The sequence below is a fragment of the Delftia sp. WSY_10 genome (assembly GCF_043104705.1).
Classification (GTDB): domain Bacteria; phylum Pseudomonadota; class Gammaproteobacteria; order Burkholderiales; family Burkholderiaceae_C; genus Comamonas; species Comamonas tsuruhatensis.
The window spans coordinates 57,672-112,623 of sequence record NZ_JBICKY010000012.1; the positions used below are offsets into that span (position 1 = coordinate 57,672).

Here is a 54,952-nt window from a genome sequence, read left to right on the forward strand (position 1 = left end):
GCACTGATCTCGGCCGTGCTGGCCCAGGTGCTGGGCGGCATTGCCAACGGCCTGATGATTGCCACGGCCATGCTGCTGGCCGCCATGTTCTTCACCTCCATCGTCTTCACCTTCCGTGACTGCTTTGCGGCGCCCGATGAAAGCGATGGCAGCGACGCCATCGGCACCGAACCGCCGCAGCCGCCCGGACTGTCCGGCTGACGCCTGCACGGCACCAGATCACCAGGCCCCTTTCGAGGGGCTTTTTCTTTGCCGTTTCTCTGTCGTGCCAGCGGCCACCCGGGCGTCCACATGACGCAGTCACTGTTGTGTCATACGGATGCCATCGCTTTGTCACAGTGCCTGCCTAGCATGCCGTGCGGATGCATAGCCAGCGAGTGCGCAGCGGCATCCCGGCCCATCCCGCCCCCGATGGGCTGATGCAGACAACCCCACAACGGAAGCCCCATGTCCCAATCCACGATGCTCTCCCGCCGCAAGGCGCTGCAATTCCTGACCGGCGCCCCCCTGCTGCCGCTCGGCTCCGCCGTGTCCGCCGCCGGCCTGCTGACCGCCTGCGGCGGTGGCGATGACGGTCCCGCGAAGAACTATGTGGCGGCCAGCTTCACCTCCATGGCCGCGCCCACGCTGGCCACCCCCCAGGCCATGGCCCGGATGACCGTGGCCTCGCAGCTCAAGGTGCAGTACAGCGACAACAGCGAGCAGAGCTTCGACCTGGGCTACCAGCCCTTCTTCGTGACCGGCGACGAAGTGCCGGACGGCAAGGGCGGCAAGATCCTGGCCGGCGGCTACTACGACATCAACAACAACAAGATCATCGACCGCACCGTGGCCGGCAGCGAGCGCCACTTCTTCTCCGATGCGCCCGACGGCACCTCGCTGCTGACCGTGCCCAATGCCAAGGTGGATGGCGTCAAGGGCAAGCCCGTGTTCGCCGTGGTGCAGTTCGAATACACGACCTGGGCGCAGGATGGCAAGACCGACATGTACGGCAAGCTGCCCTCGCCCATCGCCGTGCTGACGCTGGACCAGGACCAGACCACGGGCAAGCTCAGCCTGGTCAAGTACCACAACGTGGACACCTCCAAGGTGCACGGCCTGTGGATCACCTGCGGCGCCAGCCTGTCGCCCTGGGGCACCCATCTGTCCAGCGAAGAGTACGAGCCCGACGCCTTCGCCACCGGCAATGCGCAGTTGCAGGCCTTCAGCCAGAACCTGTATGGCGACCAGACCAAGGCCAACCCCTACCACTACGGCCACATGCCCGAAGTGACGGTCAACGTGGACGGCACGGCCAGCATCAAGAAGCATTTCTGCATGGGCCGCATCTCGCACGAGCTGGTCCAGGTCATGCCCGACCAGCGCACGGCGCTGATGGGCGACGACGCCACCAACAGCGGCTACTTCGTCTTCGTGGCCGACAAGGAAAAGGACCTGTCCTCGGGTTCGCTGTACGTGGCCAAGGTGGGTGCAGGCTTCTCCATCGACCCCGCATCGGGCAGCGCCGCCGCGCTGACCTGGATCAAGCTGGGCTCGGCCACCAGCGCCGAGATCGAGCAGTTGGCCAACACGCTCAAGCCCACGGACATCATGACCGTGGCCAAGACCGATCCGGGCGACGCCAGCTACACCAAGATCACCGCCAACGGCAAGGTGGAGTGGATCAAGATCAACCCCGGCATGGAAAAGGCCGCCGCCTTCCTGGAAACCCACCGCTACGCCGCCTTCAAGGGCGCGAGCATGGGCTTCACCAAGATGGAAGGCACGACCGTCAACGCCAAGGACAAGGTGGCCTACTCGGCCCTGCAGAACTGCGAAAAGTCCATGGTGGCCGGCGATGCGCTGAACGTGGCAGGCAATGGCGTGTCCATCCCCAAGCAGCTCAAGGCCGGCGCCGTGATGGCACTGAACCTGCGCGGTGGCCAGAAGGACACGGCCGGCGCCGCCATCAACAGCGAGTGGATGCCCGTGGACACCAAGGCCCTGCTGGCCGGCGAGGACATCAGCGCCGACGCGCTGGGCAACACCGGCAACCCGAACAAGATCTGCAACCCCGACAACCTCAAGTTCTCGGAGAAGATGCGCACCCTGTTCATCGGCGAGGACAGCGGCCAGCACGTCAACAACTTCCTGTGGGCCTACAACATCGACACCAAGCAGCTGTCGCGCCTGATGTCGATTCCCGCAGGCGGCGAATCCACGGGCCTGCACGCCGTGGACGAGATCAACGGCTGGACCTACATCATGAGCAACTTCCAGCACGCCGGTGACTGGGGCAGCATCCACAACGTGGTCAAGTCCACGCTGGACCAGCTGATCAGCACCAACTATCGCGGCAAGTTCGGCGCCGCCGTCGGCTACCTGACCGGCACCGCTTCCCAGCCCAAGCTGTCGGCCTGACCGCCGCCCTGCGGCGCGTGGCGCCACAACAAGAAGGCCATGGATTTCCATGGCCTTTTTGCATGCCTGCGCCGCAACTGCATGGATGTCATGAACCCGACTCTTAGCGTGCAAAACAAGAGTCATTCTCACCTGCTCGCTATAATTTCTGATGCATTGCGGCGTCGCTAGCCCGCCATCGCACCATCTTCAGCCCCGCCGGATCACGCCCCTCAAGGCCCGGCAGGCGCACGCAGAGCCACACCACAGGAGAGACTCCATGACCCCAGCTTCCCGCATCCTTCGCAGCACGGCCTCCGCATGGCTGGCGGCCGCTGCCACCCTGGCGGTGCCGGCTGCACATGCCGACTATCTCTGGCTGCAGCAGGACGCAGGACAGGCCCGGGCCTATGCCGGAGAACTGCGCAAGCCGCTGCAACAGCTGCCGGCCCTGGAGGACGCCAAGCAGGTCCTGCCCGACGGCAAGAGCCTTCCCCTGAAGGCCGAGGCCAATCATTTCACCGCGGACGCAGGCCAGGGCGATGTGCGCATCGCCGCCACGCGCCCCGGCGCCAATGGCGTGCTGACCTATTACCAGGCCCGTTTCGGCCGCAACGACACCAAGGCCGTGAACGACCTGGAGCTGGTGCCCACCACGGCGGGCGGCGATACGTTCCAGCTGGTGTTCAAGGGCCGCAAGGTCGCGGCCAGCCAGGTCAATGTGCAGACCAGCGAGGGCTGGTACCGCACGCTCACGCCATCGCAGGACGGCACGGTGAGCTTCAAGCCCTACTTCCCGGGCCTGTACGTGCTGGAGGTGACGGCGCGCGTGGACAACGGCTCGGTCACGCTGGACGGAAAGAAGTACACCGACGTGCGCCACACCACCACGCTGAGCTTCGAAGTCAAGCACTGACCGCCGGACACGACGGCCCGGCCCTCACTCCACGACCGTGAGCTTGGCAATGGACAGCGCCAGCCACTTCGTGCCGTGGCGCCCAAAGCTGACCTGGGCACGCGCGTCGTCGCCCGTGCCTTCCAGGGCCAGCACCTTGCCTTCGCCGAACTTGTTGTGGAACACGTTCAGGCCCACGCGCAGGCCGTGGCCCGGGTCGGCCTTTTGCGGCGGCACGGGCGGGCTGGCGAAGACCTCGCTGCGCCAGCTTTCGGCCTTGCTGCCGAAGCCGCCGCGATCGCGTGAGCCATAGCCGCCACCACCGCCGCCACCGGGGCGGGGCGCGTAGCTGCCAAAGCCGCCCTGCTTGGGGGTGATCCACTTGAGCGCCTCTTCAGGCAGCTCGTCGAAGAAGCGGCTCTTGACGTTGTAGCGCGTCTGCCCGTGCAGCATGCGCGTCTGCGAATGGCTCAGGTACAGGCGCTTGCGCGCGCGGGTGATGGCCACATAGGCCAGGCGGCGTTCTTCCTCCAGGCCGCCTCGGTCCATCATGGCGTTCTCGTGCGGGAACAGGCCCTCCTCCACGCCGCCGATGAAGACGGCGTCGAACTCCAGGCCCTTGGAGGCATGCACGGTCATCAGCTGCACGGCGTCCTGGCCTGCCTGGGCCTGGTTGTCGCCAGCCTCCAGCGCCGCGTGCGTCAGGAAGGCGGCCAGCGGCGACAGGGTCTCGCCGGTATCGGCATCGACCATGCCGGCCAAGGTGCCGGCCGGCGGCGTGAGCGGCGTGTCCAGCAGGGGCAGCGCAGGGTCCAGGCCCTGGCTGGCAGGGCTTTGCGTCAGCGCCCTGGCGCCGTCGTGCTCGTCCAGCGGCAGGGCCACGGCATCGCGGCCAAAGCCTTCCTGGGTGACAAAGCTCTCGGCCGCGTTCACGAGTTCCTGCAGGTTCTCGATGCGGTCGGCGCCTTCCTTTTCGTTGCGGTAGTGCTCGAGCAGGCCGCTTTCTTCCTCGATGGCCTCGATGATCTCGCGCAGCGTGCGGCCCTGGGTCTGCTCGCGCAGCACGTCGATCTTGGCGACAAAGCCTGCGAGCTTGGCGCCCGGCGCGCCCGGCACCGCCGAGACGGCATCGTGCAGCGAGCAGCCCGCGCTGCGCGCCGCGTCCTGCAGCGTCTCCACGCTGCGCGCGCCGATGCCGCGCGGTGGGAAGTTCACCACGCGCAAAAAGCTGGTGTCGTCGTGCGGGTTCTCCAGCAGGCGCAGGTAGGCCAGCGCATGCTTGATTTCGGCGCGCTCGAAAAAGCGCAGCCCGCCGTACACGCGGTAGGGAATGGCGGCATTGAACAGCTGCGATTCGATCACCCGGCTTTGCGCATTGCTGCGGTAGAGCACGGCGATTTCCTGGCGCTGCCAGCCGTCCTTTTTCACGAGCTGCTGGATTTCCTCGACCATCCACTGCGCCTCGGCCATGTCGGTGGGCGCCTCGTAGATGCGCACGGGCTCGCCCGGGCCCTGGGTGGTGCGCAGGTTCTTGCCCAGGCGCTGGCTGTTGTGGCTGATGAGCGCGTTGGCGCAGTCCAGGATGTTGCTGTAGGAGCGGTAGTTCTGCTCCAGCTTGATCTGCTGGCGCACATCGAACTCGCGCACGAAGTCCTGCATGTTGCCCACGCGCGCACCGCGAAAGGCGTAGATGCTCTGGTCGTCGTCGCCCACGGCGATCACGCTGCCCAGGGCCTGCAGGCGGCCATCCACCACGTCGCCCGCCAGCTGCTTGAGCCACTGGTACTGCAGCTTGTTGGTGTCCTGGAACTCGTCCACCATGATGTGGCGAAAGCGCCGCTGGTAGTGGGCGCGCAGCGCGGCGTCGTCGCGCAGCAGCTCGTAGGAGCGCAGCATCAGCTCGCCGAAATCGACCACGCCCTCGCGCTGGCACTGCTCCTCGTAGAGCTGGTAGATCTCGACCTTCTTGCGCGTGTCCGGGTCATTGGCCACCACGTCGCCGGGGCGCATGCCCTCTTCCTTGCAGCCGGCAATGAAGTACTGCAGCTGCTTGGGCGGAAAGCGCTCGTCGTCCACGTTGAACTGTTTGCACAGGCGCTTGACGGCCGACAGCTGGTCCTGCGTGTCCAGGATCTGGAAGGTGGACGACAGCTTTGCCGCCTGGTGGTGGGCGCGCAGCAGCCGGTTGCACAGGCCGTGGAAGGTGCCTATCCACATGCCGCGCACGTTGTAGGGAAGCATGGCCGACAGGCGGGCCAGCATTTCCTTGGCCGCCTTGTTGGTGAAGGTCACGGCCAGGATGGAGCCCGGCGTGGCCTGGCCCGTCTGCAGCAGCCAGGCGATGCGCGTGGTCAGCACCCGCGTCTTGCCCGAGCCCGCACCGGCCAGGATCAGCGCGTGGCCGGCCGGAAGCGTGACGGCAGCAAGCTGCTCCTCATTGAGGTTGGCCAGCAAAGGGGAGTTGGAGGCGGGTGCGGCACCGGAGGCGCCGTCGAGCAGATCGATCGGGAACATCCTGGCATTGTAGAAAGCACCTCGCTCCCCAGGGAAACCGATGCCGCATTTCCCGCAATCGGCCCACAATCGGCACGCGCAGCGCGCCCTTGCAGGCTCATAACGCCATCCCTATAACCGCTATATCGACAGGGTGCCCAGGCCCGTCGCCGGCAACGTATAGAATCAATCACCGGGCCCAAGTTTCTTGCGGTCCGGTTTTTTGTGCCCGGGCCACAGCCGCCCTGGCGACGCGGCCCGCCCGCGCCGCCCGCAAGACCGGCCTCCAAGCCAAGCGCCCCATCGCGGAGGGATGTTCCTGCCGCGACCTTTCATGGAGCTTGGAATCAAATGGAAATCTTCGACTACGACAACATCCTGCTGCTGCCGCGCAAGTGCCGCGTGGAAAGCCGCTCGGAGTGTGATGCCAGCGTGGAGCTGGGCGGTCGGTCCTTCCGCATCCCGGCCGTGCCGGCCAACATGAAGACGGTGGTGGATGAAAGCATCTGCACCTGGCTGGCCCGCAACGGCTACTTCTACGTGATGCACCGCTTTGACCTGGACAACGTGCAGTTCGTGCGCGAGATGCAGGGCAAGGGCTGCTTCGCCTCCATCTCGCTGGGCGTCAAGAAGCCCGACTATGACACCGTGGACCGCTTCGTCGCCGAAGGCCTGTGCCCCGAATACATCACCATCGACATCGCCCACGGCCATGCCGACAGCGTGAAGAACATGATCGGCTACCTCAAGGAGAAGCTGCCCAAGTCCTTCGTGATCGCCGGCAACGTGGGCACGCCCGAAGCCGTGATCGACCTGGAGAACTGGGGCGCTGACGCCACCAAGGTCGGCATCGGCCCCGGCAAGGTCTGCATCACCAAGCTCAAGACGGGCTTTGGCACGGGCGGCTGGCAGCTGTCGGCGCTCAAGTGGTGCGCGCGCGTGGCGACCAAGCCCATCATTGCCGATGGCGGCATCCGCAGCCACGGCGACATCGCCAAGAGCGTGCGCTTTGGCGCCACCATGGTGATGATCGGCTCGCTGTTCGCGGGCCACGAGGAATCGCCGGGCCAGACCGTCGAGGAAAACGGCCAACGCTTCAAGGAGTACTACGGCTCGGCCTCGGACTTCAACAAGGGCGAGTACAAGCACGTCGAAGGCAAGCGCATCCTCGAACCCGTCAAGGGACTTCTGGCCGACACCCTGATCGAGATGGAGCAGGATGTGCAAAGCTCCATCAGCTACTCGGGCGGCAAGAAGCTGATGGACATCCGCAAGGTCAACTACGTGATCCTGGGCGGTGACAACGCAGGCGAACATCTGCTGATGTAAGCGCAGACACCAAGGCAAGGCGGCTTCGGCCGCCTTTTTTTGTGCCTGCGTTCCCGACGTCACGCAGGCCGCGCATGCCGAGATCGCGCCATGAACCAAAAAATTGGCGTGTCTTCCTGCAAGCACGCCAAAAATGCCGCATAATTGCGGTCTCGTTTGCAGCGCAGACTTGTTTTTGGGGCTCTTAGCTCAGCTGGTAGAGCAGCGGACTCTTAATCCGTTGGTCGAGTGTTCGAATCACTCAGGGCCCACCAAAAATTCCTTTTCAGCCTGGATTCATCCAGGCTGATTCCTTCGGAATACCCGAGGGGGCTCTTAGCTCAGCTGGTAGAGCAGCGGACTCTTAATCCGTTGGTCGAGTGTTCGAATCACTCAGGGCCCACCAAGAATTCATTTGCCTGATCTCTTCAGGCAGCCACGCAGAAATACGTGGGGCTCTTAGCTCAGCTGGTAGAGCAGCGGACTCTTAATCCGTTGGTCGAGTGTTCGAATCACTCAGGGCCCACCACCAATACCCAGAACAAGGCACTCGGCGCGACAGCGCTCAGTGCCTTTTCTTGTTGTATTCCATCAGCACAGACATATTGCTGCTGCCAGCCTTGGCCACCCACTCCCGGCCAAAGCGCTCCCCCATCAAATCCAGCATGCGGCGCAGGTCCGCCGATGGCGCGGTGACGGACATCTTGTTGTCGACAAGAACCTTCTTGCCCAGCTCATCGGCCTGCTGGGCCAGCGCCCAGCCTTCTTTCTCGGCCAGCGCGGCGGCGCGGCTGATGGCCTGGCGTTCCGGCTCGGCAAAGCCCTTCCAGGCAAGTTCGCTGACGCACAACATGTTCTTGGGAATCCAGGCCTTGATGTCCAGAAACACCTTCATGGTCTTCCAAGCCTGGCTGTCGACGCCGGTGGCACTGGATGCAACCATGGCGTCAATACCTCCCTGCTCCAGCACCATGCCAAGATCACCGGCCGCGAGCACCACCGGCTGCGCTCCCCAGAGTTCCGCCAGCCGCTTGGTCGCATCGCTTTGCACACGCAGCCTGAGCCCCCTGAGATCCACGATGCTGTTGACCGGGCGCCGGCAGAACAGGCCCTGCGCGGGCCAAGGCACGGCAAACAGCAGGCGCACACCCTGCTGAGCCAGCAAAAACTCCTGCAGCACGGGACGGGTCAGTTGCCACAGGCGCGCAGCCTCGTCAAAGCCACGCACGATGAAAGGCAGCGAGTCCATGGCCAGCAGCGGATGGATATCCACATAGGACGACATGAGAACTTCGCCGAACTGGATTTCATTGCGCTTGAGCGCTGGAAGCACCTGCGCCATGGGCTTGAGCGCCGCGTTGGACACCACATCGATCTCCAGCGCATGCTGGGTATCGGCACCCACGCGCGCCGCGAAGTTGCGCAGGTTCTGCGTGTGGAAGATGCCATCGCCATAGGCCGCCGAGAGCTGCAGTCGGTGGCCCTTGGACCAGGCAGCGCCTGCGGTCAGTTGCAACGCAGCCGGGGCCAGACCCGATATCAACGTGCGGCGAGAAACAGTCATGAAAGATCCTTGGCGAAAGCGCCCAGAACCATGCCATCCACCCCACGGCGGACCTGTGCATGCTGGCGCAGAAGATAAATTCTATCGATATTTATATCATTTAGATACAAACTATCAATCTATTCCATCGCCCAGGTCACTCGCCAAGCCATCCGTCACACCGGATTCCGGCCAAGCCGCTACAGTGTCACCCTGCCGCAGGCGCAAGGGCGCGCGGCCTTTTTCTGCGCCTGCGGCCCGCCTGCAGCGCACAACCGCCTCGCCTGCATGCCACAAAATGTTTCCCCGCTCTGGCAGGGCCCGCGCTGGGCCCTGGCCGTCCTGCTTGCCATCCTGGGCATGCTGGGGCCGTTCTCGATCGATACCTACATCCCGGCCTTCTCGGGCATCGCCCAGGCCTTGAACGCCACGCCGCTGCAGATGCAGCAGACGCTGTCGGCCTATCTGTTCGGCTTTGCCTTCATGAACCTTTTCCATGGCGCCATGGCCGACAGCTTTGGCCGCCGCCCCGTGGTGCTATGGGGACTGGCCGTGTTCACGCTGGCCTCGGCAGGCTGCGCGCTGTCGCAGAACATCACGCAACTGGTGCTGTTCCGGGCGCTGCAGGGTCTGTCCACGGGCGCCGGCATCGTGGTGTCGCGCGCCGTGGTGCGCGACCTGTTTCCGCCTGCCCAGGCCCAGCGCGTGATGGCCCAGATCACCATCTTCTTCGGCATTGCCCCGGCGCTGGCGCCGGTGCTGGGCGGCTGGCTGTTCGTGCACCTGGGCTGGGCGGCCGTATTCTGGTTCCTGACGCTGGTGGGCGTGCTGCTGTGGAGCATCAACTGGCGCTTTCTGCCCGAGTCTCTGCCGCAGGCGCAGCGCCAGCCCTTCCGGTTCAAGCCACTGATGCAGGGCTACAAGGCGCTGTGCAGCGATCCGCGCTTTGTGCTGCTGGCCTTTGCCAGCGGCGTGCCGTTCAACGGCATGTTTTTGTACGTGCTGTCGGCCCCCGCCTTCCTGGGCGACCTGCTGCACCTGCAGCCGCAGCAGTTCTTCTGGTTCTTCGTGATTTCGATCTCGGGCATCATGGGCGGCGCCTGGGTGAGCGGCCGGCTGGCCGGGCGCATTCCACCCAAGCACCAGATCCGCCACGGCTTTCTGATCATGTTCGTGGTGTCCATCGTCAACCTGGTTGCCAACCTGATCTGGCCTGCCCATGTGAGCTGGGCGTTGATTCCCGTGGGTGTGTTCGCCTTCGGCTGGGCCATGATGGTGCCCGTCGTGACCTTGCTGGTGCTGGACATCCATCCCGAGCGGCGCGGCCTGGCCTCATCGCTGCAGGCCGTGGTGGGCTCCACGGCCAATGGCATCGTGGCCGGCGTGCTGGCGCCTCTGGTGATGCATTCGACGGTGCTGCTGGCCCTGGGCTCGATCAGCATGATGCTGATCGGGCTGGCGTCGTGGATCTACCTGCATCACCGCTGGCCCGAAATCGGGCGGCACGCCTCGGAGGCCTGAAGGCCACTGCTCCCGGGATCCCGGGCGTCTATGCCCGGCCCGCGCGGCGGTCCAGCATTTTTTCCTTGTAGTAGCGCGCCTTTTCGGCATACATGGCCTGGTCCGCGCGTGACACGGTGGCCTCCAGCTGGCTGCCCTCGTTGCAACAGGCCACGCCCATGGACAGGCTGACCAGCTGACCCGGATAGAACTGGTTGTTGAGCTCCAGCAGGGACAGGATGCGCTCCTTGACGGCTTCGGCGCCGCGCTCGTCCGAGGCTGGCAGCAGCACCATGAATTCGTCGCCGCCCACGCGTGCCGCACAAGCGGGCGCATCCACGGCCTTGGTCAGCACTTCGCCCACGCGGCGAAGCATGTCGTCGCCTGCGGCATGGCCATGCTCGTCATTGGCCTCCTTGAGACCATTCATGTCGATGGCGATCACGGCCAGCGGCCACGGCCCCTTGCGCGCCAGGCGGTTCAATTCCTCGATATAGAAGGCGCGGTTGCGCAGTTGGGTGAGCACGTCGTGCTTGCCCAGGTATTCCAGATAGGCCTCGGCCTTCTTGCGTGCCGTGATATCCACCAGGGACAGCAGCACCAGCCCCCAGTCGTCCGCATGGCCGTCCAGCACGGCCAGCTGCATGTGGATGTGCAGCGTGTCGCCCGACAGCGCGTAGTTCACCACTTCGCGGTGCTGCACGAGCTTGCCGTTCCACAGGTCCTGCAGTTGATCGGCAAAGGAGTCGATCATTTCATCGCGGAAGATGCGGCCCAGCCGGCTCAGCAGCTGCAGCTTGTCGGTGGCACCGAACATGCGCAGCGTCTGGCGGTTCACGTCGATGACGCGAATCTCCTGCATGCAGCGCGAGATGAATTCCGGATGCACCTTGAGGAAGGTGGCGAAATCGCTGATGCCCTGGGCGCGCACATCGTCGAGCAGGCGCTTGATGGAGCTGAAGTCCTCGACCCACAGCGACACGGGCGAGTACTCGAACAGGTCGCGCGAGTACTGCTCGCTGCGGTGCAGCTGCCGCGTGCTGCGCATCTCGGCCGTCACGTCTTCCAGCGACACCAGCACGCAGTCCCAAAGCTCCTCATGGCCGGGCAGGATGCGGCCACGGATCTGCACGTCCAGCCGGCGCCCGTCCAGCGTGTAGTTGGCGGTGCGGTTGGCAAAAGTCGGCGAGCCCTTCCAAAGCTCCTGCAGCTCGCAGGCCAGGCCAGCATGCATGTCGTCACGGAACACCTGGCCCAGGCTGTCGAGAAAGGTCTGCTGGTCCGCGGCGCCGAACAGGTCCAGCGTGCGCTGGTTGACGCGAACCACCCTGAGCGCGGCACTGCACTGCTGCAGTGCCTGCGGATGGGCAGAAAAATGCGCCTGCAGATCGGTCACGCCCTGTGCTCGCCACTGGTCGAGCAGGCGCTTGAGCGCGCTGTAGTCCTCCAGCCATAGCGAGACGGGGGCCAGTTCGAACATGTGCTCAAAATCCACACTGGACGCGATCAAAGACTCCACAGGGCACCTCCGCGCCGCGATTATGGCAGTCGCAGAGCCCGCCAGACAGCAGGTTCTGCGCCACGAACACAGGCAGCGCCAGGCAGGCAGGCGGATTGCCCAAAAAAAACCGGCCCCGAAGGGCCGGTCTGCATGCAAAGCCGGAATCGATCAGCGCACGGCGCGCTTGCGATCGCCGCCCTGGGGCGAGTAAGGCTTGGGAGCGCTCTTGCCAAAGGCCGGACGGCGCTCACCACCGCCGAAGCCGCCGCGGGATTCACCGCCGAAGCCACGCGATTCACCGGATGCACCACGGAAGCCGCCATCGCGGTGGCCGCCATCGCGGGGAGCACCCTCACGACGGTCGCCGCCGCGCGCAGCGCCACGGTCGCCGCCGAAGCCACGGCCTTCGCCGCCACGGCCAAAGCCGCCTTCACGCGGAGCCTGGCTGTAGCCGCCTTCACGCTGGCCCTGGCCAAAGCCGCCTTCGCGCTGACCCTGGCCGAAGCCGCCTTCACGCTGGCCGCCACCGAAGCTGCCGAAGCCGGCCTTGCGGCCATAGCCTTCCGAATCACGGCGGGGGCCGAAGCCACGGTCGCCACCGCGATCACCAAAGCTGCGCTCGCGGTCACCACCGCCGAAGCCGCGGTCGCCACCGAAACCACCACGACCACCGCCGGCGGAGCCTCGGCGATCACCACCACGGCCTTCAAAGCCGCCGCCACGACGGCCGCCACGGCCTTCGTTGCCGCTGGGTGCGCGCTGTGCAGGCTCGAGACCAGGAATCACCTCGGCCTTGAATTGCTGACGGCTGTAGCCTTCGATATCGAAAATGCGGCGGCGGTCACGGAATTCCGCGAACGTCACGGCCACGCCTTCGCGACCGGCACGACCCGTGCGGCCGATGCGGTGGGTGTAGTCCTCGGCCTTCATGGGCAGGCCGTAGTTGAAGACGTGGGTGATGGAGGGCACGTCAATGCCGCGTGCCGCCACATCGGTCGCCACCAGCACCTGCACCTGGCCGCTGCGCAGCGCCATCAGGCGGCGGTTGCGCAGGCCCTGGCTCAGGGCGCCGTGCAGCGCCACGGCCGAGAAGCCGTCCTGCTGCAGGTCGTTGGCCAGGCCGTCGCACTCGACCTGGGTCGATGCGAAGACGATGGCCTGGTTGATGGTGGTGTCGCGCAGCCAGTGGTCCAGCAGCTTGCGCTTGTGCTGGGAGTTGTCGGCCCAGAACAGCACTTGCTTGATGTTGGCGTGCTTTTCCTGGGGCGTGTCGATGGTGACCTTCTTCACGCCCGATCCGCCGTCATGCATCACGCGCATGGCCAGCTGCTGGATGCGGGGCGCGAAGGTGGCGCTGAACATCATGGTCTGCTTGCGCTGGGCCGTCAGGTCGTTGACTTCGGCCAGATCGTCCGAGAAGCCCAGGTCCAGCATGCGGTCGGCCTCGTCGACCACCAGGAACTGCACCTGGTCGAGCTTGATCTGCATCGAGCGCTGCAGGTCCAGCAGACGGCCAGGCGTGGCCACCACGAGGTTGGCGTTCTGCAGCTTGGCAATCTGCAGCTGGTAGGGCATGCCGCCCACCACATTGGCAATGCGGATGCCACGGCAGTGCTTGACCAGTTCGATGGCGTCATGCGCCACCTGCTGAGCCAGCTCGCGCGTGGGGCACAGGATCAGGGCGCCGGGAACGGCCGCCTTGAAGTTGCGGGGATTGGTGGGGTCCTTGCGCTTGTTGCGCTTGGGCGTGGGCTGGCCGCTGGCAGTGGCCTCGGCGCACTGGCGGTCATATTCGGCGCGGATGGCGGCTTCCTCGTCAGCCTTTTGCTGGATCAGCGTGTGCAGCACGGGCAGCAGGAAGGCGGCGGTCTTGCCCGAGCCGGTCTGGCTGGAAACCATCAGGTCGATGAAGGCCTGATCACCACTGCCCATGGCCAGGGGAATGGCTTGCGCCTGCACGGCCGTGGGCTGGGTGTAGCCCAGATCGGCAACGGCGCGGACCAGCTCTTCAGCCAGGCCCAGCTCGACGAAGGCGTTGGGGAGTTCGGGAGCTGCCTGAGCGGCTTCGGCGCCCTCGACGGTTTCAGCAGCGGCCTGCGACTCGGCGGCCTGCTCGGCACCGGCAACGGCGGCGTCCAGCACGGAAGAGGCTTGGGCAGCGCAAGCAAAAGAGGAATCGGCAGCGGCAATGATGCCCTGCTCTTGAGAGATGTCGTTCATGAATGGCTCTAACGAAAAGCACGCGCAGTCAGCGATCTGCCACGCTTTTCTCGACGGTTGGGTCAACATCCACCGTCAGACTTGACCGGCCCTTCGCAAAAGGGCGGATGGGCGTTTTCGGCTGGTCCGAAACCGATGGTCCCGCCATCCATGAAAGCCTTCATGGAGGTCTGTGGACATCGACCTCAGACACACAGCGCAGGAGCCCTTGTGTGATGGAGATGTGCAAATTGCCCCTTGTTGATGGAGGCAAGCTGTAGATTGTCGCACTCCTGGGGTTTTCCCGCAAGCCCCCTGCACAAAAATGGCCGGAGGGCCCGGCTCCGGGAGCTAGACGCTCAGCAGGCGTGCGCGATAGTGCGCCAGCTCATCGATGGACTCATGCACATCGGCCAGCGCCGTGTGGCGCTGGGCCTTCTTGAAGGATGCGTAGGCATCGGGCTTCCAGCGCCTGGCCAGTTCCTTGAGGGTGCTGACATCAACGTTGCGGTAGTGAAAGAAGTCGTTGAGCTTGGGCATGTAGCGCTCCATGAAGCGCCGGTCCTGGCCAATGCTGTTGCCGCACAGCGGCGCCTTGCCCTTGGGAACGTACTGCGCCAGGAACTTGATCAGCGCGGCTTCCGCATCGGCCTCGGTGGTGGTCGATGCCTTGACGCGCTCGATCAGGCCGCTCCTGCCGTGCGTGCCCTTGTTCCAGGCGTCCATGCCGTCGAGCAGGGCATCGCTTTGATGGATGGCGAACACAGGACCCTCGATGCGCGTGGCAAGGTCCGGGCTGGTGACGACCACGGCGATCTCGATGATGCGATCGGTGTCGGGCTGCAGCCCGGTCATCTCGCAGTCGAGCCAGACGAGATTGAGGTCGGATTTGCTCAGGGTGACGGGCGTGCCGGATTCGGCGGGGACGGGAATGCAGGCGCTGGAGGCTTCGGACATGGCCCAAATTGTCGCCTACACTGCGGCCACATGGTCTTCAACCCCGATTTTTCCTCGACGCTTTCCCTGCTGTTTGCCGCAGCCGTGCTGGCCCAGTGGCTGCTGCGCGCCTGGCTGGCCTCGCGCCAGGTTCGCCATGTGGCAGGCCACAGAGCGCAGGTGCCCGAGGCCTTTGCGCAGCGCATCAGCCTGGCCGCCCACCAGAAGGCCGCCGACTACACACTGGCGAAGGCACGCGTTGCCCTGATCGACATGACGCTGGGCGCCGTGGTGCTGCTCGCATGGACGCTGCTGGGCGGGCTGGATGCACTCAACCAGCAGTTGCTGGAATGGATGGGCGCCGGCCTGTGGCAGCAATTGGCGCTGCTGGCCAGCTTTGCACTGATCTCCGGCCTGGTGGAGCTGCCGCTGTCGCTCTACCAGACCTTTGTGCTGGAGCAGCGCTTCGGCTTCAACCAGATGACGCTGCGGCTGTGGCTGGCCGATGCCGCCAAGTCCACGGCCATGGGCGCAGCCATCGGCCTTCCGATTGCGGCACTGATCCTGTGGCTCATGGGTTCGGCCGGCGACCTGTGGTGGCTCTGGGCATGGGCCGTCTGGACGGGCTTCAACCTGCTGCTGATGTGGATCTTCCCGACCTTCATCGCACCGCTGTTCAACAAGTTCGATCCACTGGAGGACGGCCCGCTCAAGGAGCGCGTGAGCGCACTGATGCAGCGCTGCGGCTTCACGGCCAAGGGCCTGTTCGTGATGGACGGCAGCCGCCGCTCGGCACATGCCAATGCCTATTTCACGGGCTTCGGCCACTCCAAGCGCGTGGTGTTCTTCGACACCTTGCTCAAGCAGCTGGACGCCGACGAGGTGGAGGCCGTGCTCGCGCATGAGCTGGGCCATTTCAAGCACCGCCACATCCTCAAGCGCATGCTGCTGATGTTTGCCGCCAGCCTGGCGGGCTTTGCGCTGCTGGGCTGGCTGTCGCAGCAGCTGTGGTTCTACCTGGGCCTGGGCGTGCGTCCGGGTCTGGACCTTGCGCTGGGACACAGCGGCATCGGCGCCGGCAACGAGGCCGTGGCGCTGCTGCTGTTCCTGCTGGCCGTGCCGGTGTTCAGCTTCTTTGTCACCCCGCTGTTCTCGGCCCTGTCGCGCCGCGACGAGTTCGAAGCCGATGCCTACGCCATGCAACAGGCCAGCGGCGCCCACCTGGCCTCGGCACTGCTCAAGCTGTACGAGGACAATGCTTCAACGCTCACGCCCGATCCCTGGTACGTGAGCTTCTACTACTCGCATCCGCCCGCCCTCGCCCGGCTGGCGCGCATGCCCTCTCCGACCTGAACCATACGCACTCACCATGAGCACACAACGCTTGCAACAACAGGACTGGTCCAACCAGCAGCGCCGCGCGCTGACTTCCGACGAACTGCACACCGCACTGGCCGCCCTGCCGGGCTGGCAGCTCGATGGCGATGCCATCGCCAAGAGCTACGCCTTCGCCAACTACTACGAGACCATGGCCTTCGTGAATGCGCTGGCCCTGATCGCCCACCAGCAGGACCACCATCCCGACCTGACCGTCAGCTACGGCCGCTGCGGTGTACGCCTGAACACGCATGACGTGAACGGCATCTCGTCCACCGACATCGAGTGCGCACGCCGCATCGATGCGTTGCTGGCGCGCCCATGAATCGCACCCCGCTGACCCATGGCTGAGCGCTCCGCACTGCACGAAGGCCTGGTCGTCTCCAGCCATGGCCGCCATTGCGTGGTCGAGACCGAAGACGGCTCGCGCCACATCTGCCACCCGCGCGGCAAGAAGAGCCAGACCGTGGTGGGCGACCGCGTGCGCTGGCAACTTCCGCCCCCAGGCCAGGGGGAGGAAGGCACCATAGAAAAGGTGCTGGAGCGGCGCAACCTGTTCTACCGGCAGGACGAGATACGCACCAAGTCCTTTGCAGCCAACATCGACCAGGTGCTGATCCTGATCGCCGCCGAGCCGGTCTTCTCCGAAAGCCAGTTGGCCCGCGCCCTGATCACTGCCGAAGCCACCCACATCAAGCCCCTGATTGCCCTCAACAAGCGTGACCTGGCCGAGCCCTTTGCCGACGCCTGGGAGCGCCTGGAGCCTTATCGCGAGATGTACCTGGGCCAGGAAAAGCCGCACTACGAGGTGCTGTCGCTGTCGCTGGCCAATGAGGGCGAGGCCGATCGGCAGCTGCTGATGAAGCACCTCAAGGGCAAGGCCACGCTGGTGCTGGGCCCTTCCGGCTCGGGAAAGAGCACCCTGATCAACCTGCTGGTCCCCGGCGCGCGCGCGGCCACCAACGAGATCTCGCAGGCACTGAACTCCGGCAAGCACACGACCACCACGACCAGCTGGTACTGGATGGACGAGGAGCGCACGACAGCCCTGATCGACTCGCCGGGCTTCCAGGAGTTCGGCCTGCGCCACATCGAACCCACCGACCTGCCCCGCTGCATGCCCGACATCGGCGCCCATGCGCAGGAATGCAAGTTCTACAACTGCACCCACCTGCACGAGCCCGGATGCGCGGTCATGCCGCGCGTGGAGGATGAGGAACACGGCATGGACGCCGACCATGACATCAGTGCCAACCGGTACTGCATCTATGCCGAGCTGTTTGATGAGTTGAGTCAGGCCACGAAGTATTGAGCCTCCCCCAAACGCCACGGGGCCGCTCCGGGAGGGAGGAAACGACGCCTCCAAAGGGGCGTCATCCAGGACTCGCCCGCAGGCTCCGCACTCAGCCCAACAGGCGCGCCAGCGACAGCAGCGCCAGCAGCAGCAGCCAGACCACGACCGAGCGCCAGACCAGGCCGACCACGCTGCGCAGGTGGCCGATCTCGGGCTCACGGCCCGGCGTGGCTTCGCTGTCCACGTCGAGGTCGATCTCCTCGCCGTCGTCACGGGTCACCGAGATGCCCTCGCGGCGCTTGAGTGCCTCGCCGCCCAGGCGCACGTTGATGGCGCCCGAGGTGGCGGCCAGGATCACGCCGTCGTTGTCGTTGGGAAAGCGCTGGGCATGGAAGCGCCAGCCCTCGATGGCCTCCTCGAAACTGCCGACCACGGCAAAGGAAAGAGCCGTCAGCCGTGCGGGCAGCCAGTCGATCACGGTCCAGGCCAACCGTGAGGCGTGCTGCAACTGGACACTGACCTGGCTGCCACCCAGCAGGCCCTTGCGCGACCAGGAGCGCGACAGGTGCTCGGTCATGCGGTAGAACACGGCACCCAGCGGACCCAGGCCCAGCGCCGCCAGTGCAGAGAACCAGAACAGCACGCCAAACACATGGCGATGCGCGGCCAGCACCGAATACTCGATCACATGGCGCACCACCTCGCTGCGAGGCACTTCGCTGGCGTCCACCTGCTGCCAGTGGGCGAGGGCTTCGCGCGCCGCGTACTCGTCACCTGCATCCAGCGCATCGCGGATGCGCGTGAAGTGGTGGCTGAACTGGCGAAAGCCCAGCGTGACGTAGAGCACGGCCACATTCCAGACCATGGCCAGCGGCCAGCCCACGCCCCACAGCAGCAGCAGATAGATGCCTGTCACCAGCACGCAGGGCAGCGCCACCGCCACGGTCCAGGCCAGCCAGCCGTGGTGCGCTTGGCCGGCATCGAAGTTGCGGCGCACCGAAACCGTCCAGGCCCTGTAGCCTGTGTGCACCAGGTTGGCCGGCGTCAGGGGGCGCGCCTGCTCGATCAGCAAGGCGATCAGAATGGCAAAGAAACTCATCCGGCCATCATACTGGCGCATGCGGGCAGGCCCGTGACCCCGGGGTGGCACGGCACCCCATCCGGGCATCAGGCCGACAGGAATCGGTAAAGATTGCGCAGCATGCCGGCCGTGGCGCCCCAGATGTAGCGCTGGCGGTCTCCATCCTGGTAGGGCATGGCAAACCATTCGCGCGGCACGCCGTTCCAGACCATGGCGTGGCGCTCATGGTTGGCAGGATCGAGCAAAAAGGACAGCGGCACCTCGAACACGTCCGCCACCTCGTAGGGATTGGGATGCAGGCGCGCCCGGGGATCGACCAGGGCCACCACCGGCGTGATCAGAAAGGCCGTGCCCGTGGTGTAGATGGGCAGGGTGCCCAACACTTCCACATCGCCGGCAGCAAGCCCGACTTCCTCCTGCGCCTCGCGCAGGGCCGTGGCCTGGGCAGACACATCCTCAGGATCGCGCTTGCCACCCGGAAAGGCCACTTGGCCCGAATGCGTGGACAGATGGGCCGTGCGTTCGGTCAGCAGCACCGTGGGCTCGGAGCGCAGCACGATGGGCACGAGCACGGCGGCATCGGTGGGCTGGCGATCACTGAAGCGTTTCTCGCGCACCACCTCGGGAGCCCAGCGTGGCGGCCGCGCAAAGCGCTGGCGCAGGGCATCCGGCGCGCGGGCCTCCAGAGGCACGGCGGGCAGGTGGCTGTCCCTGCCCACCAGTTGCGCCATGCGCGGGTCGGCGACCAAGGCGACGGCCGCTGGCGTCGGGCCGCCGGTCGGCACGGGTATGGCGGTATCGGGCAGAGAGGACACGAATGAAGGAATGTGGTGAAAACGACCGGGCAACAAAAAAGCCGCTACAGGCGACTGTAGCGGCTTTCCAGCTGTGACGCAGGTGCTCAGGCTTCGGCAGAAACCTTGACACGCGACGGCAGCTTTTCCTTGATGCGGGCCGACTTGCCGCTGCGCTCGCGCAGGTAGTACAGCTTGGCACGACGCACATCACCGCGACGCTTGACTTCGATGCCGGCGATCAGGGGCGAGTAGGTCTGGAACGTACGCTCCACGCCTTCACCACTGGAGATCTTGCGCACGGTGAAGCCGCTGTTCAGGCCACGGTTGCGCTTGGCGATCACGACGCCTTCGTAGGCCTGCACGCGCTTGCGGCTGCCTTCGACCACGTTCACGCTCACGATGACGGTGTCACCGGGGGCGAACTGGGGGATGGTCTTGTTCAGACGGGCGATTTCCTCTTGCTCGAGGGTCTGGATCAGATTCATGGTCAACATCCAATCGATCTTGTCCGCGCCAGGATTGGCAAGCGCCGGGATTGGCGCCATGGCTGCTTTGTTCGTAGCAGCGGCCGGATAGAGGATCGAAGAATCGCGGATTATAGCCCGGCGGCGTTTTTTGCCAAAAACCCCTCGTCCTTGGCATTGAGCAGGCCCTGGGCGCGCGCCTGCTCTATCAGCTCGGGCCGGTGCCTGGCCGTGATGGACAGGCGCTGGTCGCGGCGCCAGCGCTCGATCTGCGCGTGGTGCCCAGACAACAGCGGCGCCGGCACTTCGCGCCCTTCCCAGACTTCGGGGCGCGTGTAGTGCGGGCAATCGAGCAGGCCGTCGAGCGCGGGATTGAAGCTGTCCTGCTGGAAGCTGCCCTCGTCGTTGAGCACGCCGGGCTGCAACCGGGCCACGGCATCGAGCAAGGCCATGGCAGCAATCTCGCCGCCGGAGAGCACGAAATCGCCCAGGCTCAGCTGGTGCGTGACATGGGCATCGATGAAGCGCTGGTCCAACCCCTCGTAGCGGCCGCACAGCAAGATGGCACCCTGCCCCTGCGCCCAGTCGGCGACCACGCAGTGGCGCAGCGTCGTGCCTATCGGCGAAAACAGCACCACCGGCGCCGGCTCGGTCTCGCCCGCGTCGCGGCGCGCCTGCTGCGCCGCCTCCAGGCAGCGCTGCAGCGGCTCGGCCATCATCACCATGCCCGGCCCGCCGCCAAAGGGCCGGTCGTCCACGCGCCGGTAGTTGCCCTGGGCATGGTCGCGCGGATTCCACAGGTGCACGCCGACCTGGCCCGAGGCATAGGCCCGGCGCGTCACGCCGCTTTCGAGAAACGGCGTGAACAGCTCGGGAAACAGCGTGAGGATGTCGAAGCGCATGGATGTCGGCGATCAGTAGTCGGGCTGCCAGTCGGCAACGATGGTCTTGCCCGGCAGATCCACCTTGTCCACATAGGCATCGACAAAGGGAATCATGCGCTCGCGCTCCTTGCCATCCTCTTCATAGGCCAGCACCAGCACGGTCTGCGGGCCGGTGGACAGCAGGTCTCGGACGATGCCCAGGGCCACGCCTTCGCGGTTGACCACGGACAGGCCCAGCAGGTCGACCCAGTAATACTCGCCATCCTCGGGCTGCGGAAAATCGCTGCGCGCCACGAAGATGCGCGCACCGCGCAGGGCCTCGGCAGCGTTGCGGTCGTTCACGGCGGGCGAGGTGGCGACGACGGAGTCGGAGTGCACGCGCGCCTGCTTGACCGGCAGCAGCACGGTTCCGGTGAACTGCCGGGCGCCTTTTTCGGCGGGCTGCAGATACCACTGCTTGGCCGTGAACAGGGCCTCGGGGTCGGAACTGAAGGCCGCCACCTTGAACCAGCCCTTGATGCCCCAGGCATCGGCGATGCGCCCGACCTCCACGGCATCGGCAGGCAGGACGCTGGCTTCGAGTTCAGGCATGTGGCTCATGGCAGTCGGTAGGCAGTAGGTGGACGGTCAATGCAGATCGGTGCAAGGCGATCCGGAGGGGGAAAACAAAAACGGGCCCCGTCAGACAAGCCAACGGAACCCGATTTCAGAAGGGGTGCTGAATTAGGCAGCAGTCTTCTGGGTGGCCTGCTTGATCAGGCGCTCTGCGGTCTCGGAAGCCTGCGCGCCAACGCCCTTCCAGTAGTTCACGCGGTCCAGAGCAACGCGCAGACCCTCTTCGCCACCACGGGCGTTGGGGTTGTAGAAGCCCAGACGTTCGATGAACGAACCATCGCGGCGAACGCGCTTGTCAGCAGCAACGATGTTGTAGAACGGACGGGCCTTGGAACCGCCGCGAGAGAGTCGAATGACGACCATGATTTTCCTTCGGGTGGCGCAGCCACCACGTAATTAACACACAATAAATGGCTGCACAGAGTTTTGCGGCGTTTGAGACACGCGACATGGCCACCCGGCCAGCGACACGCCGTAAAACCAGCGATTATATCGAACTTCTTTTCTCATGCCTACCATCCGCCCAAGCCAGGACAGCGATCTCGCTGCCATCACCGCCATCTACCGCCACCACGTGCTGCATGGCACAGGAACGTTCGAGACCGATCCCCCTTCCGAAGCCGACATAGCCACGCGCCGCGCGGATGTGCTGGCCAAGGGCCTGCCCTATCTGGTCGCCGTGGACGCACAGGGCCAGGTGCTGGGCTTTGCCTACGCCAACTGGTTCAAGCCGCGCCCGGCCTATCGTTTTTCTGCCGAGGATTCCATCTATGTGCATGACGCGGCACGCGGCCAGGGCGTGGGCCGCCTGTTGATCGATGCGCTGTCGCACGACTGCGAGGCGGCCGGCGTGCGCAAGCTGCTGGCGGTGATCGGCGACTCGGCCAATGCCGGCTCCATCGGGGTGCACCGCGCTGCAGGCTTCACCCCTGCGGGCACGCTGCGCTCCATGGGATGGAAGTTCGGCCGCTGGCTGGACATCGTGCTCATGGAGAAGACCCTGGGAGACGGCGACCGCAGTTCGCCCGAATAATGGGCGCATGAACCGACCCAGCACGCCCCTGCCCCAGACCACCGGCGCCGACCGGGCTCCCCGCCCCAGGAACAAGACACTGGCCGCCTGGCTGGCCTTTGTGGGCGGGCCGCTGGGGCTGCATCGCTTTTACCTGCATGGGCTCGGCGACTGGCTGGGCTGGCTGCTGCCCGTGCCCACGGCGCTGGGCGTGTACGGCATCGAACGCGTGCAGCAACTGGGACAGGACGACCAGCTCAGCTGGCTGCTGATTCCGCTGCTGGGCTTCACCATCGCCGGCTGTGCGCTGCGCGCCATCCTCTACGGGCTGACCGACACCGAAGCCTGGAACCGGCGCCACAACCCCGGCATTGACGTGCAGGCGCAGGCCGGACGCACGGGCTGGTCAACCATCTTTGCCATTGCGCTGTCGCTGATGCTGGGCGCCGCCGTGCTCATGGCCAGCATTGCCTACAGTTTCCAGCACTACTTCGAGCACCAGGTGGAGGAGGCGCGCAAGATTTCGCAGTGAGGCGCAGCCAACGCCTCCCCCGAAAAAAGAAAGACCGCCATGGGCGGTCTTTCTTTTTGGCGGCAGCAGCCCCGGCTCAATACAGCTGCAGGCTGATCCAGTAGGCAATCGATGCCACGAAGGCGCTGGCAGGGATCGTCAGCACCCAGGCCCAGACGATGTTGCCTGCCACGCCCCAGCGCACGGCGCTGGCGCGCTGGGTGGAGCCCACGCCGACGATGGCGCCGGTGATGGTGTGCGTGGTCGAGACCGGCACGCCCAGGAAGGTTGCAAAGAACAGCGTCAGTGCACCACCGCTTTCGGCGCAGAAGCCGCCCACGGGCTTGAGCTTGGTGATCTTCTGGCCCATGGTCTTGACGATGCGCCAGCCGCCGAACATGGTTCCCAGGCCGATGGCCAGGTAGCAGCTGACGATGGTCCACAGCGGCGGCTCGGCGTCGCCGGCATTGGCATAGCCGGTGGCGATCAGCAGCAGCCAGATGATGCCGATGGTCTTTTGCGCGTCATTGCCGCCGTGGCCCAGGCTATAGGCACCGGCGGAGACCAGCTGCAGCCTGCGGAACCAGCGGTCCACCCTGTTGGGCGCGGCGCGCCGGCAGACCCAGGCCACCAGCACCATCATCAGCGAGCCCAGCAGGTAGCCCAGCAGCGGCGAGACGAAGATGAAGGCCACGGTCTTCCCGATGCCGCTGGCAATCAGCGCGCCTGCGCCGGCCTTGGCCATCACCGCGCCCACGATGCCGCCGATCAGCGCATGCGAGGAACTGCTGGGGATGCCGTAGTGCCAGGTGATCACGTTCCAGGCAATGGCACCGACCAGGGCACCGAAGACCACATGCGTGTCGACGATGCCGGGCTGCACGATCCCCTTGCCCACGGTGGCTGCCACGCTCAGGTGAAAGACAAAGACCGCCACCACGTTGAAGAAGGCCGCGAAGGCCACGGCCTGCGTGGGCTTGAGCACGCCCGTGGAGACCACGGTGGCGATCGAGTTGGCAGCATCGTGGAAGCCGTTCATGAAGTCGAACAGCAGGGCCAGCACCACCAGCAGGATCACGACCCACAGGGCCGCTTGTACGGATTCCATAGAGAAACGACTCCGCGAGGGCTCAGGAATTTTCGAGGACGATGCCCTCGATCAGGTTGGCCACGTCCTCGCAGCGGTCGGTCACCGTCTCCAGCAGCTCGTAGATGGCCTTGAGCTTGATGACTTCGCGCACATCGGGCTCTTCGCGGAACAGCTTGCTCATGGCCGAGCGCATCACGCGGTCGGCGTCCGATTCGAGACGGTCGATTTCCTCGCAGGTCTTCATCGCCGCGTCCACCACCGAGGGATCGGAGATGCGCGACAGCAGCTTGACCGCATCGCGCAGCCGCTCGCAGCAGCGCACGCACAGGTCCGTCAGGCGCGTGATCTCTTCCGTCATGTGGCGCACGTCGTACAGCGCCATGGTCTCGGCCGAGTCCTGGATCAGGTCGGCCACGTCGTCCATGGTGTTGATCAGCGAGTGGATGTGCTCGCGGTCCAGCGGCGTGATGAAGGTCTTGTGCAGCGCCTTGGTGACGTCGTGCGTCACGCGGTCTGCGGCACGCTCGGCGTTGTTCACGTCCTCGTTGTACTTCTCGCGAAGATGAGGATCGTTGTAGTTGGCGACAAGCTGCGAGAAGGCATGCGCGGCTTCGACGATGCGATCGGCATGCTGGTTGAACATCTCGAAAAAATTGCCTTCGCGCGGCAATAACTTGCCAAAAAGCATGAATGCTCCTTACCGGGAAACAGGGGGAACCAGGCGACTCACTGCGTCACATTGCGGATGCTTGGCATGGCTTCCCGGCTTGAACGGGGCGAAGTGTACTCTTGAGTCCCAGGCGCGTTTTTGCGCGCCGGCGCGCCGCCCTGTCAGCCGCTGCGAAAAATAAAGTACACCGCGCCCACCATGCACAGCCCGGCCCAGAGGAAGTCCCATTTGAGCGGCTGGTTCAGGTAGAGCACGGCAAAGGGCGCGAACACCGCCAGCGTGATCACCTCCTGGATGATCTTGAGCTGCGCCACGCTGAACTGCGTGTGGCCTATGCGGTTGGCGGGCACCTGCAGCAGGTACTCGAACAGCGCGATGCCCCAGCTGACAAGGGCTGCCACGTACCAGGGCGACGAGGCGTGGTTCTTCAGGTGGCCATACCAGGCGAAGGTCATGAAGACATTGCTCATGGCCAGCAGGACCACGGTCTGCAGCCCGACGGGGATGTGTTGGAGCCAGTTCATGTGATGTGCAGCCCGACGCGGGGAAACCCAAATTATCGCGTCCGGCACTGGGCAGGGCGGATTTTCGATTTCTTTCCAAAAATTGCCTTTTTGCGCGAATTTCCTCGAATAACCCATTCCATCGCACAAATACGCAAAGTCTCGCATCGATCGACGCTTGATGAATCTTCATCAAATCGTCATATTTTTGCCATATCCCGTCAGTGGCACGGGGCATTCCATCCATCCCCGCGCTCACGGCAGCCGTGGCGCTCACTCGCCCAGATAGGCAGCCCGCACGCGCGGGTCGCTGAGCAGGGTCTGGCCGGGCCCCGTCATGGTGATCAGGCCGGACTCCATCACATAGCCGCGATCGGCCAGCGCCAGCGCACGGCTGGCATTTTGCTCGACCAGCACAAGGGTCACGCCCAGGCCGTGCACGTCGCTCACCACCTCGAAGATCTTGTCCACCATGATGGGCGACAGGCCCATGGAGGGCTCGTCCAGCAGCAGCACCTTGGGCTGGCTCATCAGCGCGCGCGCCATGGCCAGCATCTGCTGCTCGCCACCCGACATGGTGCCGGCCAGCTGGTCGCGGCGCTCCTTCAGCCGCGGGAAGATGCCGAACATGCGCTCGATGTCGGCGGCAATGCCGGCCTTGTCGTTGCGCGTGTAGGCGCCCATGAGCAGGTTCTCGGTGATGGTCATGCGCGCGAACACGCCGCGCCCTTCGGGCACCATGACCAGGCCCTGGGCCACCAGATCCCAGGCGCCCACGCCCCGGATGCTGCGGCCCAGGTAGTGCACGTCGCCGTCCGCCATCTGCAGGCTGCGCGTGACGGCCTTCATGGTGGTGGTCTTGCCGGCACCGTTGGAGCCGATCAGCGAGACCAGCTCGCCCTGGCGCACCTCGAAGTCCACGCCCTTGACGGCCTGAATGCCGCCATAGGCCACCTTCAGGCCCTCGACCTTCAGCAGCACCGGAGGGGACGCGCCCTTGTCTTGCTCTTGCTCGCCCATGGTTCAGTGTCCTCCCGTGCCCAGATAGGCTTCGATCACCTTGTCGTTCTTCTGCACCTCGGCCGGCGTGCCTTCGGCAATGGGCTTGCCATAGTCGAGCACGGTGACGCGGTCGCACAGGCCCATGACCAGCTTCACGTCGTGCTCGATCAGCAAGATGGTGCGCTGGTCGCGGCGGATGCGGTCGATCAGCTCGCGCAGCTGCACTTTCTCGGTGGCATTCATGCCGGCGGCAGGCTCGTCCAGCGCGATCAGCTGCGGGTCGGTGGCCAGGGCGCGGGCGATTTCCAGGCGCCGCTGGTCGCCGTAGCTCAGCGTGCGGGCCTTGAAGTCCGCGTACTTGGAGATGCCCACGTAGTCCAGCAATTCACGGGCGCGCGCGCGGATGGCGGCCTCCTCGGCCTTGAAGCCGCGCGTGCGCAGCACCGCGCCGATCAGGCCCGAGTGCGTGCGCACATGGCGCCCGACCATCACGTTCTCCAGCGCCGTCATCTCGGCAAACAGCCGGATGTTCTGGAAGGTGCGCGCAATGCCGGCCTTGGCCACCTTGTGCACGGCCGTGGGCTCGTAGGCCTTGCCGGCCAGCTCGAAACTGCCGCTGTCGGGCGTGTACAGGCCCGTGATCACGTTGAAGAAGGTGGTCTTGCCCGCGCCATTGGGTCCGATCAGTCCGTAGACCTGGCCCCGGCCAATGGTCATACCCACATCGGACAGCGCCTGCAGCCCGCCGAAGCGTTTGGAAATGCCCGAAACCCTGAGCACCGGAGCGCTGGAGCTGTTGTCTGCCGTATTCGCCATCTGCGGTTTCTCCATGCTCAGGACTGGTGCGGCAGGTTCTTGCCATGCTCGGGCGACGGCCACAGGCCGCGCGGACGCATCAGCATGATGACGATCATGGCCAGCGCGATCAGCAGCTGGCGCAGGATGGAGGCATCGAGCCGCCCATCGGTCATCTGCTGCAGGGGACCGGCCACATAGCGCAGCACCTCGGGCAACGCCGACAGCAGCACCGCGCCCAGGATCACGCCGGGCAGATGGCCCAGGCCGCCGAGCACCACCATGGCCACGATCATGATGGACTCCATGAGGCTGAACGACTCGGGCGAGACGAAGCCCTGGAAGGCCGCGAACATGGCGCCCGAGACACCGCCAAAAGAGGCGCCCATGCCGAAAGCCAGCAGCTTCATGTTGCGCGTGTTGATGCCCATGGCCTTGGCGGCGATCTCATCCTCGCGGATGGCCATCCAGGCGCGGCCTATGCGCGAGTCCTGCAGGCGCCAGCAGATCACGATGCTGACCAGCACCAGGAAGAGGAACAGGTAGTAGTACAGCGTGACCGAGCTGATGTCGTAGCCGAAGATCTCCTGGCGCTTGGCCAGGTCCAGTCCCAGGATCTTGACCGAGTCGATCTGGCCTATGCCTTTGGGGCCATTGGTGATGTTGACCGGCTGGTCCAGGTTGTTCATGAAGATGCGGATGATCTCGCCGAAGCCCAGCGTGACGATGGCCAGGTAGTCCCCGCGCAGCTTGAGCACCGGAATGCCCAGCAAAATCCCCGTGATGGCCGCCAGCAGCGCCGCCAGCGGTATCACCAGCCAGATGGAGGTATGCAGCCCGTCCGGGAACATGGCGGCAAAGCCCTCGAAGGTCTCCGCCAGATGCGGCGAGGCCATCAGCGCGAACATGTAGGCGCCCACGGCGTAGAACGCCACATAGCCCAGGTCCAGCAGGCCCGCGTAGCCCACCACCACGTTCAGGCCCAGTGCCAGCAGCACATAGAGCAGCGCCAGGTCGGCGATGCGCACCCAGGCATTGCCGAAATACTGCAGCACCAGCGGCAGCGCCAGCAGCGCCAGGCCACCCAGGATCCATTGCACGGTCTTCTTGCTGTTCATGCGTCTCTCCTCAGGCGCGGTCGGCCACACGCTCACCCAGCAGGCCCGAGGGGCGCAGCGTCAGGATGATGATGAGCACGATGAAGGCGAAGATGTCGGTGTAGTGGCTGCCCAGTACGCCACCCGTGAGATCACCGATGTAGCCCGAGCCAATGGACTCGATCAGCCCCAGCAGCATGGCGCCGACCACGGCGCCCGCCAGGTTGCCGATGCCGCCGAACACGGCCGCCGTGAAGGCCTTGAGCCCCGGCAGAAAGCCCATGGTGTGGTGGGCCGTGCCGTAGTTGGAGGCGTACATGATGCCCGCGATGGCCGCCAGCACGGCGCCGATGATGAAGGTGGCAGAGATCACCATGTCAGGCTTGACGCCCATCAAGGCCGCCACGCGCGGATTCTCGGCCGTGGCCCGCATGGCGCGCCCGAGCTTGGTGTAGTTGACCAAGTAGGTCAGCGCAGCCAGCGCAATCGCCGTGACCACCAGCACCAGGATCTGGGTGGGCGTGATCACCGCCGTGCCGATCTCGAAGGGCGTGCTCGGCAGCAGCGTGGGATAGGCCTTGTAGTTGGGCTTCCAGATGATCATGGCCAGCGTCTGCAGCAGCAGCGAGACGCCGATGGCCGTGATCAGGGGCGCCAGGCGCGGGCTGCTGCGCAGGCGCCGGTAGGCCACTTTCTCGATCACGAAATTCAGTGCGGCGGCCACCACGCAGGCGATCACCGTCGCCAGCAGCAGGATCAGCCAGCCCGGTGCGCCCGGCATGGCCTCCTGCATCAGGCCTATGCAGCTCCAGCTGGTCAGCGCCCCGACCATGAGTACCTCGCCATGGGCGAAGTTGATGAGCTGGATGATGCCGTACACCATGGTGTAGCCCAGGGCGATCAGGGCATACATGCTGCCCAGGACCAATCCGTTGATGACCTGCTGAAGCAGTATGTCCATATGCGCTCTCCCCTTTTGCTCAGGATGGAGACATTCAGCGTGCCTCGCATCCAAACGAACGGAGCCAGCAATGCCATGGTGGTGGAAGCTCTCCTGCCGCATCCCGGCTTGTGATCAGGAAGCCGCAGGGGATGGGCGATTCTAGGCACCCCCCGGTGGCCTGCAACGCCTTGTTGCAGCGGGGTTTCCCGAGGCTTTACAAGCCACGCGCTCTTATGTAGCACTGCAGCAATTTGCCGCAGCCAGCATGAACTCCTACCATCAACGGCAGTGCCGCCAGCAAGCGGTGGCCACGGAGAACCCCGATGAAATACCACGGCAGCTGCCACTGCGGCGGCATCGCTTTCGATGTGGAAGGCGAACTCACCCAGGTCATGGCCTGCAACTGCTCCATCTGCGCGCGCAAGGGCGCCCTCATGTGGTTCGTGCCCCGCGAACAGCTGCAGCTGAGCACGCCCGAGGAGCAGATGCGCTCCTACACCTTCCACCGGCATCTGATCCAGCACCGCTTCTGCCCGACCTGCGGCATCCACCCTTTCGGCGAAGCCACCGATCCCAAGGGCCGGCACATGGCGGCCGTCAACGTGCGCTGCCTGGAAGGCGTGGATGCCGAAGCCTTGCGCATCACGCGCTACGACGGACGGTCGGCCTGAGGCTGGCTTCAGGCCCGCAGCGCCTCCTCCTCCACATCGCGCAGGCGGTCCTTGCCGAAGTAGATCTCGTCGCCAACAAAAAAGGTGGGCGATCCGAAAGCGCCACGGTGGAAGGCCTGCTCGGTATTTGCCAGCAGCCGGGCCTTGACTTCGGGCGTCTGGCTTGCGGCGATCAGGGCTGGGGCGTCCAGACCCGCACCGGACAGCTCGGTGCCGATCACCTGGGCATCGTCCATCTTGCAGCCCTTCTCCCACATGCTGGAGAACACCGCATCGACATAGCGCTCGAAGCAGCCCATGTCCTGGGCGGCCACGGCCCCACGCATGATCTGCAGGGTGTTCACGGGAAAGTGAGGATTCATCCGGAAGCGCGTGAGGCTGTGCCTGTGCACGAAGCGCTGCAGCTCCAGCGCCTCATAGGCGCGCTTGTTGGGAATGTCGGCATTGGCCTCGGCCGGGGAGCGGTTGTTGGCCAGCTTGAACAGGCCTCCCAGCAGGACAGGCACATATTCGAAGCGGATGCCGCTGCGCGCCTCGATCCGGGGAATGACCTGGTGGCAGAGATAGGCGTTGGGGCTGCCGAAGTCGAAGAGAAATTGCACCTTGGTGTTCATGGCGTGGCCTGCGGGAGTGGGAGGAAGTGACGATGCGATAAGGCAAGGCGGCTCACCACGGCTCCATCCAGGGACGGATCTCGGTCTCGTGCGTCCAGGCGTCGCGCGGCTGCTGGTGCAGTTGCCAGTAGAGGTCGGCAATGTGCTCGGGATTGAGGATGCCGCCCTGCTCCTTGAGGGCATAGCGCTCGGGGAAATTGCTGCGGATGAATTCGGTGTCTATGGCGCCGTCGATCACGGGATGGGCCACATGGATGCCCTTGGGCCAGAGTTCGCGCGCCATGCTCTGCGCCAGGGCGCGCAGGCCGTGCTTGGCACCGGCAAACGCGGCAAAGCCCTCGCGCCCGCGCAGGCTGGCCGTGGCGCCCGTGAAGATGATGGTGCCCCGGCCGCGCGGCAGCATCACCCTGGCCGCCTCCCGCCCCATCAGAAAGCCGGCGAAGCAGGCCATCTCCCAGACCTTGAAGTAGACGCGCGCCGTGGTTTCGGTGATGCCGAAGCGCACATTGGCGCCGATGTTGAAGACGGCGACCTCGATGGGTGCGATCTCGGCCTCGATCTTCTGCACCAGGGCCACCATTTCCTCTTCCTTGCGCGCGTCGCTGCCAAAACCATGGGCTTCACCCCCTGCGGCGCGGATCTGCTCGACCAGCGGCTGGAGTTTGTCGGCATCGCGGCGGGTGACGCAGGCGATATAGCCTTCGCGCGCAAAGCGCCGGGCAATCGCCCCGCCCGTGGCGTCACCGGCACCGATGACGAGGATGGCTTTCTTGTCGGTCATGGAATCTCCGTGGATGAAGAAGTAAGTTCATTTTTTGAACTTTATGCACGGTAGGTTTAAAATCTGAACCCGTCAAGCGGGGAACTGCCCAATGAAATGGAACGAACTGGAAGAGGAGCGCTGCTCCATCGCACGCACGGTCTCGGTCATCGGTGACCGCTGGACGCTGCTGGTGCTGCGCGACTGCTTTCTGGGAGTGCGCCGCTTCGATGAATTCCTGGGGCGCCTGGGCATTTCACGCCCTATGCTGTCGGACAGGCTGGCCAGGCTGGTCGAGGCCGGCGTGCTCAAGAAGGTGGCCTACCAGGAGGCGCCGGTGCGGCACGAGTACCGCCTCACGTCCAAGGGACTGGACCTGCATCCCGTGGTCATGGCCATCGTGCACTGGGGCGATGTGCACATGTCCGGCGAGGAAGGCCGGCCCCTGCTGCACCGGCATTCGGTGTGCGGCCACACGTTCGATCCCCTGATCGTCTGCTCGCACTGCCACGCTCCCTTGCACGCGCGGGATGTGACGGTGGAGCCCGGCCCGGGCGCCTAGCCCTGGCTCCAGCCCCGGCCTGCTCTCACGGGATTCGGCTATGCGCCGCCGCCGCCAGCCTCTTCATCCCACTTGCGCAGCACGGCCAGCTTCTCGCCGATCTTGATCTCCAGGCCCCGTGGCACGGGCTGGTACCAGCCCGGCTCCGCAATGCCCTCGGGCAGATAGGTCTCGCCGGCCGCGTAGGCGTTGGGCTCGTCGTGCGCGTAGCGGTATTCATGGCCGTAGCCCAGCTCCTTCATGAGCTTGGTGGGCGCGTTGCGCAGGTGCACGGGCACCTCGCGGCTCCTGTCCTGCTTCACGAAGGCCCGGGCCTTGTTGTAGGCGTTGTAGCCGGCGTTGCTCTTGGGAGCCATGGCCAGGTAGATGACGGCCTGGCCCAGGGCCAGCTCGCCTTCGGGACTGCCCAGGCGCTCGTAGGTCAGGGCCGCATCGTTGGCGATCTGCATGGCGCGCGGATCGGCCAGGCCTATGTCTTCCCAGGCCATGCGCACGATGCGCCGCGACAGGTAGCGCGCATCGGCGCCGCCGTCGAGCATTCGGGTGAGCCAGTAGAGCGCCGCATCGGGATGGGAGCCGCGCACGGACTTGTGCAGGGCCGAGATCTGGTCGTAGAAGTTGTCGCCCCCCTTGTCGAAGCGCCTGGCATTCAAGGTCAGCGCGTTCTGCACGAATTCGGCATCGATCCGGGTGACGCCTGCAGCGCCCGCCGCAGTCTGGCATTGCTCCAGCAGGTTCAGGAACCGCCGGGCGTCGCCATCGGCATAGCCGATGATGGTGTCCCGCGCCAGGTCGTCGAACTGCAGGCCGCCAAGGGCCTTTTCCTGCGCACGCTGCAGCAGTTGCCTGAGCTCTTCGTCGGTCAGGGACTGCAGCACATAGACCTGTGCGCGCGACAGCAGGGCCGAGTTCACCTCGAAGGACGGATTCTCCGTGGTGGCGCCGATGAAGGTCACCAGGCCGCTTTCCGCATAGGGCAGCAGCGCATCCTGCTGGGATTTGTTGAAGCGGTGGATCTCGTCCACGAAGAGGATGGTGTGCCGGCCCATGGCCAGGTTCTGCTGCGCCTGCTCCATGGCGGCGCGGATGTCCTTGACCCCGGAGAACACCGCCGACAGCGCAATGAACTCGCACTTGAAGGCAGTGGCCGTGAGCCGGGCCAGCGTGGTCTTGCCCACGCCGGGTGGCCCCCAGAAGATCATGGAATGCGGCTTGCCCGACTGGAAGGCCAGGCGCAGCGGCTTGCCTTCGCCCAGCAGGTGGGACTGGCCCACGACCTCGTCCAGGGTCTTGGGCCGCAGGGCTTCGGCCAGTGGTGCGGAGGGCTCCTGGGTGAACAGATCAGCCATGGGGCAGCTCTCTCGAAGGCCGCTCCCCGCACGCGAGGTGCGGTAGCCCGTGTTGCGGATTCTTCGCCAAGGGGAACAGATGCAGTTGCAGAACCATGGCGCCATTGTCCACGCCATGGCTGGCGCAGGTGCGCCAGGCCTTGATGCCTGATGTCGGCCGTGGACTGAAACTCCTGATCTTCAGACGGGAATATGGCCATCGCCTCCAGGCATGTCACTGAAACGACATGGATTGTTTGCATGCACCCCATCAAGAGCAATCACTGACATTTCACACCTGCTTCGGGCCGCAGCCCTAAAATGCTGCCCTTTGCGGAGCCGGCCGCGCGATCCACGCGCGACCTTCGGGCCTGCGTCATCGCAGCCTTCCAACCCGCGCCTCCCTCCGTTTACGGAACCGCCTGCCATGCGGCAATGCGGTGCCTTTTCATTTCTGCATCCATGCAAACACTCAAGACCAGGGACCTGATCGCCCTAGGCTTCATGACCTTTGCGCTGTTCCTCGGCGCGGGCAACATCATCTTTCCGCCCATGGTCGGCCAGGGCGCCGGCGAACACGCGGCCGCCGCGGCCACGGGCTTCCTGCTGACGGGCGTGGGCCTGCCTCTGCTCACGGTGGTCGCACTGGCGCGCGTGGGCGGCGGCATGGACGCACTGACCTCGCCCGTGGGCCGCAAGGCCGGAATGGTGCTGGGCCTGCTGATCTATCTCATCCTGGGGCCGCTGTTCGCCACGCCGCGCACGGCGACGGTGTCGTTCGAGATGGGCTTTGCGCCCTTCATGGGCCACAGCAGCACAGCCCTGTTCATCTACTCTGCCGTGTACTTCGCCCTGGTCATGGGCCTGTCCCTGTTCCCGGGCAAGCTGATCGACAACATCGGCAAGCTGATCACGCCCGTGTTGATCCTGGCGCTGGTGGTGCTGGGCGCCGCCGCCGTGCTGCTGCCGGCCGGGGAGGCCACCAGGGCCAGTGGCGACTACCTGGTGTCGCCGCTGACCGAAGGTTTCCTGGAGGGCTACCAGACCATGGACGCGCTGGGGGCGCTGGCCTTCGGCATCGTCATCGTCAACGCCATCCGTGACCGCGGCATCTCCGATACCGGCCTGCAGACGCGCTACGCCATCGTCGCGGGTGTGATCGCCGCCGTCGGACTGGGCATGGTGTATCTGTCGCTGATCCATCTGGGCGCCACCAGCCAGTCCATCGCCCCGCAGGCACAGACCGGCGTGCTCATCCTCACGCGCTATGTGGATCACACCTTCGGCCCCATCGGCAGCCTGCTGCTGGCCGTGGTGATCTCCCTGGCCTGCCTGACCACGGCCGTGGGCCTGGTCAGTGCCTGCGGCGCCTACTTCAGCCAAATGCTGCGCCTGCCCTACCGTGCAGTGGTGGTGGCCATCGGCCTGGCCTGCATTCTGGTGTCCAACCAGGGCCTGGCCCAGCTGATCGCCGTATCCGGACCCGTGCTCGTGGGCATCTACCCGCTGGCCATCGCCCTGGTGGTGCTGAGCCTGCTGTCTGGCCTGTGGCGCAATGCGCAGCGGGTGTTCGCACCGGTGCTGGCCGTGGCCCTGTTGTTTGGTCTCATCGATGCAGCCAGGGCTGCCGGCTGGCAGGACTGGCTGCCCGCGTTCCTGAACAGCCTGCCGGGCAACGGCATGGGCTGGGCCCTGCCCGTGGCCGCGACCCTGGTGCTGGCCGCCCTCCACGACCGGCTGCGCCCTGCGCCCGCCGCCGCGTTCAAGCCGTCCTGAACCTCGACATGAGTTCGACCAGCTGATGGGCCTGCTTGCGCAGGCTCTCGGCGGCCGAACTGGTCTGCTCCACCAGCGCGGCGTTCTGCTGGGTGCCTTCCTCGATGCGGACGATGGCGCTGTTGACATGGCTCACGCCCGCGCTCTGTTCGCCGCTGGAATGGCTGATGGCGCCGATCATGCGCGAGACCTTGGCAATCGCCTCCTGCACCGAGGCCATGGTCGCGCCCGCACTGTCCACCTCCTGGGCGCCCAGGGCCACGCGCTGGGCGTTGGCCTGGATCAGGTCGCGGATCTCCCGCGCCGCACCCGAGCTGCGCTGGGCCAGCGTGCGCACCTCGGCGGCCACCACCGCAAAGCCCCGGCCCTGCTCGCCGGCCCGTGCGGCCTCCACGGCCGCGTTGAGCGCAAGAATGTTGGTCTGGAAGGCAATGCCGTCGATCACCTCGATGATGCTGACCACGCGTTCGGACGCATCCTGGATGCTGCGCATGGTGCCCACGACGGCCGAGATGGCATCGCCGCCGCGCGTGGCAATGTCGCTGGCGGACGAAGCCAGCAGGTTGGCCTTCTCTGCGTGATCGGCATTGCCGCGCACGGTGGAGTCGAGCTGGTCCATGGAGGATGCCGTCATCTGCAGGGCCGACGCCTGCTGCTCGGTGCGCTGGGCCAGGTCGCTGTTGCCCGCTGCGATCTGCGAGCTGGCGGATGCCACCTGCTCCGCATTGCCGCGCACTTCCACGACGATGCTGCGCAGCTGTTCCTGCATGGCGCCCAGCGCCCGCAGCAGCTGGCCCAGCTCGTCGCGGCCGCCGCTCGCTATGGCATTGGTCAGATGGCCACGGGCCACGTTCTCGGCCAGCCGGACCGCGCTGCGCAGCGGTGCCACCACGGCGCGGGTGATGAGCCAGCCAATGGCCACGCCGGCCACGGCCGCCACCAGCATCAGCGCCAGGCTCAATTCCGTGGCGCGCCTGCCGCTGCTGTACGCATCGTCGGCCACGGACTTGCTCTGGGCAGCGATGCCTGCCTTGAGTTGGGACAGCAGCTCGGCCGGCTCGCGGTCCACGCCGCGCACGGCCATGTCGCCCACGGAGGGGTCGAAGCCCGTGGCCTCGAACTTGTCCAGGCCCACGCGATAGCCCTCGGCCATCTTGCGGTGCTGTGCCACAAAGCGCTGGGCCATCTCGCGCAGGGCGGTGTCTTCCACCAGGGCCAGCAAGGCGGTGGTCTTGTCCTGCACGGCGCGCTCATCGGACAGAAAGCCCTTCCAGTGCCGCTCGCGCAGCGCGTTGTCCGAGCCGCGCAGCAGCACGTTCTTCCATTCCTGGACCTGGGTCTTGAAGTGGCCTTCCACTTCTGCGGCAAGGCGCTCTGCGGCCATGTGGCGCTGTACGTCGCCGTGAAAGACGCCAAGGGATTGATGGGCCGACCAGAGGCCGAAGAATCCGGCGGCCAGGGTGAATAGCAGCGCCATGGCAATGGCGAGCGGCAACTTGCGACTGAGGTTCATAAAGACATGCGAGAGCCGGCCAGCATGTCCTCGAAGGGACGTCGAAACAGTCGCTGGCCGCAGGCCGCTATTGTCCCGGCGATATTAGGCAAAACCATTACAAAACCTCACAAACTGCGCACCGCAGCGTGTGAGGTTCTTGAAGGGCCGCCCTGTGCAGCGGTGGATTACTGCTTGAGCACGTCGGCGCCCGCAGGCACCTTGAACTCGAAGGTCGAGGCCGGCAGGGATGCCTGGGTCTGCAGCTTGCTGAAGCGGATCAGCGAACGCTGGCCAAAGCTGTCGAGGATGTCCAGCGCCGAAAGCTGCCCATCGGCTGCAAAGCCCACGCGCACGCTCTTGAGCTGGCCGTTCCTGTCCTTGGGGCTGGCCTGGACCCATTGCAGGCCATCCTGCTCGGGCGCGGACTGCAGATCGAAGTCGGCGCTCAACGCCTTGAGATCGCTGGCCGACGCCAGGATGGCGGCAGGCGTGCTGCCCAGGGCCTGGGCCTGCGCGCGCTGCGTGACCTGGTTGAGGTCGGCGTCATAGAGCCACAGCGTCTTGCCGTCGGCCACGATGGTCTGCTCGAACGGCTTGGTGTAGACGAACCTGAACTTGCCGGGACGCTGGAATTCGAATTGGCCGCTGGAGTTCTTGGTGCGCGGCGGCTGGCCATCCTTGGACGGGGCCGTGACGGCCTGGGTGAATTCGGCGCGGCCGGCCTGGGAATTCTTCATGAAGGCTTCCAGGCTCTTGAGGCCATCGGCCCACGAGGCCGTCGCGCTTGCCGCGATCACAACTGCAGTCAACAGACGTTTCATTCTTTCTCCATGATTGCGAAATGCGGGCTCATTCCCCGGCGCGCGCCGGCACCAGCACCTCGCGCTGCCCGCTGGCCGTGAGACCGCTGACCAGGCCCGCCTTTTCCATATCTTCCAGCAGGCGGGCCGAGCGGTTGTAACCAATCCTGAGCTTGCGCTGCACATACGAGATGCTGGCCTTGCGGTCCTTGAGCACCACTTCCACGGCCTGGTCGTACATGGGATCCTTCTCGCCGTTGCCGCCGTCGCCGGACTCCGCGCCGAACTCGCTGTCGCCCTCGGCCGTGACGCCTTCGAGCACGCCTTCGATGTAGTCGGCCTCGCCCTGCTCCTTGAGGTAGCCCACGACGCGGTGCACTTCCTCGTCGGACACAAAGGCGCCGTGCACGCGCACGGGCAAGCCCGTGCCGCTGGCCATGTAGAGCATGTCGCCCATGCCCAGCAGGGACTCGGCACCCATCTGGTCGAGCACGGTGCGGCTGTCGATCTTGCTGCTGACCTGGAAGGCGATGCGCGTGGGAATGTTGGCCTTGATCAGGCCGGTGATCACGTCCACGCTGGGGCGCTGGGTGGCCAGGATCAGGTGGATGCCGGCCGCGCGGGCCTTCTGGGCCAGGCGCGCGATCAGCTCCTCGATCTTCTTGCCGACCACCATCATCAGGTCGGCCAGCTCGTCGATGACGATGACGATGTGCGGCAGGCGCTGCAGCGGCTCGGGCTCCTCGGGCGTGAGGCTGAAGGGGTTGGGAATCGATTCCTCGCGCGCCTTGGCCTCGTCGATCTTGGTGTTGTAGCCCGCCAGATTGCGCACGCCCAGCTTGCTCATGAGCTTGTAGCGGCGCTCCATCTCGGCCACGCACCAGTTCAGGCCGTTGGCGGCCTGCTTCATGTCGGTGACCACGGGGCACAGCAGGTGAGGAATGCCTTCGTAGACCGACATTTCCAGCATCTTGGGGTCGATCATCAGCAGGCGCACATCGCGCGCCTCGGCCTTGTACAGCAGCGACAGGATCATGGCGTTGATCCCCACCGACTTGCCCGAACCCGTGGTGCCGGCCACCAGCACGTGCGGCATCTTGGCCAGATCGGCCACCACCGGGTTGCCCACGATGTCCTTGCCCAGGCCCATGGTCAGCATGCTCTTGGCGTCGTGGTACACCTGCGAGCCCAGCACCTCGGACAGGCGGATGGACTGGCGCTTGGCATTGGGCAGCTCCAGCGCCATGAAGTTCTTGCCGGGGATCGTCTCGATCACGCGGATGGACACCAGGGACAGCGAGCGCGCCAGATCCTTGGCCAGGTTCACGATCTGCGAGCCCTTGACACCCGTGGCCGGTTCGATCTCGTAGCGCGTGATCACGGGGCCGGGCATGGCGGCCACCACATGCACTTCCACGCCAAAGTCCTTGAGGCGCTTTTCGATCAGCCGGCTGGTCATCTCCAGCGTCTCGGGCGAGACGCTCTCCTGGCGCTGCTGCGCCGCATCGAGCAGGTCCACCTGGGGCAGCTTGCTGTCGGGCAATTCGGAGAACAGCGGCTTCTGGCGCTCCTTGACCACGCGCACGCTGGGGGCCGCCGCCTCCTGCAGCACGGGCTCGATGATCTGCACGGGCTGCGGGTGCTGCACGGCGCTTTCCGTGCGCTCTTCCTGCAACACCTCTTCGCGCTCGCGCGCGGCACGGCGGCCTGCGGCCTCGTCCCGGGCCTTCTCGCGGCGCGCGAAGAGGAAATGCACCCATCCATCCAGGCGTGCGCCCATGGATTCGGCCAGATGCCCCCAGGAAAAGCGGAACACCATGGCCAGGCCTATCACGGCCACGCAGATGCCGATCAGGCCCGAACCCATGAAGCCCAGCCATTGCAGGCTGTGGTAGCCCAGCATGTAGCCAAAGACGCCGCCGGCAGGGCCTGGCAGCACGCTCTCGAAGCGGTACAGCCGCGTCCATTCCAGCGCGCAGCTTGCGCCCAGCAGCAGCAGCAGGCCACCCCAGAAACGCAGGCGCCGGCGCCACAGCGGCGGCAGCTGCACGCCATCGCGGGGCACGCCGCCCCGCAGCCAGCGGGCGAAGGAAGACATCCAGGTCTGCACCGAGGCCAGCACCAGCCACCAGACCGACATGCCGAAGCCGAAATAGCAGGCGTCGGCCAGCCAGGCTCCGACGCGGCCCATCCAGTTGGCGACCAGGCGCGCGTGTCCCGCCCCGGAGGTGGACCACGCTGGATCCTGGGGCGAGTAGCTGAACATGGAGGCAAGCCAGAACACCAGGGCCAGCAGCCCCGCCAACAGCAGCATTTCATGGCCGAAGCGCGCCACCATGCCGGGGCGCGCCGCAGACTTGGATTTGCCCTTGGCGGATGTGGAAGCGTTCAGAGCGTTCAATGAGTAGGTCATACGCAGGCGGGAGCTTACCCCAGCCCCCTCGGGCTGGCCGCAAAAACAGCCAGGACGGCCTGCTAGCGTAATGCAAGCACTTGCAACAGAACATGACGCCGCTGCATGACGGCGCCATGTCGATCATTTTTGACAATCCGGGCCATTGATCCGCATGGCAACGGGAACCCGGCTGCGGAGCGATACTCCATGGCTGTGCCCGATGTATCTTTTTTCTGCACGCCGACTGCCGGCGTGCGCCTTTTTCAAGAACTGCATCCATGTCTTCTACGCAACACGCCAAAGTCCTGATCCTCGGCTCCGGCCCTGCCGGCTACACGGCCGCCATCTACGCCGCGCGCGCCAACCTCAACCCGCTGCTGGTGACCGGCATGGCCCAGGGTGGCCAGCTGATGACGACGACGGAAGTGGACAACTGGCCTGCGGACGTGAACGGCGTACAGGGCCCCGAACTGATGCAGCGCTTCCTGGAGCACGCAGAGCGCTTCAAGACCCAGGTGGTGTTCGACCACATCCACAGCGTCGATTTCTCCAAGCGTCCGTTCACGCTGACCGGCGACTCGGGCACCTACACCTGCGACAGCCTGATCATCGCCACGGGCGCCTCGGCCAAGTACCTGGGCCTGCCCTCCGAAGAGGCCTTCATGGGCCGCGGCGTCTCGGGCTGCGCCACCTGCGACGGTTTCTTCTACCGCGAGCAGCCCGTGTGCGTGGTCGGCGGCGGCAACACCGCCGTCGAGGAAGCCCTGTACCTGTCCAACATCGCCAGCAAGGTCACCCTGGTGCACCGCCGCGACAAGTTCAAGGCCGAGCCCATCCTCGTGGACAAGCTCATGGACAAGGTCCGTGCCGGCAAGATCGAACTCAAGACCCACTTCGTGCTCGACGAGGTGCTGGGCGACCAGTCCGGCGTGACCGGCATCCGCATCAAGAGCACCCAGGATGGCCATGCCGAGGACATCCAGCTGCAGGGCTGCTTCATCGCCATCGGCCACGCGCCCAACACCGAGATCTTCAAGGGCCACCTGGAGATGGACGAGACCGGCTACATCATCACCCAGGGCGGCCTCAAGGGCTTCGCCACCCAGACCAGCGTGCCCGGCGTGTTCGCGGCCGGCGACGTGCAGGACCATGTCTACCGCCAGGCCATCACCAGCGCCGGCACGGGCTGTATGGCCGCGCTGGACGCCCAGCGCTTCCTCGAGCAGGAATAAGCGGGATGCCATCCCGCCCGCCCTGCCCTCGTGCAGGGCGGCAAAAGCCCCTGGCTGCCGCCGTGATTGGCTGGCCCAGGGGCTTTTCTCATGAAGACGCTATAATCCGTGGCTTTGCTGAATTTGAAGCGCGCCTTGCTTGCATGGCCAGGACACTTTCAGCGATGGGGTTACCGCCACCCTTTATGGCGAGGTGAGGTTGCCGGCAGGCCCTGCAGCAAATGCAGGGCATCAGCGTCGGCGGCTGTACAACTATCGGAGTGTCCTCATGGCACGCGTATGTGAAGTAACGGGCAAGAAGCCCATGGTGGGAAACAACGTTTCCCACGCCAACAACAAGACCAAGCGTCGTTTCCTGCCCAACCTGCAATACCGCCGTTTCTGGGTTGAGAGCGAAAACCGTTGGGTGCGCCTGCGCGTTTCCAGCGCTGCTCTGCGCCTGATCGACAAGAACGGTATCGACTCCGTGCTCGCAGACCTGCGTGCCCGTGGCCAAGCCTAAATCCCTCAAGGAGAAACACCATGGCTGCTAAAGGCGGACGCGAAAAGATCAAGCTGGAATCCACTGCAGGAACCGGCCACTTCTACACCACGACCAAGAACAAGAAGACAATGCCCGAGAAGATGGCGATCATGAAGTTTGATCCCAAGGCTCGCAAGCACGTCACGTACAAGGAAATCAAGCTGAAGTAATTCAGCCTGTCCCTGGTACCGACAAAGAAACCGCCCGGCGCAAGCCCGGCGGTTTTTTTGCGTCCCTCACCCGTGGCGCGCGGCCTGGCCCAGCTGCGCGCAGGCCATGGCGCCGAGATCGCGGCAGGCCTGCTCGACCACGCCATCCACGGGCAGGGTGCAGCCCAGGCGCATGCAGTGCTCGTAGCGGCCCGAGTTGGAGAACATGCTGCCCGGCGCCGTGCGTATGCCGCGCGCCAGCGCCTGCGTGAACAGCGCGGACGTGGACACGCCAGCCGGAAGCTCCAGCCACAGGCTGAGTCCGCCGGGCGGCAGGCTCAGCCGCGTTCCCAACGGGAAAAAGCGCGCCACCAGCTGCGCCATGCCCTCGCGCTGGCGCCGCAGCTGCTGCTTCAGGCGCTGCAGATTGCGCAGATGCGCGGGCGAGCCCACGCAGGCGGCCGCCAGCAACTGGGCCAGGGTCTGGGTCCCCCGGCTGCGCGCGAACTTGAGCATCTGCACACGGCCATGCCACTGGCCGGCGTTCATCCAGCCCTGGCGCAGGCCTGGCGCCATGCTCTTGTTGAAGGCCTCGCAATAGATCACATGTCCCGGCAGGCGGTCCCAGGCCTTGATGGGGCGCACGGGCTGGCTGCTTTCCACGAACAGGCCGTAGGAGTCGTCCTCGATCAGCGCCACGCCGTGGGCGGCGCACAGCTCGATCAGTCTGGCCTTGTGTTCATCGGGAATGCGCGTGCCCAGCGGCATCTGCAGCTCGGGCACGACCACCACGGCCTTCAGCCGGGGCTGGGTCTGCAGGGCCAGCTCCAACGCCTCGATGGACAGGCCGGTGCGCGGGCTGCAGGGAATCTCCAGCGCCTGCATCTGCAGCGACTCCACCACCTGCAGCAGGCCGTAGTAGGTCGGCGACTCCACGGCCACCACATCGCCGGGCGAGGCCACAGCGGCCAGCGCCAGGCTCACGGCCTCGGAATTGCCCGTGGTCGCCAGCACATCGGCCGGTGCGACATGGATGCCCGCCGCCAGCGCGCGCCGCGCCATGGCCCGCTGGAAATCAGGGTGGCTGCCCATCATGGAACGCCCCAGCACCAGCAGATCGGGCTGCTCGCGCAGCAGCCGGGCAGCCGCCTGGTTCAGGTAGCCGCGATCGAACAGTTCCGGCGGCGGCGTGGCACCGCCCAGGTCCACCTGCACATCGGCCTGGCGGCCGCGCTCCAGCATGAGCGAGATGTGCTCATTGATGCCCGCAAAGTGCTGTTGTGGCAACGGCTGCACGGGCTGGCTCAGATCCGGTTCGCTGGCAGGCGCCAGCCCTGCAGGCCGGGCATCGCGAACGAAGTAGCCCACGCGCGGGCGGGCCTCGAGCTGGCCCAGATCCTCCAGATGCCGCAGCGTCTGCAGCGCCGTGGACAGGCTGACCTCGTGGCGGCGCATCAGCTCGCGCACGGAAGGCATGCGCTCGCCCGCCTTGAGCGTGCCCATCTCCATGGCCAGGCTGTAGTCGGCCGCCAGGCGGCGGTACAGGGTGGGGGCGGCGCTTGCGGCGGTCATGGGCAGGATGGAAAACGGCTGGGGATGGAAGTGCTTGACTGAGATCTTGCCTCAAGGCCCTGTTACGCAACAGATACAGATCATCAAGCCATGCAGCAGAACAGAACATGGACTGCCTGCACTGCTGCGGCGCAACAAACCACAGCCTGTGCCTGTGCCAAAGAGGGCCGAATGCCTACGCTTGGGGCCTGGAACTACAGGACAACGACCCATGCACAACGCCCACACCCGCTCTTTCGAACTGCGCCATCTCGCCCCCGGAAACGACCTGTATCTGTCCATGCAGGAGGGCTGCGAGCTGTTCTGCCGCCAGGGCAGCCTGGAAATCAGCGTCCCGCAGCAGGCCTGGGCCGATGCAGCGCCGGGGCTGACCCTCAGGCTGCAGCCGGGCCAGGGCTGGCGCGCAGGCGCGGACCTGCGGATAAGAGTCCGCTCCGTGTCCCAGGCCACGGCAGGTCTGGAACTGCAGCCGAACCCCGCAGCAAAAAGCCGCATCGCCTCCGAAGAGAAGATGCGGCCCCGGGAATGGACGCTTGCCGGCTGGCTTCGCAGCTTCAGGCGTGGGCAGCGCGCAGCTTGACCGAGAACTCCTTGAGCGCGGCAATGCCGCTGGCCTCGGCGCGATGGCACCAGGCCTGCAGATGGGCCGTCAGCTGCTCGCGCGACAGCGAGGTGTTGAGCCACAGCTGGCGCAGCTCCTCGCGCATGACCAGCATCTGGTCCAGCACGGGATGGGCGGCGCGCGCCTGGGCCAGCTGGTCCTGCGCCTGGGCGGGCACCTTGTCGGCATCGCGGTGCAGCCAGCGGCGCGCCGTCCTGAGCAAGGACAGGTCGGCCTGCTGCGCCTTGCGCTGCTTGAGCGCATCGAGTTCGAACTGCACGGCGGCACGCACGCCGCGCGCATAGCGGGCCATGACCTCGTAGCGGTTGGCGATCACGGCCTCCAGCGTCTTTTCGTCGGCCACAGGCTTGATGGCGCCCATGACCAGCCTGGGCGGCGTTTTCTTGACCTTGGCCCAGCCGACCGCCTGCATCGCCCGGATGTAGGCCCAGCCCACATCGAACTCATAGCGCTTGACCGAGAACTTGGCCGAGGTCGGATAGGTGTGGTGGTTGTTGTGCAGTTCCTCACCGCCGATGATCAGGCCCCAGGGCACGAGGTTGGTGCTGGCATCCTGGGCCTCGAAGTTGCGGTAGCCCCAGAAATGGCCCAGGCCGTTGACCACGCCGGCAGCCCAGAACGGAATCCAGGCCATCTGCACGGCCCAGATGGTCAGTCCGATGGCGCCGAACAGCAGCACGTTGATGACCAGCATCAGAGAAGGACCCCAGATCGAATGCCGGCTGTAGAGATGACGCTCGATCCAGTCGTCGGGCGTGCCGTGGCCGAACTTCCTGAGCGTCTCGGCGTTCTTGGCCTCTTCGCGGTACAGCTCCGCGCCCTGGCGCATCACGGTATCCAGCCCGCGCGTTTGCGGGCTGTGGGGATCGTCCTCGGTTTCGCACTTGGCGTGGTGCTTGCGGTGGATGGCTACCCACTCCTTGGTGACCATGCCCGTGCCCAACCACAACCAGAACCGGAAGAAATGCGAGGGCACCGGCCCCAGGTCCAGCGAACGATGGGCCTGACAGCGGTGCAGGAAGATGGTGACGCCCGCAATCGTGACGTGGGTGGTGACCAGGGCATACAGCAGCAGCTGCCACCACGACAGCTGCCACAGGCCATGGGCCATCCAGTCCAGGGCAATATTCCAAACCGACGCGAAATCCACAGACATGACCCAAGCCTTTGCCAAAGCCGGCGCCCAGTGGCACCGATGCCTCAATTTTAGGCGAGCCCCCCGTGAAGACGTTCGGCAATCTCCCGCGATTTACAGCTTATTGCGTCTGCAAGTTACGGCTTCCGGGTCCAAACGGCGGCGAAAAACCCGTCCGTCTCATGGCGCTGGGGCCACAGGCGCAGGTACTGCGTGCCGGTCTCGCCGCCGCTGCACAGCACATCGCCCCGCTCCACCTTGAGCTGGGCCAGAAGTTCTCCGGCATCCATGGCCACGAAGTCAGAGTGCTCCGCTGCAAAGGCGTCGGCGATGGCTTCGTTTTCCTGGGGCAGGACCGAACAGGTGGCATAGACCAGGCGCCCGCCCGGCTTGACCAGCCGCGCAGCACTGGCCAGGATGGCCGCCTGCTTTTGCGTGAGTTCCTCGATGGCCTTGGCCGACTGGCGCCACTTGAGGTCGGGGTTGCGGCGCAGCGTGCCCAGGCCCGAGCAGGGCGCATCCACCAGCACGCGGTCGATCTTTCCGGCCAGGCGCTTGACGCGGTCGTCGCGCTCATGGGCGATGGCCGCGGGGTGCACGTTCGACAGGCCCGAGCGCGCCAGGCGCGGCTTCAGGGCCTCGAGCCGGTGGCCCGAGACATCGAAGGCGTACAGACGCCCCGTGCTGCGCATCGAAGCACCAATGGCCAGGGTCTTGCCGCCTGCGCCTGCACAGAAATCGACCACCATTTCGCCGCGCTTGGCATCGAGCATCAGCGCCAGCAGTTGCGAGCCTTCGTCCTGCACCTCAATGGCACCGCGCGTGAAAGCGTCCATCCGGGCCAGCGCCGGCTTGCCCTGCACACGCAGGCCCCAGGGCGAGTAAGGTGTGGCTTCGGCGACGATGCCGGCATCGGCCAGTTCCTTTTGCACATCGGCACGCTTGGCGTTCAGCGCATTGACGCGCAGATCCAGCGGCGCGGCCTGTTCCATACTCTGGGCAAAGGCCCAGAAGTCATCGCCCAGTTGCTGCTGTAGCGGCGCGACCAGCCATTCGGGAAGGTTGTGGCGGTGCGGCTCCATCAGTTCGTCGGGACGCACGGCCTCGCAGGCGTCCAGCCATTGCAGCTCCTGCGGCGACAGCGCGGCGCGCACGAAGCTGCGTGCGTCCTTGACACCTTGCTCGGTCTTGCCAGCCACGCGGGCCAGTGCCTCCTGGCTGTGGGCAAAGCCCAAAATGGCCAGCCTGCGTTCACGCGAGCCGCTGCCAGAACGCGCCAGGCTCTCAAAAAGCAGCTTCTTGCGCAGCACGGTGTAGGCGGTCTCGGCCAGCGCAGCGCGCTCGCGCGGGCCCAGGTTGCGGTTTTCACGGAAAAAGCGTGACACCACGGCGTCGGCCGGATGTTCGAAAGTCAGGGTGCGCTTGACCAGTTCGGCGCAGGCGTCGAGAAGCTGTTTGGGATGCATGGCCGCGATTGTCCCACTGCCTTGCAAATCCGAGAGGGGCGCAGGTCGGAACCCGGAGCAACGCCGGGCTGGCACGGCTACCATGGCGCCCCATGACCGATGACGACCTGCCCCCTCTGATTGCCACGCCCCCGGGCCTGTACCGCCACTACAAGGGCGCTCCCTACGAGGTGCTTGCCACCGTGCGCCACAGCGAAACGCGCGAGTCCATGACCCTGTACCGCGCGCTCTACGGCGAGCGCGGCCTGTGGGTGCGGCCGGCCGCCATGTTCAACGAAACCGTGGTCATCAACGGCGTGGAGCAGCCCCGCTTTGCACGCTGCCCCGAAGTGGAGCAGCAGGCCTTTCAGAGCGAAGGCCTGTGAGCAGACCCTAGCCCCGCATCAACTGCGCCACGGCGCGCGGGTAGATGATGTGCTCCTGCACCAGCACGCGCGCGGCCAGTGCCTGGGCCGTGTCGCCGGGCAGCACGGGCACCACGGCCTGCTCCAGGATGGGGCCCACATCCAGCTCGGCCGTCACGCGGTGCACGGTGCAGCCGGCGAAGCGGCAGCCTGCATCGATGGCCCGCTGGTGCGTGTGCAGGCCCGTGAAGGCGGGCAGCAGCGACGGGTGGATGTTGATCATGCGACCTTCGTAATGCGCAACGAAGCCCGGCGTGAGGATGCGCATGAAGCCGGCAAGCACGACCAGCGCGGGCGCGTGCCGGTCGATCACCTGGGCCAGCTCGGCGTCGAAGGCCTCGCGGCTGGGGAACGGGCGGTGGTCCAGCACCTCGGTGGCAATGCCCTGCTCGCGCGCGAAAACGAGGCCCGAAGCCTCGGCCTTGTTGCTGACCACGGCGGCCACGCGGGCGCCATAACGCCGCGCCCAGTCCTGTTGCTGCGAAGCACGCACAATGGCAGCCATGTTCGAGCCGCCGCCCGAGATCAGGATCACGATATTTTTCATGGGCGGCGATTGTCGCACCGCGGGCCGCGCGGCCTGCGCCAGCCCCGGCAAGGCCCATGGCCCTGCCGGGCCTTGTCACCTCTTGCCCTCAGACCCATGCCATTCGATCCCCGCTCCACCCCCTTGACCGCCGTCGAAGCCCGCGTGCTGGCCACCCTGATGGAGAAGGCGCGTACCGTGCCCGACAGCTACCCGCTCACGCTCAACGCACTGGTGACGGGCTGCAACCAGAAAAGCAGCCGCGATCCGGTGATGGAAGTCAGCGAGGGCGAAGCCCAGGAAGCGCTGGACAGCCTGCGCCTGCGCACCATGTCCGTGCAGATCAGCAGCGCACGCGCCACGCGCTGGGAACACAACTTCCCGCGCGGCGTGGGTGTGCCCGACCAGAGCGCCGTGCTGCTGTCCCTGCTGATGCTGCGCGGCCCGCAGACGGCTGGCGAGCTGCGCATCAACTCCGAGCGCTGGCACCGCTTTGCCGACATCTCCTCGGTCGAAGCCTTCCTGGAAGAGCTGCGCGAGCGCAGCGAGGAAAAAGGCGGCCCGCTGGTCGTCCTGCTGCCCCGCGCGCCCGGCGCGCGCGAACAACGCTGGGCCCACCTGCTGTGCGGCCCCGTGGACGTGAACGCGATCGCCTCGGCCCCTGCGGCAGCAGGCGCACGCGGCGATGCCCTGGCCCAGCGCGTGGTCGATCTGGAAGCCCAGGTACGCCAGCTGCAGGCACGTCTGGCACATGTCTACGCCCAGCTGGGTCTGGAAGAACCCGATCAGCCTGCCTGATATCCGGCGGCCGTGAAGCCATCAGGGATTGCCATAGGTTGTCACGCCCTGGACAGTTCAAAAAAGAACGCGCGTGCTACAAAAGCCGGGATTGAAGGAGACACAGTCCATGGACCTGGCATTTACCACTGAAGAACAGTCCTTTCGCGAGGAAGTCCGCGCCTGGGTGCGGGCCAACCTGCCCCAGGACATCGCGCACAAGGTGCGCCATTCGCTGCGCCTGACGCGCGACGACCTGCAGAACTGGGCCAAGATTCTTGGCAAGAAAGGCTGGCTGGGCTACGGCTGGCCCAAGCAGTTCGGCGGACCCGGCTGGAACGCCGTGCAAAAGCACCTGTTCGAGGAGGAATGTGCCCTGGCCTGCGCGCCGCGCATCATTCCCTTCGGCCCCGTGATGGTGGCGCCCGTGATCATGGCCTACGGCACGCCCGAGCAGCAGCAGCGCTTTCTGCCCGGCATTGCCAGCGGCGAAGTGTGGTGGAGCCAGGGCTACTCGGAGCCGGGCTCGGGCTCGGACCTGGCCAGCGTCAAGACCCGCGCCGAGCGCGTGGGCGACAAATACATCGTCAACGGCCAGAAGACCTGGACCACGCTGGGCCAGTACGGCGAATGGATCTTCTGCCTGGTGCGCACCAGCAACGAGGGCAAGCCCCAGACCGGCATCAGCTTCCTGCTGGTGGACATGAAGAGCCCTGGCGTGACCGTGCGCCCGATCAAGCTGCTGGACGGCGAGTGCGAGGTCAACGAGGTCTTCTTCGACAATGTGGAAGTGCCGGCCGAGAACCTGATCGGCGAGGAGAACAAGGGCTGGACCTACGCCAAGCACCTGCTCAGCCACGAGCGTACCAACATCGCCGACGTGAACCGCGCCAAGCGCGAGCTGGAACGCCTCAAGCGCATCGCCAAGGCCGAAGGCGTCTATGAGGACCAGCGTTTCCGCGACGAGATCGCCAAGCTCGAAGTCGACGTGGTGGCGCTGGAGATGCTGGTGCTGCGCGTGCTGTCGGCCGAGAAATCGGGCAAGAACCCGCTGGACATCGCCGGCCTGCTCAAGATCAAGGGCAGTGAAATCCAGCAGCGCTACTCCGAGCTGATGATGCTGGCCGCAGGCCCCTTCAGCCTGCCCTTCATCGAAGAAGCCATGGAAGCCGGCTGGCAGGGCGACTTCCCCGGCGGCGTGGCGGACAACGCGCCGCTGGCATCGACCTATTTCAACATGCGCAAGACGACGATCTACGGCGGCTCCAACGAGGTCCAGAGAAACATCGTCGCTCAGACGGTGCTGGGCTGATTTTGGCTGGAGTTTCGCTGACCCCAGAAGTGCGCCGGACGCGCTTCGATCAGCTTCGGGAGACAGAAAATGGACTTTGATTTTTCGGATGACCAGCAGCAACTGCGCGACGCGGTGCGCCGCTGGGTGGACAAGGGCTACACCTTCGAGCGCCGCCGCTCCATCGTCGAGGCGGGCGGCTTCTCGCGCGAGGCCTGGGGCGAGCTGGCCGAACTGGGCCTGACGGCACTGACCGTGCCCGAGGAGCACGGCGGCCTGGGCCAGGGCGCCACCGACGTGATGGTGGTGATGGAAGAGCTGGGCCGCGGTCTGGTGATGGAGCCGCTGGCACAGGCCTTCGTGGCATCCAGCGTGCTCGGCCAGCATGCCGACGCCTCCGTGGCCGGCCAGTGGCTGCCGCGCGTGGCCAGCGGCGAGGCCCTGGTCGTGCTGGCACACCAGGAGCGCCAGGCCCGTTACCGGCTCGACGTCTGCGCGGCCACGGCCGGCAAGAGCGGCAGCGGCTACACGGTGGATGCCACCAAGAGCGTGGTGCCCGCAGGCGACGCGGCCGATGCCTTCCTGGTGCCGGCCCAGCTGGACGGCAAGATCGCCCTCTTCCTGGTGGAGCGCGGCGCCAGCGGCGTCAGCACCCAGGGCTACCGGACCCAGGATGGCAGCCGCGCCGCCGAGCTGCGCTGCCAGGCGGCTCCCGCCACGCTGGTGACGACCGATGGCCTGGCCGCCCTGACGCTGGCCCAGGACGTGGCCAACGCCGCCCTGTGCGCCGAAGGCGTGGGCGCCATGGAGCAGACACTGAAGCTCACCACCGAGTACATGAACCAGCGCAAGCAGTTCAACACGGTGATCGCCAGCTTCCAGGCCCTGCGCCACCGCGTGGCGGACATGAAGATGCAGCTGGAGCTGGCCCGCTCCATGAGCTACTACGCCAGCCTCAAGATGAACACGCCCGAGGCGGAGCGCCACGTGGCCATCGCGCGCGCCAAGGTCCAGCTGGGCCAGTCGCTGCGCTATGTGGGCCAGCAGTCGGTGCAGCTGCACGGCGGCATCGGCGTGACCGACGAGTACGCAGGCAGCCACTACTTCAAGCGCCTGACGCAGATGGAGATGACGGGTGGGGACACGCTGCACCATCTGGGCATCGTGTCCGGGAAGATGCAGGACACGGCCGGCGTGTTTGCCTGAGCCTCGGGTCCAGCTTCAGACCACCAGACCCCGCAGGAAACTGCGGGGCTTTTTCATGGGCTTTTCATGGGCTTTTCATGGGCCTTTGCTTTTTCCCATGCTTGCCCGCCGCCTCAGGTCAGCCTGTAGCCCTCGGGCCTGAGCGGCGCGGGCAGATCCGTCTCGCCCAGCGTGCGGCCCAGGCTGATCTCGATGGAGCGGCAGATGGTGTCCAGCGGCAGGTCGTTGCTCTCCAGGCCAAAGGGCTCTTCGAGTTCATCGCCAAGGGCGTCGAGCCCATAGAAGGTGTAGGCCACGATGGCCACGACAAAGGGCGTCATGAACCCGGTCGTGTCCACCAGGCCGAACGGCAGCAGAAAGCAGTACATATAGGCCGTGCGGTGCAGCAGCAGCGCATACGAGAACGGCATGGGCGTGTTGCGTATGCGCTCGCACGAGGCGGCAGCGGCCGTCATGCGTGTGAAGGTCTTGTCCATTGACGCGGCCAGGCAGGGCTCCATCTCGCCACGGCGCACACACTGCGCCAGGTCATGCCCCATGGACATCATCAGTGCGTCGCAGCGCTGCTCCAGCGGCAGGGCCTGGATTTGGCGCCATTCCCTGTCCACGAGCCAGCGGCCGGCTTCGGCATCGTCGTGCAGGCCCCGCAGCTGGGACCGCAGCGAATGCGCGAAGGCAACAGCCCGGTGCACCATGCGCACGCGCACGTCGCTGTCGCGGCGCCGGGGATCGGGCACCGTGTCCAGCGCAATCAGGCTCTGGCACTGGCGCGCCAGCGTGCGCGCGCAGATCACCATCTCTCCCCAGAGCTTGCGCCCTTCCCAGTAGCGGTCGTAGGCGGTGTTGTTGCGAAACCCCAGGAAGATGGCCAGCGGCAGGCCGATCAGCGTGAAGGGGATGGGCGTCACCGTGATCTTCACGTCGAAGAGATTGCCGTGCACCAGGGTGATGATGGCGGCAAACACGATGTTCACGAGCAGCGTGACCTGGATGCGCTGGAGCACCGAGCCCCGCAAAATCAGAAACAGCCTGAGGCCGGCGGGGCGATCACGGACGATCATGGGGCGAATGCTAGGTATAAACCCTTATTCGATCACATATTGAGCATGTCAATGGGCTGCGGCCATGCTCCGAACCAAAAAAAAGGCGCCCCGAAGGGCGCCCTGCGTCACGACCGGTTGCCGGTCACAGCGCGTTGAAGCAGCGGCGGCGCACCATGCCCCAGCCCATGATGCCCATCAAGCCGGACATCAGGATCAGGCCCCATTCGGAGAGGGTGGGGATGGAGGCGGGCGATACGGCCACGGCCACCGCGCGTGAAGCCGTGTTGTTGGCCGGGTTGGCATCTCCGGTCGCACCGGTGCTGCCCGTCAGTGCCACCGCCCCCACGGAGCTGGGCGTTCCGCTGACCGTGCAGGTCACGCTGGCGCCCGCAGGCACGGCATCCCCTGCGGACCAGGCTGCATTGGAGGGGCTGATGCGGCAAGCGCCCTGGCTGACGCCAGGCGGCAGTCCCGTGACTGCGCACGAGGTGCCTGCCGATGCATCGGCCGAGCCCTGGTTCTTGCAGACAAAACGGCCGCTGTAGGGCGTGCCGGCAGTGAACGCGGTCGGCAGGCCGCTCAGATCGACGCCCATGTCGGGCACTGCAACGGTGGACACATTCATGGTCGCGGTGTTGTTTGCCGCATTCGAATCATCCGTTGCGCCCGTGGTGCCCGTGACCGTGGACGAACCTGCAGCCGTGGGCGTACCGCTCACCTGGCAGGTGACCGTGGCTCCCACCGGCACCGCATTGCCCGCCACCCACGCGGCATTGCCGGGGCTGATGGAGCATGCGCCTTGCGTCACGCCAGCCGGCAGGCCGGTGACGGCGCAGGAGGTGCCGCTCACGGCGTTGGCCAGGCCCTGGTTGCTGCAGGTGAAGCTGCCGCTATAGGGAATGTTCAGCGGCGAGGTGGAGGGCAGTCCGCTCAGATTGACCTGCATGTCCGGCGCTGTGGTGACCGTGATGTTCGATGTGGCCGTGTTGTTGCCCGGGGTCAGGTCGTTGTCGCCGCCCGTGGTCACCGTGACCGTCGAGCTGCCGCCTGGACCCGTCGGTGTGCCGGAGACCAGGCAGACCACCGTCTTGCCCACAGGCACCACGGCGGGCTGCATCCAGGCCGCGCCGTCTATCGTGCATTGGCCTGCCGTCACACCAGGGGGCAGACCGGAGGCATCGCAGATAGCCTGGCCTGCGCTGGCTGCACCATCGTTCTTGCAGGAGAAGCTGCCGGTGTAGGGGACGCCGACCACGGCGGTGGGCGGGAGTCCGGAGACATCAGGCACCATGTCGCTGCTCGCCGCGGGAGCCAGCAATTGGGTCTGCACCATGGCACCGAGCAGGGTCGAGGTCAGGTCGCCTCCGATGGTGTAGTTGCCGTTGTTGATCTGGTCTGACGGCGTGCCCGCAGGAACCTTCACGGTCATCGTGAACGTGCCCGACTGCCCGGGTGCCAGGGTCCCAAAGTTGCACTGGGCAGGGTCTGAACTGCCCACGGCCGGGGCCGTGCAAGCGCCGCCGTCGCCGGCCAGCGACACGAACGTGGTCGGACTGACGCCCGCATCCGTGCCCACGGGCATGGCGGGCGTGACCTTCACGTTGTTCACCGGGGTGCTGCCGTTGTTCGTATAGGTATAGGTGTAGGTGATCTCCGTGCCGTCCGCCTTGGGCGCGCTGACAGGCCCGGACGCGCTGATCCACAAGGTCTTGGGCAGGGTCGTGCCGAAGTTGTCAACGTACAGATGGCCTGCGTGGCCACCGGCACTGCAGGCCGAGGCCACGGCCTGCAGCCTGACCTTGTCGCCTACCCGCAGGTAGGCATTGCCAGGAGCGACATCGTAGGCCTGGGGGTCGGTGTAGTTCTGGATGGCACCGCCCTTGTCGGTAAAGGTCTTCCAGGGTGCTCCCGGCTCGCCGCCGTAGTGGTACTTGAAGAACAACTCCTGGGGTGAGCCCGTCAGATCCGTGGCGGTCTGGGCGTCATAGGTCTTGACCAGCGAGATGGCAAAGTAGGGGCGATCCTCGCCTCCGTGATTGCTGGCGTACTCAAGCACGGGCGCCGCGACAAATCGGATGTGGATCTTGCCGTCCTGGTCGATGTCATCCGCAGTCAGCGTCACTTCCTGGGTGATGGAACTTGCCGTATTGACCTGCTGGGTCCAGCCGGCGAGTCCCCCCGTGACATTGTTGGACCGCGGTATCACGTTGCTGGCTGGGGTGGTGCTGTTCGCCTTGAGGTTGATGCGGGCAGAGTGGGAGCCTGCCAAAGTCAGTTTGAGGGCGGACTGGCCGGCGTCACCCCGGAACAGGACTTCGTCTGCAGCGCCTTCCGAGCCGCTGTCGATTTCGACCAGATGAACCTTGCTGCCGGGCGGCTGCAAAAGCAACTCGCTCAGGCTCTTCGGATTGGTCTGGGTCCCATTGTTGGTCCAGGCCTGAGCCGTCCAGCCAGTCAAGTCTCCCGTCTCGAAATCACCATTCAGAAACGCCGCCTGTGCCCCCGCACCGATCACCGCCAGGGTGCCAGCCGCGATCAGGCGTCTCGCCTGCCTCCAAGCGTTCATGCGCGGCCCTGTGGGCCGGATATGCAAACTCTGTCTCGCCATACCATTCCTCTCTTCATGTGTGTTTGATCACGGATGAAAACCCCGACGGCCCACGCCGCCGGCTTGCGCACACCGCCAGCACCAAGCCGCCCAATCACGCGCACGCGCTTTTGCAGCAAAAAAATGGGCGAACGAATCCCTTCCGCATGCCCGGACGGCAGCGGTTCAAAAAGCTGAAATGGAGAAGAAAAAGGCGCCTAAGGCACGAACACCAGCCCTCGACCGAACACGGCCCTCACCGGCAGGGCCAGCCCGGAGATATCCAGGGTCTTGCGGCGAAGCCGCGTCAACTGCGATTCAATGCGATGAAAACCGTCATCCACATCGGCATAGCCCATGGCCTCGATCAGGGTCTGCTTGGACACCATGGTCCCAGGGGTTGCCATCAGGCAGCCGAGCAATTCCAGCTCGCGGCTGGTCAGGGCAATGATCTGGTGGTTGGGTGCGACCATGCAGGCCGACAGGGGGTCAAGGCGCCAGGTCAGGAATGGGGCGGACGCCCTGCCCGGCTGACCGGTGTTGCGGCGAAGCTGGGAGCGGATGCCGGCCACCAGCTCGTTCATGTCGGTGGGCTTGACGAAGTACTGCAGCGCGCCGGCATTGAGGCCGGCAATGCGGCTGTCCAGATCGCCGCGTGCCGTGAGCACCACCACGGGGATCTCCTGCTCGGCCAGGCGCTTGACCAGGCTCAACCCGTCCTCGCCGGGCAGACCCAGGTCGACGACGACCAGATCTGCCTTCTCGCGCAGTAGCTTTATGTAGAAGTCTTCTGCAGAATCCGTGCCCCAGGCATGCAGGCCAGACTTTGTTAAAAATCGACACACATTGATACGAATATCCTCGTCGTCCTCTACGACGGCGACGGTGAACTCGATCGATGGCTCTAGTGTCTGCTGCATGATGTTTGCCTATTGGTGCGCGGATTTTCATTGGGGTGAACGTCCGCCGCCATGCACGAACACTCTCGAATGCTCACAGTTCAGAGAAACACACAAAAATTTACTTTTATTGCATGGATCACGGTATCGCTCGGGCTGCTCGCATTTTTCGTGCTGAGCCCGGCAACCATGTCTCCCCCTGACAAGGGACTGCGTCTGGGCAAGGACCT

General features: G+C 65.5%; 53 protein-coding genes and 3 tRNA genes (2 of these 56 only partly in view). 25 read left to right on the forward strand and 31 right to left on the reverse strand.

The genetic code is table 11. The features are described from left to right. From ACF8ML_RS02380 to ACF8ML_RS02390, 3 genes are all read left to right on the forward strand, one after another. Window positions 1–201, forward strand: partial view of a BPSS1780 family membrane protein gene (locus tag ACF8ML_RS02380; RefSeq protein WP_016445799.1) — the 3' end only. 633 nt of this gene lie to the left of the window's left edge; only the last 201 of its 834 coding nucleotides appear in the window; the start codon falls outside the window, past its left edge; it ends in the stop codon at window positions 199–201. Between the two features lie 246 nt (window positions 202–447). Next, window positions 448–2,400 carry a PhoX family protein gene (locus tag ACF8ML_RS02385; protein ID WP_392406190.1) on the forward strand — a complete coding sequence of 651 codons (1,953 nt, stop codon included), beginning with the start codon at window positions 448–450 and terminating at the stop codon, window positions 2,398–2,400. A gap of 259 nt (window positions 2,401–2,659) precedes the next feature. Beyond that, on the forward strand, window positions 2,660–3,295 hold the full coding sequence (locus ACF8ML_RS02390) for a hypothetical protein (protein ID WP_047217404.1): 636 nt from the start codon (window positions 2,660–2,662) through the stop codon (window positions 3,293–3,295). Between the two features lie 24 nt (window positions 3,296–3,319). On the opposite strand, the gene ACF8ML_RS02395 is transcribed toward ACF8ML_RS02390, so the two are convergent. Beyond that, complete coding sequence (locus ACF8ML_RS02395; protein ID WP_392406191.1) at window positions 3,320–5,788, reverse strand: UvrD-helicase domain-containing protein; 2,469 nt, start codon at window positions 5,786–5,788, stop codon at window positions 3,320–3,322. A 330-nt stretch (window positions 5,789–6,118) separates the two neighbouring features. Between ACF8ML_RS02395 and ACF8ML_RS02400 the strand changes: the two genes are divergently transcribed. From ACF8ML_RS02400 to ACF8ML_RS02415, 4 genes are all read left to right on the forward strand, one after another. Continuing rightward, on the forward strand, window positions 6,119–7,096 hold the full coding sequence (locus ACF8ML_RS02400; RefSeq protein ID WP_016445795.1) for a GMP reductase: 978 nt from the start codon (window positions 6,119–6,121) through the stop codon (window positions 7,094–7,096). A 178-nt stretch (window positions 7,097–7,274) separates the two neighbouring features. Then, window positions 7,275–7,350 (forward strand) — tRNA-Lys (locus ACF8ML_RS02405). Between the two features lie 55 nt (window positions 7,351–7,405). After that, window positions 7,406–7,481, forward strand: a tRNA-Lys gene (locus tag ACF8ML_RS02410). A gap of 47 nt (window positions 7,482–7,528) precedes the next feature. Continuing rightward, window positions 7,529–7,604: transfer RNA gene (locus ACF8ML_RS02415), tRNA-Lys, on the forward strand. 36 nt (window positions 7,605–7,640) lie between these two features. Here the strand turns inward: ACF8ML_RS02415 and ACF8ML_RS02420 are convergent. Then, window positions 7,641–8,639, reverse strand: coding sequence for a TRAP transporter substrate-binding protein (locus ACF8ML_RS02420; RefSeq protein ID WP_392406192.1), 999 nt, complete (start codon window positions 8,637–8,639; stop codon window positions 7,641–7,643). A 267-nt stretch (window positions 8,640–8,906) separates the two neighbouring features. Here ACF8ML_RS02420 and ACF8ML_RS02425 point away from each other — a divergent pair, with 267 nt between their 5' ends. Then, window positions 8,907–10,139, forward strand: a complete 1,233-nt coding sequence (locus ACF8ML_RS02425) for a multidrug effflux MFS transporter (RefSeq protein WP_047217405.1) — start codon at window positions 8,907–8,909, stop codon at window positions 10,137–10,139. Window positions 10,140–10,167: 28 nt separating this feature from the next. Here ACF8ML_RS02425 and ACF8ML_RS02430 read toward each other — a convergent pair whose 3' ends face one another. The 3 genes from ACF8ML_RS02430 to orn form a co-directional block, all read right to left on the reverse strand. Continuing rightward, entirely contained in the window at window positions 10,168–11,637 is a 1,470-nt protein-coding gene (locus ACF8ML_RS02430) for a diguanylate cyclase domain-containing protein (protein WP_016451114.1), read from the reverse strand. A gap of 150 nt (window positions 11,638–11,787) precedes the next feature. Then, entirely contained in the window at window positions 11,788–13,839 is a 2,052-nt protein-coding gene (locus ACF8ML_RS02435) for a DEAD/DEAH box helicase (protein WP_016445791.1), read from the reverse strand. A gap of 330 nt (window positions 13,840–14,169) precedes the next feature. Beyond that, on the reverse strand, window positions 14,170–14,775 hold the full coding sequence (gene orn, locus ACF8ML_RS02440) for an oligoribonuclease (RefSeq protein WP_016445790.1): 606 nt from the start codon (window positions 14,773–14,775) through the stop codon (window positions 14,170–14,172). Between the two features lie 30 nt (window positions 14,776–14,805). Between orn and ACF8ML_RS02445 the strand changes: the two genes are divergently transcribed. The 3 genes from ACF8ML_RS02445 to rsgA are packed head-to-tail and all read left to right on the forward strand — an operon-like array spanning window position 14,806 to window position 17,443. Further along, window positions 14,806–16,107 carry a M48 family metallopeptidase gene (locus ACF8ML_RS02445; RefSeq protein ID WP_016445789.1) on the forward strand — a complete coding sequence of 434 codons (1,302 nt, stop codon included), beginning with the start codon at window positions 14,806–14,808 and terminating at the stop codon, window positions 16,105–16,107. A 16-nt stretch (window positions 16,108–16,123) separates the two neighbouring features. Further along, window positions 16,124–16,456, forward strand: coding sequence for a 4a-hydroxytetrahydrobiopterin dehydratase (locus tag ACF8ML_RS02450; protein WP_016445788.1), 333 nt, complete (start codon window positions 16,124–16,126; stop codon window positions 16,454–16,456). An 18-nt stretch (window positions 16,457–16,474) separates the two neighbouring features. Continuing rightward, the gene (rsgA, locus tag ACF8ML_RS02455) at window positions 16,475–17,443 is read left to right on the forward strand and encodes a ribosome small subunit-dependent GTPase A (protein ID WP_016445787.1); all 969 of its coding nucleotides are present in this window, start codon (window positions 16,475–16,477) and stop codon (window positions 17,441–17,443) included. A gap of 91 nt (window positions 17,444–17,534) precedes the next feature. Here rsgA and ACF8ML_RS02460 read toward each other — a convergent pair whose 3' ends face one another. The 6 genes from ACF8ML_RS02460 to rpsP form a co-directional block, all read right to left on the reverse strand. Next, window positions 17,535–18,524, reverse strand: a complete 990-nt coding sequence (locus ACF8ML_RS02460) for a CobD/CbiB family protein (protein ID WP_026062341.1) — start codon at window positions 18,522–18,524, stop codon at window positions 17,535–17,537. A 68-nt stretch (window positions 18,525–18,592) separates the two neighbouring features. Next, entirely contained in the window at window positions 18,593–19,321 is a 729-nt protein-coding gene (locus ACF8ML_RS02465; RefSeq protein ID WP_392406193.1) for a CoA pyrophosphatase, read from the reverse strand. 86 nt (window positions 19,322–19,407) lie between these two features. Continuing rightward, the gene (gene rplS / locus ACF8ML_RS02470) at window positions 19,408–19,788 is read right to left on the reverse strand and encodes a 50S ribosomal protein L19 (RefSeq protein ID WP_016445784.1); all 381 of its coding nucleotides are present in this window, start codon (window positions 19,786–19,788) and stop codon (window positions 19,408–19,410) included. A 110-nt stretch (window positions 19,789–19,898) separates the two neighbouring features. Then, window positions 19,899–20,669, reverse strand: coding sequence for a tRNA (guanosine(37)-N1)-methyltransferase TrmD (gene trmD, locus ACF8ML_RS02475; RefSeq protein WP_017405202.1), 771 nt, complete (start codon window positions 20,667–20,669; stop codon window positions 19,899–19,901). 12 nt (window positions 20,670–20,681) lie between these two features. Then, the gene (rimM, locus tag ACF8ML_RS02480) at window positions 20,682–21,251 is read right to left on the reverse strand and encodes a ribosome maturation factor RimM (protein WP_016445782.1); all 570 of its coding nucleotides are present in this window, start codon (window positions 21,249–21,251) and stop codon (window positions 20,682–20,684) included. 123 nt (window positions 21,252–21,374) lie between these two features. Beyond that, window positions 21,375–21,629 carry a 30S ribosomal protein S16 gene (gene rpsP / locus ACF8ML_RS02485; RefSeq protein ID WP_012207143.1) on the reverse strand — a complete coding sequence of 85 codons (255 nt, stop codon included), beginning with the start codon at window positions 21,627–21,629 and terminating at the stop codon, window positions 21,375–21,377. A gap of 145 nt (window positions 21,630–21,774) precedes the next feature. Here rpsP and ACF8ML_RS02490 point away from each other — a divergent pair, with 145 nt between their 5' ends. Together ACF8ML_RS02490 and ACF8ML_RS02495 are read left to right on the forward strand one after the other, a co-directional pair. Further along, window positions 21,775–22,299 (forward strand): GNAT family N-acetyltransferase, encoded by a 525-nt coding sequence (locus ACF8ML_RS02490; protein WP_392406194.1) that lies wholly within the window; start codon window positions 21,775–21,777, stop codon window positions 22,297–22,299. A 7-nt stretch (window positions 22,300–22,306) separates the two neighbouring features. Continuing rightward, window positions 22,307–22,810, forward strand: a complete 504-nt coding sequence (locus ACF8ML_RS02495; RefSeq protein ID WP_016445780.1) for an NINE protein — start codon at window positions 22,307–22,309, stop codon at window positions 22,808–22,810. A gap of 76 nt (window positions 22,811–22,886) precedes the next feature. Here the strand turns inward: ACF8ML_RS02495 and ACF8ML_RS02500 are convergent, their stop codons facing one another. From ACF8ML_RS02500 to ACF8ML_RS02530, 7 genes are all read right to left on the reverse strand, one after another. Continuing rightward, window positions 22,887–23,897 carry an inorganic phosphate transporter gene (locus tag ACF8ML_RS02500; RefSeq protein WP_016445779.1) on the reverse strand — a complete coding sequence of 337 codons (1,011 nt, stop codon included), beginning with the start codon at window positions 23,895–23,897 and terminating at the stop codon, window positions 22,887–22,889. Window positions 23,898–23,919: 22 nt separating this feature from the next. Then, window positions 23,920–24,567, reverse strand: a complete 648-nt coding sequence (locus tag ACF8ML_RS02505; protein WP_016445778.1) for a DUF47 domain-containing protein — start codon at window positions 24,565–24,567, stop codon at window positions 23,920–23,922. Window positions 24,568–24,710: 143 nt separating this feature from the next. Further along, window positions 24,711–25,073: a DMT family protein gene (locus ACF8ML_RS02510; RefSeq protein ID WP_016445777.1), complete on the reverse strand. Its 363-nt coding sequence runs from the start codon at window positions 25,071–25,073 to the stop codon at window positions 24,711–24,713. 252 nt (window positions 25,074–25,325) lie between these two features. Continuing rightward, entirely contained in the window at window positions 25,326–26,072 is a 747-nt protein-coding gene (locus ACF8ML_RS02515; RefSeq protein ID WP_047326590.1) for an ABC transporter ATP-binding protein, read from the reverse strand. 3 nt (window positions 26,073–26,075) lie between these two features. Beyond that, the gene (locus ACF8ML_RS02520; RefSeq protein WP_016445775.1) at window positions 26,076–26,870 is read right to left on the reverse strand and encodes an ABC transporter ATP-binding protein; all 795 of its coding nucleotides are present in this window, start codon (window positions 26,868–26,870) and stop codon (window positions 26,076–26,078) included. 17 nt (window positions 26,871–26,887) lie between these two features. Continuing rightward, window positions 26,888–27,967, reverse strand: coding sequence for an ABC transporter ATP-binding protein (locus ACF8ML_RS02525; RefSeq protein WP_277848896.1), 1,080 nt, complete (start codon window positions 27,965–27,967; stop codon window positions 26,888–26,890). 10 nt (window positions 27,968–27,977) lie between these two features. After that, window positions 27,978–28,907, reverse strand: a complete 930-nt coding sequence (locus tag ACF8ML_RS02530) for a branched-chain amino acid ABC transporter permease (protein WP_016445773.1) — start codon at window positions 28,905–28,907, stop codon at window positions 27,978–27,980. Between the two features lie 305 nt (window positions 28,908–29,212). On the opposite strand from ACF8ML_RS02530, the gene ACF8ML_RS02535 reads away from it, so the two are divergent. Further along, the gene (locus ACF8ML_RS02535; RefSeq protein ID WP_016445772.1) at window positions 29,213–29,560 is read left to right on the forward strand and encodes a GFA family protein; all 348 of its coding nucleotides are present in this window, start codon (window positions 29,213–29,215) and stop codon (window positions 29,558–29,560) included. An 8-nt stretch (window positions 29,561–29,568) separates the two neighbouring features. Here ACF8ML_RS02535 and ACF8ML_RS02540 read toward each other — a convergent pair whose 3' ends face one another. Together ACF8ML_RS02540 and ACF8ML_RS02545 are read right to left on the reverse strand one after the other, a co-directional pair. Further along, window positions 29,569–30,174: a 2-hydroxychromene-2-carboxylate isomerase gene (locus tag ACF8ML_RS02540; protein ID WP_016445771.1), complete on the reverse strand. Its 606-nt coding sequence runs from the start codon at window positions 30,172–30,174 to the stop codon at window positions 29,569–29,571. Between the two features lie 52 nt (window positions 30,175–30,226). Further along, a complete protein-coding gene (locus ACF8ML_RS02545; RefSeq protein WP_016445770.1) occupies window positions 30,227–30,955 on the reverse strand; it encodes an SDR family oxidoreductase in 729 nt (242 codons plus the stop codon). Between the two features lie 91 nt (window positions 30,956–31,046). On the opposite strand from ACF8ML_RS02545, the gene ACF8ML_RS02550 reads away from it, so the two are divergent. After that, window positions 31,047–31,496, forward strand: coding sequence for a helix-turn-helix domain-containing protein (locus tag ACF8ML_RS02550; protein WP_016445769.1), 450 nt, complete (start codon window positions 31,047–31,049; stop codon window positions 31,494–31,496). Between the two features lie 38 nt (window positions 31,497–31,534). Here ACF8ML_RS02550 and ACF8ML_RS02555 read toward each other — a convergent pair whose 3' ends face one another. Next, on the reverse strand, window positions 31,535–32,845 hold the full coding sequence (locus ACF8ML_RS02555; protein WP_016445768.1) for a replication-associated recombination protein A: 1,311 nt from the start codon (window positions 32,843–32,845) through the stop codon (window positions 31,535–31,537). A 441-nt stretch (window positions 32,846–33,286) separates the two neighbouring features. On the opposite strand from ACF8ML_RS02555, the gene brnQ reads away from it, so the two are divergent. Beyond that, on the forward strand, window positions 33,287–34,600 hold the full coding sequence (gene brnQ / locus ACF8ML_RS02560) for a branched-chain amino acid transport system II carrier protein (RefSeq protein WP_016451105.1): 1,314 nt from the start codon (window positions 33,287–33,289) through the stop codon (window positions 34,598–34,600). Here the strand turns inward: brnQ and ACF8ML_RS02565 are convergent. The 3 genes from ACF8ML_RS02565 to ACF8ML_RS02575 form a co-directional block, all read right to left on the reverse strand. Continuing rightward, the gene (locus ACF8ML_RS02565) at window positions 34,587–36,113 is read right to left on the reverse strand and encodes a methyl-accepting chemotaxis protein (RefSeq protein WP_154833652.1); all 1,527 of its coding nucleotides are present in this window, start codon (window positions 36,111–36,113) and stop codon (window positions 34,587–34,589) included. The two genes, brnQ and ACF8ML_RS02565, sit on opposite strands and share 14 nt — an antisense overlap. A 167-nt stretch (window positions 36,114–36,280) precedes the next feature. Then, on the reverse strand, window positions 36,281–36,916 hold the full coding sequence (gene lolA / locus ACF8ML_RS02570; protein ID WP_047217411.1) for an outer membrane lipoprotein chaperone LolA: 636 nt from the start codon (window positions 36,914–36,916) through the stop codon (window positions 36,281–36,283). A gap of 28 nt (window positions 36,917–36,944) precedes the next feature. Next, a complete protein-coding gene (locus ACF8ML_RS02575; protein WP_392406199.1) occupies window positions 36,945–39,308 on the reverse strand; it encodes a DNA translocase FtsK in 2,364 nt (787 codons plus the stop codon). A gap of 260 nt (window positions 39,309–39,568) precedes the next feature. Here ACF8ML_RS02575 and trxB point away from each other — a divergent pair, with 260 nt between their 5' ends. From trxB to rpmG, 3 genes are all read left to right on the forward strand, one after another. After that, on the forward strand, window positions 39,569–40,522 hold the full coding sequence (trxB, locus tag ACF8ML_RS02580) for a thioredoxin-disulfide reductase (RefSeq protein ID WP_016445763.1): 954 nt from the start codon (window positions 39,569–39,571) through the stop codon (window positions 40,520–40,522). 268 nt (window positions 40,523–40,790) lie between these two features. Continuing rightward, window positions 40,791–41,024, forward strand: a complete 234-nt coding sequence (gene rpmB, locus ACF8ML_RS02585) for a 50S ribosomal protein L28 (protein WP_012207163.1) — start codon at window positions 40,791–40,793, stop codon at window positions 41,022–41,024. Window positions 41,025–41,044: 20 nt separating this feature from the next. After that, window positions 41,045–41,215 carry a 50S ribosomal protein L33 gene (gene rpmG / locus ACF8ML_RS02590; RefSeq protein ID WP_012207164.1) on the forward strand — a complete coding sequence of 57 codons (171 nt, stop codon included), beginning with the start codon at window positions 41,045–41,047 and terminating at the stop codon, window positions 41,213–41,215. 66 nt (window positions 41,216–41,281) lie between these two features. On the opposite strand, the gene ACF8ML_RS02595 is transcribed toward rpmG, so the two are convergent. Then, a complete protein-coding gene (locus ACF8ML_RS02595) occupies window positions 41,282–42,766 on the reverse strand; it encodes a PLP-dependent aminotransferase family protein (RefSeq protein ID WP_392406202.1) in 1,485 nt (494 codons plus the stop codon). 211 nt (window positions 42,767–42,977) lie between these two features. On the opposite strand from ACF8ML_RS02595, the gene ACF8ML_RS02600 reads away from it, so the two are divergent. After that, window positions 42,978–43,346 (forward strand): hypothetical protein, encoded by a 369-nt coding sequence (locus ACF8ML_RS02600; RefSeq protein WP_016445761.1) that lies wholly within the window; start codon window positions 42,978–42,980, stop codon window positions 43,344–43,346. Here the strand turns inward: ACF8ML_RS02600 and ACF8ML_RS02605 are convergent. Beyond that, on the reverse strand, window positions 43,321–44,544 hold the full coding sequence (locus tag ACF8ML_RS02605; protein ID WP_016445760.1) for a fatty acid desaturase: 1,224 nt from the start codon (window positions 44,542–44,544) through the stop codon (window positions 43,321–43,323). The two genes, ACF8ML_RS02600 and ACF8ML_RS02605, sit on opposite strands and share 26 nt — an antisense overlap. Before the next feature lie 116 nt (window positions 44,545–44,660). Further along, window positions 44,661–45,989 (reverse strand): RsmB/NOP family class I SAM-dependent RNA methyltransferase, encoded by a 1,329-nt coding sequence (locus ACF8ML_RS02610; RefSeq protein ID WP_016445759.1) that lies wholly within the window; start codon window positions 45,987–45,989, stop codon window positions 44,661–44,663. A gap of 92 nt (window positions 45,990–46,081) precedes the next feature. Here ACF8ML_RS02610 and ACF8ML_RS02615 point away from each other — a divergent pair, with 92 nt between their 5' ends. Then, entirely contained in the window at window positions 46,082–46,354 is a 273-nt protein-coding gene (locus ACF8ML_RS02615; RefSeq protein WP_016445758.1) for a DUF1653 domain-containing protein, read from the forward strand. A 7-nt stretch (window positions 46,355–46,361) separates the two neighbouring features. On the opposite strand, the gene purN is transcribed toward ACF8ML_RS02615, so the two are convergent. Then, entirely contained in the window at window positions 46,362–46,940 is a 579-nt protein-coding gene (purN, locus tag ACF8ML_RS02620) for a phosphoribosylglycinamide formyltransferase (protein ID WP_016445757.1), read from the reverse strand. Between the two features lie 96 nt (window positions 46,941–47,036). On the opposite strand from purN, the gene ACF8ML_RS02625 reads away from it, so the two are divergent. From ACF8ML_RS02625 to ACF8ML_RS02635, 3 genes are all read left to right on the forward strand, one after another. After that, on the forward strand, window positions 47,037–47,717 hold the full coding sequence (locus tag ACF8ML_RS02625) for a YceH family protein (protein WP_016445756.1): 681 nt from the start codon (window positions 47,037–47,039) through the stop codon (window positions 47,715–47,717). A 109-nt stretch (window positions 47,718–47,826) separates the two neighbouring features. Then, window positions 47,827–49,008 carry an acyl-CoA dehydrogenase family protein gene (locus ACF8ML_RS02630; RefSeq protein WP_016445755.1) on the forward strand — a complete coding sequence of 394 codons (1,182 nt, stop codon included), beginning with the start codon at window positions 47,827–47,829 and terminating at the stop codon, window positions 49,006–49,008. A gap of 69 nt (window positions 49,009–49,077) precedes the next feature. Continuing rightward, window positions 49,078–50,193, forward strand: coding sequence for an acyl-CoA dehydrogenase family protein (locus tag ACF8ML_RS02635; protein WP_016451097.1), 1,116 nt, complete (start codon window positions 49,078–49,080; stop codon window positions 50,191–50,193). A 113-nt stretch (window positions 50,194–50,306) separates the two neighbouring features. On the opposite strand, the gene ACF8ML_RS02640 is transcribed toward ACF8ML_RS02635, so the two are convergent. The 3 genes from ACF8ML_RS02640 to ACF8ML_RS02650 all read right to left on the reverse strand — a co-directional run bounded on the left by ACF8ML_RS02640 (window position 50,307) and on the right by ACF8ML_RS02650 (window position 54,743). After that, window positions 50,307–51,254: a bestrophin family protein gene (locus ACF8ML_RS02640; protein WP_016445753.1), complete on the reverse strand. Its 948-nt coding sequence runs from the start codon at window positions 51,252–51,254 to the stop codon at window positions 50,307–50,309. Between the two features lie 124 nt (window positions 51,255–51,378). Further along, a complete protein-coding gene (locus ACF8ML_RS02645) occupies window positions 51,379–53,694 on the reverse strand; it encodes an IPTL-CTERM sorting domain-containing protein (RefSeq protein ID WP_392406208.1) in 2,316 nt (771 codons plus the stop codon). Window positions 53,695–54,041: 347 nt separating this feature from the next. Continuing rightward, window positions 54,042–54,743: a response regulator transcription factor gene (locus ACF8ML_RS02650; RefSeq protein ID WP_016445751.1), complete on the reverse strand. Its 702-nt coding sequence runs from the start codon at window positions 54,741–54,743 to the stop codon at window positions 54,042–54,044. Window positions 54,744–54,911: 168 nt separating this feature from the next. Between ACF8ML_RS02650 and ACF8ML_RS02655 the strand changes: the two genes are divergently transcribed. Beyond that, on the forward strand, window positions 54,912–54,952 hold the beginning of the coding sequence (locus tag ACF8ML_RS02655) for an ATP-binding protein (RefSeq protein ID WP_047326582.1). It continues 1,939 nt past the right edge of the window; the window shows 41 of its 1,980 coding nt (coding positions 1–41); its start codon is at window positions 54,912–54,914; the stop codon falls past the right edge of the window.

Bases quoted from the DNA above. Each gene is read 5' to 3' on its own strand.
- ACF8ML_RS02615 (WP_016445758.1), top strand. From the start codon at position 46,082: ATGACCGATGACGACCTGCCCCCTCTGATTGCCACGCCCCCGGGCCTG.
- ACF8ML_RS02650 (WP_016445751.1), bottom strand. From the start codon at position 54,743: ATGCAGCAGACACTAGAGCCATCGATCGAGTTCACCGTCGCCGTCGTA.
- ACF8ML_RS02385 (WP_392406190.1), top strand. From the start codon at position 448: ATGTCCCAATCCACGATGCTCTCCCGCCGCAAGGCGCTGCAATTCCTG.
- ACF8ML_RS02505 (WP_016445778.1), bottom strand. From the start codon at position 24,567: ATGCTTTTTGGCAAGTTATTGCCGCGCGAAGGCAATTTTTTCGAGATG.
- brnQ (WP_016451105.1), top strand. From the start codon at position 33,287: ATGCAAACACTCAAGACCAGGGACCTGATCGCCCTAGGCTTCATGACC.
- ACF8ML_RS02550 (WP_016445769.1), top strand. From the start codon at position 31,047: ATGAAATGGAACGAACTGGAAGAGGAGCGCTGCTCCATCGCACGCACG.
- ACF8ML_RS02595 (WP_392406202.1), bottom strand. From the start codon at position 42,766: ATGACCGCCGCAAGCGCCGCCCCCACCCTGTACCGCCGCCTGGCGGCC.
- ACF8ML_RS02635 (WP_016451097.1), top strand. From the start codon at position 49,078: ATGGACTTTGATTTTTCGGATGACCAGCAGCAACTGCGCGACGCGGTG.
- ACF8ML_RS02605 (WP_016445760.1), bottom strand. From the start codon at position 44,544: ATGTCTGTGGATTTCGCGTCGGTTTGGAATATTGCCCTGGACTGGATG.
- rsgA (WP_016445787.1), top strand. From the start codon at position 16,475: ATGGCTGAGCGCTCCGCACTGCACGAAGGCCTGGTCGTCTCCAGCCAT.
- rpmB (WP_012207163.1), top strand. From the start codon at position 40,791: ATGGCACGCGTATGTGAAGTAACGGGCAAGAAGCCCATGGTGGGAAAC.
- ACF8ML_RS02555 (WP_016445768.1), bottom strand. From the start codon at position 32,845: ATGGCTGATCTGTTCACCCAGGAGCCCTCCGCACCACTGGCCGAAGCC.
- ACF8ML_RS02640 (WP_016445753.1), bottom strand. From the start codon at position 51,254: ATGATCGTCCGTGATCGCCCCGCCGGCCTCAGGCTGTTTCTGATTTTG.
- rpsP (WP_012207143.1), bottom strand. From the start codon at position 21,629: ATGGTCGTCATTCGACTCTCTCGCGGCGGTTCCAAGGCCCGTCCGTTC.
- ACF8ML_RS02520 (WP_016445775.1), bottom strand. From the start codon at position 26,870: ATGGCGAATACGGCAGACAACAGCTCCAGCGCTCCGGTGCTCAGGGTT.
- ACF8ML_RS02460 (WP_026062341.1), bottom strand. From the start codon at position 18,524: ATGAGTTTCTTTGCCATTCTGATCGCCTTGCTGATCGAGCAGGCGCGC.
- ACF8ML_RS02490 (WP_392406194.1), top strand. From the start codon at position 21,775: ATGCCTACCATCCGCCCAAGCCAGGACAGCGATCTCGCTGCCATCACC.
- ACF8ML_RS02390 (WP_047217404.1), top strand. From the start codon at position 2,660: ATGACCCCAGCTTCCCGCATCCTTCGCAGCACGGCCTCCGCATGGCTG.
- ACF8ML_RS02535 (WP_016445772.1), top strand. From the start codon at position 29,213: ATGAAATACCACGGCAGCTGCCACTGCGGCGGCATCGCTTTCGATGTG.
- ACF8ML_RS02420 (WP_392406192.1), bottom strand. From the start codon at position 8,639: ATGACTGTTTCTCGCCGCACGTTGATATCGGGTCTGGCCCCGGCTGCG.
- ACF8ML_RS02540 (WP_016445771.1), bottom strand. From the start codon at position 30,174: ATGAACACCAAGGTGCAATTTCTCTTCGACTTCGGCAGCCCCAACGCC.
- orn (WP_016445790.1), bottom strand. From the start codon at position 14,775: ATGTCCGAAGCCTCCAGCGCCTGCATTCCCGTCCCCGCCGAATCCGGC.
- ACF8ML_RS02400 (WP_016445795.1), top strand. From the start codon at position 6,119: ATGGAAATCTTCGACTACGACAACATCCTGCTGCTGCCGCGCAAGTGC.
- ACF8ML_RS02395 (WP_392406191.1), bottom strand. From the start codon at position 5,788: ATGTTCCCGATCGATCTGCTCGACGGCGCCTCCGGTGCCGCACCCGCC.
- ACF8ML_RS02530 (WP_016445773.1), bottom strand. From the start codon at position 28,907: ATGGACATACTGCTTCAGCAGGTCATCAACGGATTGGTCCTGGGCAGC.
- ACF8ML_RS02565 (WP_154833652.1), bottom strand. From the start codon at position 36,113: ATGAACCTCAGTCGCAAGTTGCCGCTCGCCATTGCCATGGCGCTGCTA.
- purN (WP_016445757.1), bottom strand. From the start codon at position 46,940: ATGAAAAATATCGTGATCCTGATCTCGGGCGGCGGCTCGAACATGGCT.
- rimM (WP_016445782.1), bottom strand. From the start codon at position 21,251: ATGAGCCACATGCCTGAACTCGAAGCCAGCGTCCTGCCTGCCGATGCC.
- ACF8ML_RS02525 (WP_277848896.1), bottom strand. From the start codon at position 27,967: ATGAACAGCAAGAAGACCGTGCAATGGATCCTGGGTGGCCTGGCGCTG.
- ACF8ML_RS02625 (WP_016445756.1), top strand. From the start codon at position 47,037: ATGCCATTCGATCCCCGCTCCACCCCCTTGACCGCCGTCGAAGCCCGC.
- ACF8ML_RS02450 (WP_016445788.1), top strand. From the start codon at position 16,124: ATGAGCACACAACGCTTGCAACAACAGGACTGGTCCAACCAGCAGCGC.
- trxB (WP_016445763.1), top strand. From the start codon at position 39,569: ATGTCTTCTACGCAACACGCCAAAGTCCTGATCCTCGGCTCCGGCCCT.
- ACF8ML_RS02515 (WP_047326590.1), bottom strand. From the start codon at position 26,072: ATGGGCGAGCAAGAGCAAGACAAGGGCGCGTCCCCTCCGGTGCTGCTG.
- ACF8ML_RS02545 (WP_016445770.1), bottom strand. From the start codon at position 30,955: ATGACCGACAAGAAAGCCATCCTCGTCATCGGTGCCGGTGACGCCACG.
- ACF8ML_RS02425 (WP_047217405.1), top strand. From the start codon at position 8,907: ATGCCACAAAATGTTTCCCCGCTCTGGCAGGGCCCGCGCTGGGCCCTG.
- ACF8ML_RS02575 (WP_392406199.1), bottom strand. From the start codon at position 39,308: ATGACCTACTCATTGAACGCTCTGAACGCTTCCACATCCGCCAAGGGC.
- ACF8ML_RS02435 (WP_016445791.1), bottom strand. From the start codon at position 13,839: ATGAACGACATCTCTCAAGAGCAGGGCATCATTGCCGCTGCCGATTCC.
- ACF8ML_RS02445 (WP_016445789.1), top strand. From the start codon at position 14,806: ATGGTCTTCAACCCCGATTTTTCCTCGACGCTTTCCCTGCTGTTTGCC.
- ACF8ML_RS02500 (WP_016445779.1), bottom strand. From the start codon at position 23,897: ATGGAATCCGTACAAGCGGCCCTGTGGGTCGTGATCCTGCTGGTGGTG.
- rplS (WP_016445784.1), bottom strand. From the start codon at position 19,788: ATGAATCTGATCCAGACCCTCGAGCAAGAGGAAATCGCCCGTCTGAAC.
- ACF8ML_RS02630 (WP_016445755.1), top strand. From the start codon at position 47,827: ATGGACCTGGCATTTACCACTGAAGAACAGTCCTTTCGCGAGGAAGTC.
- rpmG (WP_012207164.1), top strand. From the start codon at position 41,045: ATGGCTGCTAAAGGCGGACGCGAAAAGATCAAGCTGGAATCCACTGCA.
- ACF8ML_RS02610 (WP_016445759.1), bottom strand. From the start codon at position 45,989: ATGCATCCCAAACAGCTTCTCGACGCCTGCGCCGAACTGGTCAAGCGC.
- ACF8ML_RS02600 (WP_016445761.1), top strand. From the start codon at position 42,978: ATGCACAACGCCCACACCCGCTCTTTCGAACTGCGCCATCTCGCCCCC.
- trmD (WP_017405202.1), bottom strand. From the start codon at position 20,669: ATGCGCTTCGACATCCTCACGCTGTTTCCCGAGCTGTTCACGCCGTTT.
- ACF8ML_RS02510 (WP_016445777.1), bottom strand. From the start codon at position 25,073: ATGAACTGGCTCCAACACATCCCCGTCGGGCTGCAGACCGTGGTCCTG.
- lolA (WP_047217411.1), bottom strand. From the start codon at position 36,916: ATGAAACGTCTGTTGACTGCAGTTGTGATCGCGGCAAGCGCGACGGCC.
- ACF8ML_RS02495 (WP_016445780.1), top strand. From the start codon at position 22,307: ATGAACCGACCCAGCACGCCCCTGCCCCAGACCACCGGCGCCGACCGG.